This is a genomic window from Rhodanobacter sp. B05, assembly GCF_002001085.1.
Classification (GTDB): Bacteria; Pseudomonadota; Gammaproteobacteria; order Xanthomonadales; family Rhodanobacteraceae; genus Rhodanobacter.
Map to the genome: position 1 here is coordinate 115343 of NZ_MUNU01000016.1, position 57462 is coordinate 172804.

Sequence of the window (57462 nt, forward strand, 5' to 3'; positions counted from 1 at the left end):
TTACGGGCGGCGTCCGGATTACTCGATGACAGCGCTGTCAAACAAGCACGCAGCATACCCTACTGTTTTCATCCGGGGAAACACCTGCCATGGCTGGCTGGCCGCCAGTCCGCCCGAACACCTGCAAGAGCGCCGAGCAACCGCAAAGATCAGCCGGCGGCGTTGATCACCGCGAGAAAATCGCGCCCATAGCGCTTGAGCTTGGCCTCGCCCACGCCACTGATCCCGGCCAGCTCGTCCTCATTCGCCGGCAGCGCGCGCAACATCGCCAGCAAGGTCGCATCGTGGAACACCACGTAGGGCGGCACGCCCTGCTGCTTGGCCAGTTGCGTGCGCAGCGCACGCAGCTCGTCCCACATCGGCTGCTCGTAAGCCTCGATGCCCAGGCTGCCGCCGGTGACCTGCTTGCTGTCGCGGCGACGACGACTGGCGCGTTCAGGGCGCGCGTCCTCGCGCAACTTCACCGGCCGGCCGCCGCTGAGCACGGCACGGCTGGCTGTGGTGAGGCGCAAGGTGCCATAGCCTTCGGCGTCGGCTTCCAGCAGGCCGGCCGCCAGCAGTTGGCGGAACACCGAACGCCACTGCTTCTCGTCCATCTCCGCGCCGATGCCGAAGGTGCTGAGCCGATGATGATCGAGACCGAGCACGCGCTCGGTCTCCTCGCCGCGCAGCACGTCGATGACGTGGCCCGAACCGAAGCGCTGACCGGTGCGGTATACCGCCGACAAGGCTTTCTGTGCCGGCACCGTCGCATCCCAGGTCTTCGGCGGCGCGATGCAGTTGTCGCAATGTCCGCAGGGACCGGGATAGGTTTCGCCGAACGCACCCAGCAGCAACTGGCGGCGGCAGTCGGTGGCCTCGGCGTAGGCCAGCAGCGATTCAAGCTTCTGCCGTTCGACCCGCTTGCGCTCGTCGGCGGATTCGGACTGCGCGATCATCTGGCTCATGGTGACCACGTCGGACAGGCCGTAGATCATCCACGCCTCGGCCGGCAGGCCATCGCGGCCGGCACGACCGGTTTCCTGGTAGTAACCCTCGATACTGCGCGGCAGGTCCAGATGCGCCACGAAGCGCACGTCGGGCTTGTCGATGCCCATGCCGAACGCGACGGTGGCGACCATCACCACGCCATCCTCGCGCAGAAAACGCTGCTGATTCTTCGCACGCGTGGCCGCATCCAGCCCCGCGTGATACGGCAACGCCTCGATGCCAGACTCGGCCAGCCATGCGGCGGTGTCGTCCACCTTGCGCCGGCTCAGGCAATACACGATGCCGGATTCGCCTTCGTGACCAAGCAGGAATTCGCCCAGCTGGCGCTTCGCGTTGTGGCGCAGGCCGACGCGGTAGCCGATGTTGGGCCGGTCGAAGCTGGAGACGAACTGCCGTGCATTCTGCAGCGACAGTCGCTCGACGATCTCCTCGCGGGTGCGCGGATCGGCGGTGGCGGTGAGCGCAATGCGCGGCACCTGCGGAAAGCGCTGGTGCAGGATCGCCAGCTCGCGGTATTCCGGACGGAAATCGTGACCCCACTGCGACACGCAATGCGCCTCGTCGATCGCGAACAGCGCCACCTCGGTGCGTTCGAGCTGTTCGAGGAAGCGCGCGGTGAGCAGGCGTTCCGGCGCCACGTAGAGCAGGTTCAGCTCGCCGGCCAGCAATTGCCGCTCGACCTCGCGTTGCGCATCCGCGGCGAGACTGGAATTGAGATACGCCGCCGCCACGCCCGCCTCGCGCAGCGCATCGACCTGGTCCTGCATCAAGGCGATCAGTGGCGACACCACGATCGCCGTGCCCTGGCGCAGCAGGGCGGGAATCTGGTAGCACAGCGACTTGCCGCCGCCGGTCGGCATCAGCACCAGCGCATCGCCGCCTTCGCCGAGGTGCTCGATGACGGCCTGTTGCTGGCCGCGGAAACCCGGGTAACCGAAAACACTTTGCAGCAGGTCGAGGGCGGTGGCTTTCATCCCTGCCATGCTAGCAAACCATCGTTGCGCGGCTGTCGGCGTCGACCGTCCGGCGCGTCAAGCAAAACCGCCTCGGCATGCGGGACGATGCCTTCAAGCCCGGCGCGCGAAAAACTCGCGGAACGCCGCCACCGTGCGCTCGATGCCGTCGTCGTCGATGTCCAGGTGGGTGACCAGTCGCAACGTGGGCAGGTAGCCGATGCTGATGCGGATGCCGGCCTCGCGCAGATGGACGTCCAGTTCGCGCAGGCGCGCAGCCGGCACGTCGATGAAGACCATGTTGGTGTGCTGACCAAGCAGGTCGACGCCGGCGATCTCGCGCAGGCGGCCGGCCAGGTACGCTGCGCGGCGATGATCGTCGGCCAGTCGCGCCACGTGATGATCCAGTGCGTGCAGCCCGGCGGCGGCAAGGATGCCCGCCTGGCGCCAGCCGCCACCACAGACCTTGCGCCAGCGCCGCGCCTTGTCGACCAGCGCACTCGAACCGACCAGCACCGAACCGACTGGCGCACCCAGGCCCTTGGACAGGCAGATCGACACGGTATCGAAGTGCCGCGTGATCGCGCGCGCCGGCACGTCGCAGGCGATCGCCGCGTTGAACAGCCGCGCCCCATCCAGGTGCAGGCCCAGCCCATGCTTGCGCGCCAGCTCGTGCGCGGCATCCAGATAATCCAGCGGCAACGGACGGCCGTGCCAGGTATTTTCCAGGGCCAGCAGCCGGCTGCGCGCGAAGTGCGGATCGACCGGCTTGATCGCCGCCTCTATCCGCTCCAGCGGCAGCGAACCATCCTCCGCCTGCACGATCGGCTGCGGCTGGATCGAACCCAGCACCGCGGCGCCGCCGCCCTCGAACTTGTAGGTGTGCGCGTCCATGCCGACCAGGTATTCGTCGCCGCGCTCGCAGTGCGCGAGCAAGGCCAGCAGGTTGGACTGGGTGCCGCTGGGCACGAACAAGCCGGCCTCGAAACCCAGCTCGTCGGCCAGCCGCTGCTGCAACGCATTGACGGTGGGATCCTCGCCGTATACATCGTCGCCTACCTCGGCTGCCACCATCGCCGCTCGCATCGCCGCCGTCGGGTTGGTCACTGTGTCGCTGCGCAGATCAATGGATTTCATGGTGATCTCGGTTGGGTACGAATGGGGGTTCGGGATTCTGGAAGACAAGAGCAGAGTGCCGGGAGCCGCTCGCTTTTCCGAATCCCGTATCCCAAATCACGAATCCCGGCCTCTCAAACACGTCGCCGGAAATACAACCACGCAAGGCAGGCCAGCAGGACCGCCGGCAGCAGGTTGGCCAGCAGCGGCGGCATGCCGTAGACGGTGCCGAAGTTCACCATCGCTTGCTGCAGGAAATACCACCCGATCGCCAGCAACATGCCGATGAACATCCGCTTGCCGAGGCCGCCGGAACGCAAGGTGCCGAACGCGAACGGCATCGCGCACAACACCAGCACCAGCACGTTGAGCGGATACAGCGCACGGCCCCAGAACGCCACCGCGTAGCTGCCGGGACTCTCGCCGTTGCTTTCCAGATAATGCATGTTGCGACGGAGATCGCGCATGGACAGGTATTGCGGCAGGATCACCGACTGCGCCAGCACCTGCGGGTTGAGACTCGATCGCCAGGGCTCGGCGGGAATCACGGTGGAATGGGTGCCCTGCGCATCCAGCGTGGTGCTGCGCACGTCGTGCAGGATCCACTCGTGGCCGTCGTGGCCGGCGGTCTTTGCCCACTGGAAGCGGCTGAGTTTCCCATCGCCAGTGAACGTGAATACCCGCACGTCGCTCAACTGCACTTCGCTCACGCCATCGTGCTGTTTGAGCGTGGTGCCCCGCGCATTGATGATGTCGTCGCCATCACGCGCCCACAGCCCGCTGTCGGTGCCCATGCCGAGGTTGCCGGATTTCATCCTCAGCTGCATCGCCTGCGCCTGCTGGTCGCCCCACGGCGCGGCCGTTTCGCCCAGGATCACCACGCCGACGATGAGTACCGCGACCACGCCCACCGCCGAGCCGGCGATGCGCAGCCGCGACATGCCGGCCGCGCGCAGCGCGGTGAGCTCGCCGCTGCCGGCCAGCCCGCCCAGGCCAAGCAGGCCGCCGATCAGTGCGGCATTGCCGAACATCTCGTAGGCACGACGCGGAAACGTCACCAGTACGTAGACCACGGCATTGCTCACCGTGTAGCCGTTCTTGCCGACGCTGCCAAGCTGGCGCAGGAACTGGGTCACCGCATCGAAACCGGTGAGCACCAGCCACACCATGAGCAGCGAGCCGAGCACGCTGATCGCCACCAGCCGATCCACCCGCTTGACGTTGAACACACTCATCGCGCCGCGCCTGCCACCGGCGCCGGCAGCCGGCGCGGCGAATACTGCTTCCACAGCATCCAGCCGGCCAGCGCCAGCACCACCAGGTGCAGCCCCCACAACGGCGCCTCGTTGTGCCAGTGGCCCTTGGCGATCTGGCCACGGCCCAGCGCGAGCAGCAGGTAGTAGAGATAGAACGCGAGCACCGCCAGCAGCAGGCGGCCGTACTTGGGTTCGCGCGGACTCTGCCGCGACAGCGGCAAGGCCAGCAACAGCAACACCAGGGTCAACGGCGGCGCGTTGGCGCGCCAGGCAAACTCGGCGCGATCGTCCGGATCGTCCGAACCCGCCAGCGTCCAGGTGTCCTTGGAGTGCGACGGATCCTCGTCGTCGCTCGCCTGCACGCTGGACAGCGAGGTGTCGTTGCGGCCGTATTGCATCTCGCGCCAGTTGTCGGCACCCAGCGGGATGTCGTATTGCCAGCCATCCTTGAACGCGATGAAACGGCCATCGCCGTCGCTTTCCTGGTACAGCGAGCCACTGGCCGCGCTGACCACTTTCAGATGCGCATGGCCATCCTTGCTGGTGCGCTGGGTCGCCACGAAGGTGCGCCCCAGCTGGGTGCCGTCGCGACTGAGGCTGTCGACGAAGATGATGCCGCCCTTGCCGGGCAGGCTGGTGAAGCGCCCCGCATCCAGACCCGCGGCAATCACCGAACGGTTTGCCGCTGCGACCAGGGCATCGCTGGTGCGCACGGCCCACGGCCCCAGCCAGAGCGAAACCAGCATGGTGATCAACACCAGCACCACGCCCAGCATGGCCATCGGCCGCAACAAGCCGGCCGGACCCATGCCGGAGGAAGACAGCACGTGCATCTCGCTCTCGCGGTACATCCGGCCCAACCCCATCAGCACGCCGACGAAACTGGCCAGCGGCATCAGATTGGTCAGGCCATCCAGCGTGCGCAGGCCCAGCACCTGGAACATCACGCTGGCCGGAAAGCTCCCGTTCGCCACCTGCTGCAACACCTTGGCGAAGGCGCTGCCCGCCACGACCACCAGCAGCACCACCACCGTGGCAGCCACGGTTTGTGCCAGCTCGCGCAGGAAATAGCGGTCGAGAATGCTCAGCATGCGATAAACTTGTGCACTTGCCCGGTTCGGCCTGATGGCCGGAAAACCGCAAGTCTAGCCTGTCCGGTCACCGCCGGGCCCACACCGGAACGCATCCGATGACCCTCCAGTTCAGCCTTGGCACCCACGCACCCGAATCCGTCGACAGCGCCTGCATCATGGTCGGCGTGTACGAACAGGGCGTGCTCAGCAGCGCGGCCGAACGGGTGGATCGTGCCAGCGGCGGACTGATCAGGCACCAGCTGGAGAGCGGCGACATCACCGGCAAGGCCGGCAGCAGCAGCCTGCTGTTCGCACCCTCCGGCATCGCTGCGAAGCGCGTGCTGGTGGTCGGCCTGGGCGTGCAGAAATCGTTCGACGGCGCGCGTTACCAGAAGGTAACTCACGAAGCCGCCCGTGCGCTTGGCCGCCTGCCGGTGACCGCAGCGGTGTCGTACCTCACCGAGGTGGACGTGCCGGGCCGCGACGCCGGCTGGCGCGTGCGCGTGGCCGCGCTGGCCAGCGACTTCGCCGCCTATCGCTACACCGCCACGTTCAAGCCGCGCGACAAGGCGAAGCCAGCGGAACTGGCGGCGATCGCGTTCGCCGGCGGCGCCGGTGAACAGGCATCGCTGGACCAGGCCACCGCCATCGCCGAAGGCGTGCGTTTCGCCCGCGAGCTGGCCAACCTGCCGCCGAACATCTGCACCCCGGTTTACATCGCCGGGCAGGCCAGGGCTTTTGCCGACAACCACGACAAGGTCAGCTGCAGCGTGCTCGACGAAGTGGAGATGACCACGCTCGGTTTCGGCTCGCTGCTCGCGGTGGGGCGCGGCTCGGCCAACAAGCCGCGACTCATCGCACTGGAATACAAGGGCGGCAACGAAGGCGACAAGCCGTACGCCTTCGTCGGCAAGGGTGTCACCTTCGACTCCGGCGGCATCAGCCTCAAGCCCGGCCCGGGCATGGAAGACATGAAGTTCGACATGGGCGGCGCCGCCGGCGTGCTCGGTGCGTTCGTGGCCGCGGTGAAGATGGGCCTCAAGCTCAACCTGGTGTGCGTGGTGCCGAGCGTGGAGAACATGCCCGACGGCGACAGCTACCGCCCCAGCGACGTGCTGACCAGCCTGTCCGGCCTGACCATCGAGGTGCTCAACACCGATGCCGAGGGACGTCTGATCCTGTGCGACGCGCTGACCTGGACCGCGCGCACGTTCCAGCCACACACCATCATCGACGCGGCCACCCTGACCGGCGCCTGCGTGGTCGCCCTGGGCAAGCACGCCAGCGGCCTGATGAGCAAGCACGACGACCTTGCCGCCGAGCTGCTCGCCGCCGGCGAGGAAACCCTCGACCGCGCCTGGCGCCTGCCGCTGTGGGACGACTACCAGGCGCAGCTGGAGTCCGGCTTCGCCGACGTCGCCAACATCGGCGGCAAGACCGCCGGCGCGATCACCGCCGGCTGCTTCCTGTCGCGCTTCACCGACGGCCAGCGCTGGGCCCACCTCGACATCGCCGGCACCGCTTGGGAAGAAGGTCGCAAGGGCCTCGCCACCGGCCGCCCGGTAACGCTGCTGGCGCAGTGGCTGATAAGCAGGAGCGAGGAGTGAGTGGGGAGGAGTGAGTGGAGAGAGAGCTGGCAGTTTCCTCGCCCTGCGTCTCCATTCGCTTCCCGACTCCGCCTTGCACACCGCATACCTTTCCGGAACTCCACGTCTCCTTCTCACTCCTCACTCCTCTCCACTCACTCCTTGCTTCCATGCGCGCCGACTTCTACCTGATCGACAAGCCGCGTTTCCGCGAGCAGCCGCTGCTGCTGGCGTGCGAGCTGGCGAAGAAGGCGTATGCGGCGCAGCAGCCGACCCTGATCCTGACCCGCGACCATGAGCAGGCGCACGCGCTGGACGAGTTGCTGTGGGCGTTCGACGACGACGCGATGATTCCGCACCAGTTGGCCGGCGATGACGACGACGCGCAGACCGCGGTGCTGATCGTGCCGCCCGGAGTGGACACGCCTGACCGTCCCCTGCTGATCAACCTGCGCGACCACGGTGTCGACCGTCCCTGCCAGCGCGTGCTTGAGGTGGTGGCCGCCGATCCGGCCGCGCGCGACGGCTCGCGCGAGCGCTGGCGCGAATACCAGCGACGCGGCTTCGAACTGCACAAGTTCGACATGTAGGAGCCCGCTCGCGGGCGATGCTTTTGTTCTGATGCACGACGGAGATCAGAACAAAAGCATCGCCCGCGAGCGGGCTCCTACGACAACCTGCATTGCTGTCAGGCCAGCGGCGTTGCTGTCGGCGCACCGATGACCCGCGCCAGCGCCGCAACCAGTTGCTCGCCGCTGACCGGCTTGCGCAGGAAACCATCCATGCCCGCCTCGCGGGCGCGCTTCTCGTCGCGGCCGCCGGAACGGGCGGTCACCGCGATGATCGGCAGCTGCTCGCCTGGGGATTCGCGCTGCCGGATCAGCCGGGCGATCTGGAAACCGTCGACACCGGGCAGGTCCAGGTCCAGCAGTACCGCATCGAAACTCGCGTGAGCCAGCTCGGCCAGCGCCGCCAGCCCGTTGACCACGTGTACCAGGCTGTGGCCCTCGCGCTCGAGCAGGCCGCGGATCACCGCCGCCACGATGGTGTCGTCCTCCACCAGCAGCAACCGATGCTTGCCGCCCTGGTTCGTCATCGGCAAGGCGTCGACCGCCACGGGCTCGACCAGTGGCAGCCGCACGCGGAACGTGCTGCCGTGGCCGACGCGCGATTCCAGTTCGATGCTGCCACCCATCATGTCGACCAGCTCGCGGCAGATCGCCAGGCCCAGGCCGCTGCCGGCACGGCGTTGCGGACCCTCGGCCTGTTCGAAGCGCTGGAACAGGCGCACCTGGCTGGCCTCGGGAATGCCCGGCCCGGTATCGCTGACGCTGAACAGCAAACCGTCGGCCGTGCGCGTGGCACGCAAGTCGACGTGGCCCTGCTCGGTGAACTTCAGTGCGTTGTTGGCCAGGTTCAGCAGCACCTGCTTGATCCGCACCGCATCGCCGACCACCTCGGGCGGCAGGTCGTCGGCCAGCTCCAGCACGAAGCGGATGCCCTTCGCATGCGCAAGGCCCTGCTCCAGTTGCGCCACGTCCTCCAGCAACTGGCGCGGATTGAACGGCGCCGGCTCGAGCTCGAGCCGGCCGGCTTCGATGCGGGCCAGGTCCAGCGCGTCGTTGAGCAGCTTGAGCAACATCCCGCCGGAGCGTTGCATGGCGCGCGTGTAGTCGTGCTGCAGCGGATTCAGCGGCGTGCTCAACAGCAGTTCGGCCATGCCCATCACGCCGGTCATCGGCGTGCGGATCTCGTGGCTGAGGGTGGCCAGGAACTGGGTTTTCGCCGCACTTGCGGCCTCGGCCATCTGCCGCTGCTGCTCGGCCAGCTGCACCTGATGGCGTTGCGCCAGGCGCCTGCGCCAGCCGTGCAGGAGCAGGCCGGTGAACGCCACCACCAGCAGCACATACAGCAGCCACGCCCACCAGCGTGCCCACGGCGGCGCCTGGACATGAATCGTCAGCCGCGGCGCCTTGCCCCATTGGCCATCCGCGCCCCGGCCATGCACCTGCAAGGTGTAGTTGCCCGCACCCAGCCCCACGAATTCGCGCTGCCCGAGGCTGCCCACGCCAACCCAGCCGGTGTCGAATCCGAGCATGTGGTAGTAGTAACTGTTGGTGGCCGGGTCCACGTAGGAAGCTATCCTCGCCTCCACCCGCAGGTCTCTGTCGCGCCAGCCCAGTCGCACCGGCTTGTCCAGCGGCAACAGGACGACTTTTCCTTCCCGTCGCACGCTGATCCGCGTGATCGAGAGCAACGGTGGCGGTCCCGGCCGCTCGAGCCGGGCCAGCTGGCTCGGCTGGAATGCCATCACGCCGCCGCTGCTGGCGGCCAGCACGTTGCCGTCCGCCGTGATCACCGCGGAGCCATTGCTGAATTCCGAATTCGACAAGCCCTGCGCCGCGCCGAACATGGTGAAGCGATGGGAGGTCGGATCGAAGCGGCGCAGACCCGGGCTGCTGAACAGCCACAGGTGCCCGGCTCGATCGACGAGCATGGTCCGGAGGTCGGCAATCAGCCCCATGCGGCTGATGTCGACGCTGTCGTCGCGCGTCGCGCGTCCGTCGGCATACCGGTAGTGTTCCAGCGCCTGCTCGGTGGCGATCCAGAAGCCATCGCGATCGAACGCGAAACTGTAGACCTCCCGCCTTGGCACGCCGGGCACGAAGGCCAGCAACCGATCCGATCTGTCGCTGCGCATCAGGCCCGCCATGCTGGCGTACCAGATTGCCCCGCCGTGTGTACGTACCTGATCCGGGAAGCGGCTGTCCTCCGGCGCGTCGGGCGGCAGCAATGGTCTCGACACCAGCGTGTCGGGATCGAGCGCAAATGCGCCATCGCCCCATGAAGCCGCGACGATGTGTCCGTCCGTTTCGCCGGCCAGAAAAATCGGCCGCTTCATGTGCGTCTGGTCGGGCCCCAGAGTGAGCAGCTTGCCATGGTCGTAGCGATAGAGCCTGCCGGGCCCGGTCATCCACAGGCGGCCCCGCGCATCCTCGGCCAGCGAGGTCAGGTTGCCGGGCAGGCCATGCACGACGTGGGTGACCTCGCCGGTCGCCGTGTCGAGCTTGTCGACCCAGCCGTTGTATCCGCTCACCCACAACTTGCCATCGTGTCCGGGCAATACCGACAGCGCCGCCGTGTTCGACAGGCTGCCCGGCTGGTCCGGAACATGCGTGAAGCGGGCGAAGCCATTCCAGCTCGGCGGCAGGTAGGCAATCGCGGATTGATCGAACGTGAACCAGAGCCCGCCTTCGCGGTCGCGGAAAATCTGCCACAGGCGGTCGCTCGGCAGGCCACCGGGCAACAACGGCTCGCCCACGATGTGTTGCAGGGGTCCGTTGCCGGAGTCCAGCCAGACACCATCGAGGCTGCCCAGCCACAAGCGCCCCTGGGTATCGCGCACGCTGCCCAGGATGCGCGTGCCGGCCAGTTGCTGGTTCGCCAGCGGCCGCGCCACACCGTCCGCACCGACCACCAGCAGGCCGCCGGTGACGGCCACGCGCACTTCGCCCGCACTCCCCTCGATGCGCCACACCGCGCCGATGTCGCCGCGAAACGCCGGGTCGATCGCAACGCGCCGGATCGTGCCGTCCGCCGAACGAACGTACAAGCCGCTCTCGGTGCCGATCCACAAGCGTCCATCGCTGCCGGCCAGCAGCGCGCGGGTCGGACCGAACGACGCGGCGTGGGTCGTTCCCGCATCCAGGCGCACCGGATCGAAGCCGCTGCGATCGGCACGCATGCGGTCGAGCCCGCCCTGGGTGGCCACCCAGAGCTGTCCGTCTGGCGTCTGCGCGATGCTCCACACCTCGTTGTTGCTGAGACTGTGCGGATCCTTCGCGTCATGCTCCCAGTGCCGGAAACGCCCGCTGGCCTCGTCGTAGGCGATCAATCCGGCGGAAACGCCGCCGGCCCAGATGCGGTTGGCGCGGTCGACGAACAGCGTGTAGATCTGGTTGCTCGGCAGGGACAGCGGATCGCCAGGCACGTGCCGGAACACCTTGAACGCGATGCCGTCGTAACGCACCAGGCCGCCATCGGCACCGAACCACATCAGGCCACGCCGGTCCTGCGCCACGGCATAGATCGAACCGCTGGGCACGCCATCGGCCACGCCGTAGCGGCGGAACTGCGGCGTGGCCGGAATGCTCGCCGCGTTCGTCGACGTCGCTGCCGCAGGCGCAACCACACCGGCCGCACCGACGCTGGATGCCGGCGCGGCAACCGCCAGAACCGCATTCAGCACGAGCGCTGCAAGCATGCGTGGATTCCCCTGATTGTCCTCATCATGCCAAATTGCGCCCGCAGCGGCGAGCGCCGCGCCGGCAAAATACGTGATGGTGCACGCATCCCGAAACGAGCCCGATCCATCCAGGCGAGCGGCTAGAATGCCCGCATGTCCCGACGCCTGCGATTGCTGTTTGCCGCACTGGCCATGGCCGCGCTGCTGTGGTTGCTGTTCGCTGCGGCGGAGCGCTTCCTCGCCCTGACCCAGCGCTTCCTGACCCTGCCGGTGGCGTTGCAATGGACGCTGGGCGTGGTGTTGGCGGTCTTCGCCGCCGCAGGATTGAGCGTGCTGTGGTGGCTGCTGCGCCCACGACGCAAGCGACGGCCGCTGCCGGTGCCGGATCGCGGCAATCTGGAACAGCGCATCGGCCAGTTGCGCGAGCACGGCGCCGACACCGGCGCGCTCGCCAGCGAGCTGGGCGAACTCGATCGACGCCGGCTCGGCGCGCGACTGCATGTCGCCGTGTTCGGCGAAATCTCCACCGGAAAATCGAGCCTGATCCGCGCGCTGGCGCCGCAGGCCCAGCTCGCCAGCGATGCACGCGGCGGCACCACACGCAGCGTCGGCCACTACGACAGCAGCTTGCCCGATGGCCGCAGCGTGGTGCTGGCCGACGTCCCCGGTAGCCGCGAAAGCGGCGGCGAAGCGCGCGAAACCGCCGCGCGCGAGGAAGCGCTGCGCGCCCACGCGGTGGTCTACCTGTGCGCCGGCGACCTTACCCGTGGCCAGGTCGACGAACTGCGCTGGCTCGCCGACTTCGGCAAGCCGCTGCTGCTGGCGTTGAACAAGGCCGACCAGTGGAACGCCAGCGAGCTCGACCAGTTGCTGGCCAGGCTGCGCCAGCAATCGCGCGGCATCGCCAGCGCCGTGATCGCGATCAGCGCCGGCGGCAGCGAGCGCTACCAGCGCCAGCTCGCCGACGGCAGCACCGAATCGGTCGAGCGCCAGCGCAAGCCCGTGATCGAACCCCTGCTGCAGGCCCTCGCCCGCCTCACCGCACCCGGCGCCGAAGGGCTGGAACCACTGCGCGAGAACGCCGTGCTCGCCGGCCTGCACCAGCGCACCGGCGCGCTGGAAGCGCAGACCCGCGCCGAACAGGCCGAACGCATCGTGCGCAAATACGCGCGCCGCGCCATCGTTGGCGCGATGGCGGCGGTGGCACCCGGCAGCGACCTGGTGATCCAGGGCGTGCTCGCCACCGGCCTCACCCGCGCGCTGGCCGAGTTGTATGGCGTCAAGGTCAGCGAAGTGCAGATCGAGGATTTCGTGCAACAGGCCAAGCTCACCTTGCGCACCGGCAGCTCGATCGTGCTGGCGGTGGCGGGCAACGCGCTGAAGGCATTTCCCGGTTTGGGGACGCTGGGTGGTGGCGTGTTGCATGCGTTCGCCTACGCGCTGATCTTCGATTCGATGGGGCGGGCGTTGGCGGCGTCACTGGCCGAGCGGCATACGCTGGATCAGGATGATGCGGGGGCGCGGTTGAGGGAGTTGTTGGCGGATGCGGGGAGTGGGAGGTTGCGGCAGTTGGCGTCGCTGACGATGGAGGCGGTGCGCGAGCGCGATGGTGATTGATTGGTCGTCAGGTTTGGCACATAGCCGCGGGGTTCGCCGGTCGAAAGATCAAGGGCTTTCGTGCGCCTGCGGCGCCCGAGGTACTTCTCTTTTGCTTGTCCAAAAGAGAAGTACCCAAGAGAAAACGACACCCCACTTGGCGCTTGCCGCCCATCCATGGGCGGCAAGTCCGTGAGCCGGGGCCGGGCTTTTCGACAGGACTCCTGTCCTGGCGAAAAGGCATCGGCATCCATGCCGATGCCCGCTGCGCGGCCTGTCGACTCCGCCTCACCGCCGCACAGGGGCCCCGGTAGAGCAGCGGGCCATCGTGGCCCGCACTCGGTACGCCACCGCTGCGCGGTGGCGAGAGCCCGAGAGCCGAGAGCGAGAGACCCCGCATCAAGCGGGATTTCCCGAGTTGGCGTATGTCTCAGGTCGGCCAGAAGCGGACGTCCAGCCAGACCTGAGTCAATTGAATTAACAGCATGCTCAGCGGGAAAGGATCAGGGATTTGGTGCGTTGGCGGACTGGGTCAGGCGTTCGAGGTATAGGCCAGCCCGTCGCTCAGAGTAGTGGTCGATCATCACTTGGGCCACGACAAGGAGCAAGAGGCCCGCGGCCACACCGTGTACCCACGGCCGATGCGACAGCAGCAGGCCCAGCAGCACAAGCGCGGTGATCGTCGCTGCGCCATACCGATAGTAGCGATACTTGGACGCCACCACTTCGACCCGCCCACGTTCGGCCTGGATGGCGGCACGTGCGTCAGGCGAATTTACCTGCTGCGTTAGCGTGCCTACCAAAGACTTGTCGCGCACAAGTAGTGAGCCGGCCGTGGATGCCACCAGCGCGACGCTGATCAGGACGGTTACAGTGAAACCCGTGGCAAACGCGGAGCGATCCGCGATCCACAACCAGACGGCCAGCGTCACGAAAAGTGCCGAGCCGCCCAGGACAAGCAGCATCTCCCTACGCTCGCCAGCAAAGTATTCGAGCAAGGCCGCTTGCAGTGGAAGCGCAAAATCATGCGGGGACGTCATCGAGCACCTCCGGGGTGAACTGGCTGCGCCGCGGCGTGGCCATGCTTGGCGCGCCACGATGTGGGTGTCAGGTCTTCCCACTGCCGGAACGCGCGGAAGAACGAATTCTGGTCCTCATAACCCAGCATGTAGGCCACTTCAACGATCGACAGCGACAGATCGGCCAAGTATTCCAACGACAACTTGTGGCGGGTTTCGCTGAGCAAAGCCTGGAACGTAACGCCTTCGTCAGTCAGTCGGCGCTGCAGCGAACGCTCGCTCATGGCCAGCTCGGTGGCGACTGATCGGATGTCTGGGCGTCCGGCCGTCAGTCGCCGGCGTAGCACCCACTTGATCTGCTCGGAGACGGTTGCCGAATGGGTCTGATGCCCGAGCTGTCGGTCGAGCTCCGGGGTCAGGAGTTCCAACAGCGCCTCGTTGTAGTTCCCGAACGCCCTGTCCAGATCGGTGCGGCGGAAAACAAGCCGGTCCTCGGCGGTGCGGAAGCGAATCGGGCACCCGAAGTAGGTTTCAAGCGCTGCCTTGGCGCGCGCTGGGCGCGCCAGCTCGACCTTCATTGGCACCAGCGGCGACGCAGTGCCACGTCGACCGAGTTCGACGAGCGCCGCCATCGTGGCGTCAACCAGTGCGGGTGGCACCACGTCGCCGTCGGCATGCGGCCAAGCGACGACGACCACAGCGTAGTCGCCGTCCTCCTGGACCGCCACATCCTCGGGCGCACACAGGCGCTTGAAGCGCGCGACCCGCTGCAGTGCATCCCGGAAATCCCGCGCATGATAGGACGCCAAAAAGGACGGTGGCATCACGGCAGCGTCGAGTCTGGTGGCGATCCGCAGGCCGATAGCCGGGTCCGCACTAACTGCCTCTATGGCACGCCAGACCCCGAAGAACTTCTGCGTCGTGACGGGCAGTCCATCCTTGATCGCGCCCAGCGGGAGACTCGCGCGCCGTACCACTTCCGCACGGTTGACGCCGGCGCGCTTTAGGCCCTCCCAGAGCGCGGCGGGAATCTTCACTCGGTCAGCAGCCAGGCTACGCATGTCGCTTACTTGGCCTGAAAGCCGCCGTCCACGCTCAACACGTGGCCGGTGACGAAGCTCGCTTCATCCGACAACAGCCAGCAGATGGCGTTGGCCACTTCGTCCGGTTGGCCCAGGCGATTCATCGGATGCATCGCCGAAATGCTGGCCGCGTTGTAGTTCTCGTCATTGCCTTCCAGCTGGGCGGCAATAATGTCCGTCTTGATGGCGCCGGGAGCGACCGCATTGATGCGCAGACCCTGCGTCGCGTGGTCCAGCGCGGAGGACTTGGTCAGGCCCATCACCGCGTGCTTGGTGGCGGCGTAAGGGCCTGAGTAGGGAATGCCATTCAAACCCGCGATGGAGGCCAGGTTCACGATCGCGCCGGCGCCTTGCTTCAGCATCTGGGAAATTTCGTGCTTCATCGTGTAGTAGACGCCCAGGATGTTGGTGTCGACCATGTCCCGGAAATTCTGGCTGCTCGACGTGACGAGCGTACCGGTCTCGTTGGAAATGGCCGCATTGTTGACGGCCATATCCAGCCGGCCGAACTCGGCGACGATACCGTCGATCATGGCCTTTACCGCGACTTCGTCGGTGACGTCGTTCTGGACGAAGCGCACCTGCGCACCGTTCCGAGCAGCGGCGGTTACTTCGGCGACAGCCGCGTCGCCGATATTCTGGCGGCGTCCGCTCAGGACGACCGTGACGCCGCTGGTGACGAGCTTGAGCGCGACGGCCTTACCGATGCCGGTGGCTCCACCTGTGATGAGGGCAACTTGGTTGGACATGACTTACTCCTTGGGGGCCGCCCGCAGGAGATTCCGCGAGCGTGGAGAAAGTCTAGAAAGCGGACCGGCTCGATGATATGCAGAACACGCCATAGAACTTGCAGTATGCGCCAGTCGCCATGCAGTTGGCGCTAGCGCGTAGGGGTCATGGAGCTAGTGACCTCTGGAAGGCATGGCGGTGCTAGAAGCCGGCGCCCTGATGGCTGCTTTGGGTCGATAGCAGACTAGCAGGCACTGTGCGCTTGCGCTTTCTTCTCTGCGAAGAATAACGCTGCCGCACTCGGCGCCCTCGGCTGTTGCCTTGGCTTTTCTGAAAAGTGCGGGCCACGATGGCCCGCTGCTTTACCGGGGCCCCTGTGCGGCGGTGAGGCGGGGACGACAGGCCGCGTAGCGGGAACCGACAGGGATGTCGGTTCCTTTTCGCCAGGACAGGAGTCCTGTCGAAAAGCCCGGCCCCGGCTCACGGACTTGCCGGGCAGGATGCTCGGCAAGCGCCAAGCGGGGTGGCCTTCTCTTTTGGTTACTTTTCTCTTGGCCACGCAAGAGAAAAGTGACTCGGCTGCCGCAGGCAGACGAAAGCTCTGCACTTCACCACGTCAAAATCAGGAGCACCCCTCACCCTCCCGCAAGGGGACTTCCTTCGGTCGCAGCCCTCCCCACCGCCGGCGGAGAGAGGGAGCAAAGCCGACGCTCAGCGCCGCGCCCACTCCCCAATGATCCGATGCACCGCATCCAACCCGTCGAACAACGCCGCCGGCCCCGGCTGCAAAATGATCGGCGACTTGATCTCGAACAGTTGCCCGTCGCGCACCGCCGGAATCGTGTCCCAGCCCGGCCGCGCCGCCACCTTCTCCGGGCGGAAACGCTTGCCGCACCACGAGCCGAGGATGATGTCCGGCGCACGACGCACCACCTCGTCGCCGTTGGCCAGGATGCGCTGTTTCGCCAGCGGCTCGCGCGCGAGTTCCGGAAAGCAGTCGTCGCCGCCGGCGATGGCGATGAGCTCGGCGACCCAGCGGATGCCGGTGATGATCGGTTCGTCCCATTCCTCGAAGTACACCTTCGGCCGTCGCGGCAGTTGCGCGGCGGCGGCGCGAATGGCGGCGAGGTGCTGCTCCGCGCGCTGCGCGTACGCCTCGGCCTTTGCGTGCGCACCGACCATCGCGCCGAGCCGGCGGATGTAGGCGACGATGCCGTCCACGCTGCGGTGGTTGCTGATCCACACTTCGACACCGCACTTGATCAGCTCGCGCGCGATGTCGGCCTGGATATCGGAGAAACCGATCGCCAGGTCCGGTTCCAGTTTCATGATCTCGCCGATCTTCGCGCTGGTGAACGCGGATACCTTCGGCTTCTCCTTGCGCGCCCGCGGTGGACGCACGGTGAAGCCGGAGATGCCGACGATGCGGCGATCCTCGCCGAGTGCGTAGAGCACCTCGGTCGGTTCCTCGGTGAGGCAGACGATGCGTTGCGGGAACGGATCGCTCACGATGCGGTCGTTCATGCGCTCAATGTCCCAGCACGGTCACGCAGACCTTGCGCTGGTGCGGGTCGAGCCGATGCTCCCACAGGTAGATGCCCTGCCAGGTACCGAGCAGCAGCTTGCCGCCATGCACGGGCACGTCGAGGCTGACTCCGGCGAGGATCGAGCGGACGTGCGCCGGCATGTCGTCCGGGCCTTCGGCATCGTGACGGAAGATCGGATCGCCGTCCGGCACGATGCGGGCGAACCAGCGTTCCAGGTCCTCGCGCACGGTCGGGTCTGCGTTCTCGCCGAGCAGCAGCGAACAACTGGTATGCGCGGTGAAGATGTTGGCGATGCCGGTATCCACGTGGCTGGCCGCCACCGCATCGGCCACGTCGCGGGTGATCTCGCTGAAGCCGCGACCGCGCGTGTGCACGGTGAAACGTGCCTGCGCGACGTGCGGCGCCGGCATCGGTCGGGTCACGGGTAGAGCAACCGGCTGGTCCAGGTCTGGCCGTGGCGGCTCCAGCGCACGCGTTCGTGCAGGCGGAACTCGGCGCCGTACCAGAACTCCAGCATGTCCGGCTCCACCAGGTAGCCACCCCAGTGCGGCGGCCGCGCCACCTCGCGTCCCTCGAACTCCTGCTCGTAGCGCGCCACGCGCTGCTCGAAGGTGTCGTGGTCGGGCAGCGTCTGCGATTGCAGCGAGGCCCAGGCGCCGATCTGGCTGCCGCGCTTGCGGCTGGCGAAATACGCATCGGACTCTTCCGCCTGCAACTTGCGCGCAACACCTTCCACACGCACCTGCACGCCATCGCGCAGCTGCTTCCAGTGGAAGCACAGCGCCACCTGCGGGTGCGCCTCGAGCTGGCTGCCCTTGTCGCTCTCGTAGTTGGTGTGGAAACGGAAGCCGCGCTCATCGGCGCCCTTGAGCAGCACGATGCGCGAGGCGACCCGCCCGCTGCCGTCGACGGTGGCCAGGTTCATCGCCGTCGGTTCGCGGTCGCCGCTGGCCTTGGCCTCCTCCAGGAGGCGCAGGAACGTGTCCAGGATTTCGGGTTTGAGCATGATGTGTGAAACTTCCCTTTTGCATCGTGGCCGACTCGCGCCATCATGGAGCGAATGAACCTTGCCGATGATAATGCAATGACCGCTGCGGCCCCTATCCGATCCGCACCGGGAACGGCGCGATGCTTCCGCATGCCGGGTGAAGGCCGCGACAATGCGGACGCCTACCCGATCCAGCCCCGGCGCCGCCTGCCGGGCGCCGCCATGCCTCCCGACCTCGAGGTTTCCGGTCGATGATGTCGCACGCCGAGCGGCAGAACGAGGCCCTGGCCGGGCATCTGCTCGACCAGTACGCGGGGCGCATCGCCCGCTCGCGCCGCCCTTACATCCTGGGCCTCTCGGGCCTGCAGGGCAGCGGCAAGAGCACCCTGGCGCGGGTGATGAAGGCGCAGGCCAGGGCACGTGGCTGGGCCACCGAGGTGCTCTCGCTGGACGATTTCTATTACGCGCGCAGCGAACGCGAGGCGCTGGCGCGCGACGTGCATCCGCTGCTGCGCACGCGCGGCGTGCCCGGCACCCACGAGATCGAGCTGCTGCTGTCGGTGCTGGCCGCCGTGCCGCAGGCGTCGGAGCGGCTGGCGGTCACCTACCCACGCTTCGACAAGGGCCGCGACACCCGCCTGCCCCCGTCGCGCTGGCCGCGCATCACGCAACGACCCACCCTGGTGATCGTGGAGGGCTGGGCGCTGGGCATCCGGCCGCAGCCATTGCCCGCCTTGGGCAGGCCGGTCAACCGGCTGGAACGCGAGGAAGACCCCGACGGCGACTGGCGCCACTGGGTCAACAAGCAGTTGCGCGGCTACCAGCCGCTATGGCGCAAGTTCGATGCGCTGATCGTGCTGCAGGCACCAGGCTGGGACATCGTGCGCCGCTGGCGCGGCGAGCAGGAACAGGAACTGGTGGCGCGGCACGCCCCGCTGGCAATGGACGCCGCCAGCATGGAACGCTTCCTGATGCACTTCGAACGCCTCAGCCGCCACGCGCTGGCCACCCTGCCCGCGCTGGCCGACACGGTGGTGGAGTATGACAACGAGCGGCACGTGACCGGGCTGACGCACGGGTGAGAGCGAGCGGTGTTCGGTTATGCGAACTGAGCACCGAACACCGCTCCAGAATCACTCCACCACGAAGTTGACCTTCATGTTGACCCGCCACTCGGTGACGCTGCCGTCGTCGGCGGTGACCACCTTGATCTCGTTGACCCAGGCACCCTTGATCTTCTTCACCGACTCCGCGGCCTTGTGCAGCCCGTGCTGCACGGCATCCTGGATGCCCTTCTTCGACGACGCATTGATTTCGATGACCTTGGCTACCGACATGGCGTGAACCTCCTTCCAGGGCGTGCAGGCGGCACGCGGCGCCCCCCTGCCGGAACACCGAGTCTGCCTTGCGCTCGCGCCACGCGACAAGCCGCACTGCGTCATCCGCCCACGGGGATGGACAGGCGACCCCATCACGGGTAAACACCTTGCACCGGCATGACTCCCGAGGATCGGCATGGACTTGCTGCCAAACGTCGCGCTGGCCGGTGGCCTGGCCTGGGCCAGCGGCTTGCGCCTTTACGCCACGGTGTTCCTCGCCGGGTTGCTGGGCCGGCTCGGCTGGGTGCACCTGCCCGACGGGTTGACCATGCTCACCGACAACTGGGTGCTGGGCGTGTCCGGCGTGTTGATGCTGGGCGAGTTCCTCGCCGACAAGATTCCCGCGTTTGACAGCGTGTGGGATGCGCTGCATACCTTCATCCGCATTCCGGTCGGCACCCTGCTGGCGTGGGGCGTATTCAAGGATTCCGGCGCGGGCGCGCAAGTGGCGGCGGTGCTGCTTGGCGGCGCGCTGACCGCGGGCACCCATCTGGCCAAGAGCGGTGGCCGTGCACTGATCAATACCTCGCCCGAGCCGGTGAGCAACTGGACGGCCAGTGTGGGCGAAGACCTGACCTGGCTTGGCGGTTTCTACCTGATGTGGCGGCATCCGCTGGCGATGCTGGTGTTGCTGGCGCTGTTCGTGTTGCTGCTGTGCTGGCTGCTGCCGCGCATCTTCCGCGGCCTGCGCCTGTTGGGGCAACGGCTGCGCGGACTCGGAACGAGATCGTCAGGCGTCGGGTGAGCAGCACATCGGATCCAAGCCATGCCTCATCATCCGATCAGGCCGAATGCTCCACCTGCACCGCCGTGCCATAGGCGAGGACCTCGGTAACGCCCTGCGCCACCTCATTGGCGTCGTAACGCATTGCTACCACGCCATTGGCACCCATCGCGGCGGCGTGCTGCAGCATCAGCTCATAGGCTTCCTCGCGCGCCTTCTCGCACAGTTCGGTGTAGATCGAAATATTGCCGCCGACGATGGTCTGCAACGCCGCGCCGAGATTGCCCACCACGCTGCGCGAGCGCACGGTGATGCCGCGCACGATGCCGAACGAACGCACGATGCGACAGCCGGAAATCTCGTTGCCGGTGCTGACCTGGTGGTGTGGAATCTGTGTAGCCATGGGGTTCTCCTTCGGTGGTGGATGTGGCGATCTTGCGGATCAGATGTGCGTCAGTGCGGCGTAGCCGTCACGCGAGTCCGGCCAGCGGGGCACGAAACCACTGGCCAGCAGCCGCGCATTGCTGAGCCGCTTGCTGCCGATGCCGGCTGGTGCAGGACCCTCGCGCGGTGGTGGTGCGCCGATCAGCCGGGCAAGCTCGTCGTACAGCACATGCAGCGGCAATGGCGTGCTGTCCGTGCCTAGATAGCACGCTTGCGGATCGGCCAGCTGCAGCAGGTGCACGATCGCCGCGGCGGCGTCGTCGACGTGGATGCGGTTCGCCCAGTGCGGCGCGGCGCGTGGCGCCTGCGCGGTGCCGGCGCGCAGGCGATCGAGCAGTTGCAGCCGACCAGGCCCGTACAAGCCGGCCAGCCGCAACACGATGGCGCGGACCGGTTGCGCCGCGAGCAGTTGCTCGGCCTCCAGCAGTGCGGTTCCATTGAACCCCATCGGCGCGGCCGGCGTGTCCTCGTCCACCCAGTCGCCTTGATGTTCGCCATAGACCGCGCTGGACGAGACGAACAGCACGCGACGCAAGGTGGCCTGCTCCAGCGTGCCGAGCAGGTGCTGCAGGCCATCGACAAAGGTGGCGCGATACGCCGCCGGGTCGCGCCGATCCGGCGTCGGCAGATAGACCAGTTGCGTGATGCCGCTCGGCAGCCCGCGCAGCGACTCGGGCCGGGTCAGATCCGCGCGCAGCCACGCGATACCTTGATCGCCGGACGCGGGCGGATTCCGGCGCAAGGCGTACACCGCATCGCCGCGCTGGCGCAGCAGGTGCGCCACGCGCAGGCCCAGGTCGCCGCAACCGGCCAGCAACACCTGTTCGCTCACCGCGGCGCTCCCTCCGTGCCTGCTAGCATTTGCCCATGAATCCGTCGTGCAACCTGTTCATCGTCGGCCCGACCGGCGCCGGCAAGACCTCGATCGGGCGGCGACTCGCCGGTCATTATGGACTGTCGTTCGTCGATCTGGACCAGGAGGTCGAGCAGCATTGCGGGGTGGACGTGAACACGGTGTTCGAGATCGAGGGCGAGGGCGGCTTTCGCCAGCGCGAAAGCACGCTGCTGGATGCGCTGAGCCAGCGCGCCGGCGTGCTGCTGGCCACCGGCGCCGGCGCGGTGCTCGCCGCCGCCAACCGACAGTGGCTGGTCGAGCGCGGCTTCGTGGTGTGGCTGCAGGCCAGCATCGAGCAGCAGCTCGAACGGCTCGAACGCGACCAGCGCCGTCCGCTGCTGGCCGTACCTGACCGCCACGCGCGGCTGGCGGCGATGGCCGTCGTGCGCGAGCCGATCTACCGCGAGCTTGCCGACCTCGCCGTACCCGGCCAACATGGCGGCGTCAGCGCCGCCAGCGAACGTTGCATCGGCCTGATCGACCAGCACTGGCAACGTGCCGCCACTCCTTCGCCCTTGCATCAGCCATGAGCAAACCCGCCTTGCACAGCATCCATGTCGCGCTCGGCCTGCGCAGCTATCCGGTATGGATCGGCGCCGGCCTGCTCGCCGATCACACGCGCTGGCGTCCGCTGTTGCGTGGCAGGCACGCGCTGGTGATCAGCAATACCACGGTGGCGCCGTTGTACCTGCCGCGGCTCGAGGCGGGGCTGGCAGGTCTGCACTGGTCGTCGTTCCTGCTCGATGACGGCGAGGCACACAAGAGTTTCGCCAACGTCGGCCGCGCGCTGGACGCACTGGGCCAGCTCGGCGCCACCCGCGATGCCTGCGTGATCGCGCTGGGCGGCGGCGTGGTCGGCGACCTCGCCGGGTTCAGCGCGGCGTGCTGGATGCGCGGTATCGATTTCATCCAGATGCCGACCACCTTGCTGGCGATGGTGGATTCCTCGGTCGGCGGCAAGACCGGCGTCAACCTGCCGGTGGGCAAGAACCTCGCCGGTGCATTCCACCAGCCGCGCGCGGTGATCGCCGACCTCGACACCCTGGCCACACTGCCCGCGCGCGAATACCGCGCCGGCCTCGCCGAAGTGATCAAGGGCGCAGCGATCGGCGACGAAGCGTTCTTCGCGTGGCTGGAGCAGCACGCCGATGCGCTGGCCGCACGCGATGTCGATGCCGTGCTGGAGGCGATTGCGCGCAAGGTGCAATACAAGGCCGGCGTGGTCGCGCGCGACGAAACCGAACAGGGCGAGCGTGCCCTGCTCAATTTCGGCCACACCTTCGGCCATGCGCTGGAAACCGCCGGTCACTACACCACCCTGCTGCACGGGGAAGGTGTCGCGATCGGCATGCTGCTGGCGGCGCAACTGTCCGAACGGCTCGGCATGAGCGAGCCTGTGGACACCGCGCGACTGCAACGGCTGCTGCAGCGGCTGGGCCTGCCGGTGGCGATCCCGCCCGGCATGGATGCGCGGCAGCTGCTGGAGCTGATGCGGCTGGACAAGAAAAACGCCGCCGGCCAGCTGCGCCTGATCCTGTGGCGCGGCATCGGCCGCGCCGAGATCGTCGCCGGGGTGGCCGAGGCGCAGGTGCTGGTCACGCTGGACGCCGCCATCGCCGACGCCCGGCCCGCCGATTAGCCCATCAGTCATGCCGACAATCCCGGGCCGGTGGTTTATGGTGAAAGTTACCTCTCGCTCCGGGCATCCCCATGCATCGCATCCGCTGGATCCTCACCGCCGCCGTCCTGTGCACTTCGAGCGGCTTCGCCGCCACCCCCGCCACGTCCGTCATCGGGATCGATCTCAAGGGCATCGACCATGGCGTCCAGCCGGGTGACAACTTCTTCGACTACGCCAACGGCGACTGGCTGAAGACCGCCACGATTCCCGCCGACCGCTCCAGCATCGGCAGCTTTCTCACCGTCTTCGAAAAGTCGGAGAAGGACACCGCGGAGTTGATCCGCGATGCCGGCGCCAGCCACCCTGCCAGCGGCAGCGATGCGCGCAAGATCGCCGACTACTACGCCGCCTGGATGGACACGAGCGCGATCGAACAACATGGCCTGGCGCCGCTCAAGCCCGAGCTGGCGCAGATAGACGCGATCACCACCCGCGAGGATCTGGCCCGCGTGCTGGGCAGCCGCCTGCGCGCGGATGTCGATCCGATCAATGCGACCCACTTCCACACCGAGAACCTGTTCGGCCTGTTCGTGACCCAGGGCCTGGAAGATCCCTCGCAGCACATCGCCTACCTGCTGCAGGGCGGCATCGCGATGCCCAGTCGCGACTACTACCTGTCCAGCGACCCGCACATGGCGGCATTCCGCGCCAAATATCTTGACTATGTCGCCGCGCTGCTGAAACAGGCCGGCATCGCCGACAGCGACACCAGGGCGAAGACCATCGTGGCGCTGGAAACGAAGATCGCCAGGGCGCAGGAAAGCCTGCTCGACAGCCAGGACGTGCACAAGGCCAACAACCTGTGGCGCATGGGCGACTTCGCGACGAAGGCACCGGGGCTGGACTGGACCGCCTACTTCAAGGCCGCTGGCCTGGACGGCCAGCAGCAGATCGACGTGTGGCAACCGGCGGCCATCACCGGCCTGTCCGCACTGGTCGCCAGCGAACCGTTGCATGCGTGGAAGGATCTGCTGCAGTTCCACAGCATCGACCACGGCGCCGCCTTGCTGCCGAAAGCGCTTGCCGACCTGCACTTTGATTTCTACAGCCGCACCCTGCAAGGCACGCCCGAACAGCAGCCGCGCTGGAAGCGTGCGGTGGCCGCCACCAGCAGCGATCTTGGCGACGCCGTCGGGCAGATCTACGTCCGGAAATATTTCCCCGCTTCGTCCAGGGCTGCCATCGAGCAACTGGTGCAGAACCTGATCGCCGCGTTCGGCCAACGCATCGACGATCTCGCCTGGATGACGCCCGCTACCCGCGCGAAGGCCAAGGCCAAGCTCACCACGCTGAAGGTCGGCGTGGGCTACGCCGATCACTGGCGCGACTATGCGACGCTGTCGATCAGCCCGGACGACGCCCTCGGCAACCATCTGCGTGCCGAGGAGTTCGAGTACCGGCACCAGCGCGCCAAGCTTGGCCAGCCGGTCGACAAGGGCGAATGGTGGATGACGCCGCAGACCGTCAACGCGGTGAACCTGCCGCTGCAGAATGCGCTGAACTTCCCCGCGGCCATCCTGCAGGCGCCGTTCTTCGACGCCAACGCCGATCCGGCCGCCAACTACGGCGCGATCGGCGCCATCATCGGCCATGAAATCAGCCACAGCTTCGACAACCTGGGCGCCGAGTTCGATGCCCAGGGCAAGCTGCAGAACTGGTGGACGCCGGCGGACTTGGCCCACTTCCAGGCCGCGACCGCGCAGCTGGCCAGGCAGTTCGACCAATACGAGGCGCTGCCTGGCCTGCACGTCAGCGGAGCACAGACGCTGGGTGAAGACATCGCCGACGTCTCCGGCCTCACCATCGCGTATCTCGCCTACCACAAGTCACTCGACGGCAAGCCCGCGCCAGTGATCGACGGCCTCAGCGGCGACCAGCGCTTCTTCCTCGCCTTCGGCCAGGCGTGGCGTTCGAAGATGCGTGACGCAGCCCTGCGTCAGCGCCTTTCCACCGACGTGCACGCTCCGCCGCAGTTCCGCGCCGAAACCGTGCGCAACCTCGACTCGTGGTATCCCGCGTTCAAGGTGAAGCCGGGCGACAAGCTGTACCTGGCGCCCGCGGATCGGGTGAAGATCTGGTAGTTTCAAGGCACGCAGATATGACGGGCCGTGGCTGACCAGCCACGGCCCGTTTGTCCTTCACCGCTCCAACCAGACCGGCCGGCCGCGCACGCGTGCAGACCTGGTTGTTCGCCGCACTCAATTCGATCGAGGCCACGGTGCAGCAGTTGGCGGAGATTGATTTATTCCGCCGCGGCGAAGCGCGGGTCGAGCAACCACGCTGCGCGCTGCAAGGCGCAGGTCATGCACGAACACACCGTGTTGCCCGGCGCGTCCATGCCGGATCAGCCGATACCCAGGCCTTCGATGCCCGTGATCGATGCCCCCTCGAAACCGGCCAGCGTGGCGAAGCGGCGGCCACGTTCGGCGTAGTCCTTGAACTGGTCGAAGCTGGGCGCGCCGGGAGAGAGCAGGATCACGCCATCACGCGGAGTGCGCGCCTTCGCCTCGACCACGGCGCCGGCCAGATCGTCGACGCGCGCGATCGGGCAATGTATTCCCGTGCTGCGCAGTGCCGCCTCGATGCGCGCGCCATTGGCGCCCATGCAGACGATGGCGTTGGCAGGTGTCCTGCGCATCGCTTCGACGAAGGGTGTCCAGTCCAGCCCGCGGTCGTGACCGCCGACCAGCACGGTCACCGCACGCCTGTGCAGGCTTTCCAGTGCCGCCAGCGTGGCCAGCGGCGTGGTGCTGATCGAATCGTTGACCCAATGCCAGCCATCGCGTTCGCCCAGCGGCTGCAGTCGATGCGGCAGCGGGCGGAAGCTGGCCAGCGCCGGCGCAGCGGCCGGCGCGTCCATGCCGAGGGCTTCCAGCGCAGCAAGCGCAGCGCAGGCGTTGAGTGCGTTGTGCAGGCCCGGCGCGGTGAGTCGGTCGATCGGGAAAATCTCTTGTGTGCCGCGGTGGATGAAGCCGTCGGCGACATGCCAGCCATCCGGCTGGCCGAACAGCAGGCGTTGCGGATGCTGCTGCGTGCGCTCGAGCAGTGCGGGTTGCAGCGCATTGACCAGCAACCGGCGCGAGACGTCGGCCAGCTTCAGCTTGTCGACGACATAGCGTTCGCGCGAGCCGTGCCAGTCCAGGTGTTCCTCGTACAGGCTGGTGATCACGCCGAGTTCCAGCGGGCCGGCCTCGCCGGTCTGGAAGCTGGACAATTCGATCACCCACAGGTCCGCTTGCTGATCGAGCAGTTCCAGCAACGGCAGCCCGATATTGCCGGCCAGCGCGGTGCGCACGCCCAGGCTGCGCGCCAGATGCGCGATCAGCGCGCTGGTGGTGCTCTTGCCCTTGGTGCCGGTGACGGCGACCATGCGTGCCTCGGGCCGATTTTCGAGGGCGTGTTCGCCGAACCACAGCGCGGTGCCGGAGGTAAACTGCGTACCCTGCGCCTGCGCCGCCAGCAAGGCCGGCTTGTAGGCGGAGATGCCGGGCGATTTCACCACCACGTCGAACCGGCTCAGCATGACGGCATCCGGTTCGCCGGCGACGACCTCAAGTGCGGGATCGAACGCGCGCGCCGCGTCGACTTCGGCCGCGCTGCAGAACAGGGTGAAATGCTGTTCGCCGCAGCGCTGGCGCAGAGCGCGGATCGCCGCGCGACCCTCACGGCCGAAGCCCCAGATCGCGACGCGGCGATGGATCACGTCAACGATGCGCATGACAGTCCACGCGAACCCGTAGGAGCCCGCTCGCGGGCGATGCCTTTGCCGATTCGATCGGGAGCATCGCCCGCAAGCGGGCTCCTACGAGGAATACGGGAACACTCATCAACCGATCGCCGCCAGCGCGGCCTGCAATCGCGCCGGCACGCGCTGCTCGGGCGACGGCTTCAGCCACGGTTCCAGTGCCAGTTGCGAGGCATCCAGCTGCGGCAGGATCTCGCTGCGGAAGCGCGCGACCAGCGCGTCTTCCTGCCACTCCGGCCGCTGGCTCAGCGCGAACATCGCAGCGCGCGCCTCGGCGCCCTCGCCCACGCATTCGAACGGTTTGTGATCCTGGTATTCCAGCAGCGCGTCGAAGCCGCCGGCCTGGTTCTCGTCATCCAGCAGGTTGCGCCCGAAGATCGACAGCAGCCGCGGCTTGGGCAGGAACGGCGCCAGCGCGAGGAACACGAAATGGCATTTCGGGCATTGCCCGCACCAGCGATCGACCGGCTTGGGACCGAGCAGCCTGAAGTTGCGATTGCAACTGGAGAACACGTCGAAGTACGGCGTCAGCTTCGCGAATGCGCGGGTGATCGCCAGCTCGGAATACGGCCGCAGCAGCGAGCAGTAATCAAGGTCGCTGGCCACGTGCGTGTGCAGCCAGTTGCCCAGCAACTGCTCAAACGCGTAGCCCTTGCTCCACTGGTGGTTCACCTGCTGGCCGTCGTATTCCAGCGTGGCCGCCGAGGCGGAACGCTCGTTGGCGAACGCGATCGAGTCGTAGCCATACAGGATCGCGGCAAGCGCGAGGATCGCCGAATTCACCGCCGTCACCGGGATGTGCCCGTTCCACGCGCCCAACCGGTTCATTTCGAACAGCCCGGGCGCCAGCTCGCGCTGGATGTTCAATGTGGGCAAACCGGTGCGTTCGGCGCAGGCGGCGATCAGGGCGGAATTGCCGACCCACACCGCCGTCGCTTCGCCGCCGATCGACTTGATCGCCTCGACCGCGACCAGCGAATCCTTGCCGCCGCCGATCGGCACCAGGGTGCGTTTGGGCAGATTCAACGCGCCCACTGCCGCGGTGACGCCGCCACGCGGGAACGCAATGCGCCCGCGCAGATCCAGCCCGTTGCGATAGGCGAACTCGGCCAGGCCGTGCAGGTACAGCGCATCGAGCAGGTCGGCGGTGGCATCGTCCAGCGCCCCATTCGCCAGCTCGATCTTCGGCGGCACGCCAGCCTTGTAGTAGCTGACGCCGGCGATCAGATGCAGCAGTTTCAGCGCCGCGTCGAACGCCGCGCGTCGCTCGGCCGGAATCGTCGGCGCCTGCGGGAAGCGGATGCGTTCGACCAGCTCCTCGCCGCCGTCGAACGCATACGCCAACTCGGCCACGCCGTCGGCATAGCTGGCACGGGTGAAACGGAATACCCGGGTCAGGCGGGGTTGCATGGTCGTCACTCTTCACTCTCCGACGCGCCTGGCTCCCTCTCCCCTTTGGCGACTGAAAGGAGTCCCCTTGTGGGTGGAGGAGGGCTGGGGTGAGGGGACGGCTCTGCAGCAGCCCCCAGAATCACCTCAAGCACGCTCTCGATGTTCGTCAATGCTTCATTGTTCCAGAAACGCAGCACGTGGTATCCCCTGGTTTGCAGATGTTGCGTGCGGCGCTCGTCGTATTCCTGCTGCTCCGCATGCTGGCCGCCATCCAGTTCAACGACCAGCATGGCCTCGTTGCAGGCAAAATCAACGATGTAGTGGTCGATCTCATGTTGCCGGCGGAACTTGTAGCCACACAACTGCCGGTTGCGCAGCCGATACCAGAGTTTTTGTTCCGCATCCGTCATGTGCTGGCGCAATCCGCGCGCTCGGTTTACGTTTTGGCGTTTCATCCTTGAAAGGCTCCTTTGTCGGGTCTGTCGCGCGTGGCCCCTCACCTCGATCCTCTCCCCAGAGGGGAGAGGAGGAAAAGCGCTATTCGATGATGATTTCCTCGGCCTCGGCGCGCATGTTGTAGGGGCTGGACATCACCTTGCCGTAGGCACCGGCCTGGGCGATCAGCATCACATCGCCTTCCTGCGCCTCGGGCAGGCGGCGGTCGCTGCCCAGCACGTCGCCGCTTTCGCAGATCGGGCCGACGATCTGGTACAGCGCGGTGGCCGGTTCGTGCAGGCGGGTCAGGTTGACGATCTCGTGCCAGGCGTCGTACAGCGCGGGACGGATCAGGCTGTTCATGCCGGTGTCGAGGCCGAGATAGCGCAGTGCGCCCTTGCCTTTCTGCTGGGTCACTTTCGCCAGCAGCACGCCGGCGTCGGCGACCAGGTAGCGGCCGGGCTCCATCCACAGCTGGTAGTGCGGATAGGCGGCCTTGACCTCGCGCAGCACGCGGTCGAGTGCGGGGATGTCCAGCCGCGCCTCGCCCGGATGCGAGGGCACACCCAGGCCACCGCCGATGTCGATGAAGCTGACGCTGCCGATGCGCTCCGCCAGGCTGGCCAGCTGCGCGTAGACCTCGCCCCAGTGCGCGTCGTCGAGAATGCCCGAGCCCAGATGAGCGTGCAGGCCGCGCACGGTGACGCCATGCGCGTCGGCCAGGCGCAGGAAGTCATCGAGCTGGTCGACCGGCAAACCGAACTTGCTGCCGCTGCCGCCGGTGCGCACCTTCTCGTGATGGCCCAGCCCGCGGCCCAGGTCCACCCGCAACACGATCTCGCGGCCGCGGAACAGCTCGCCCCAGTGCTCCAGTGGATACAGTGCATCCAGCGACACGGTGGCGCGGGTGGTCAGTGCCCAGGCGTAATCCTCGCGCGGCGCAAAGTTCGGCGTGAACAGCAAGGGCGCGGCTTCGGGCACGTGCGCCATCACGAACTTCAGCTCGCCCGGCGACACGCACTCGAAGCCGAAGCCCTCCTCGGCCAGCGCGCCGAGGATCGCCGGGTGGGTGTTCGCTTTCACCGCGTAATGCAGGCGATCGACCGCGGCCAGCGACTTCAGCTCGCGCGCCTGATGGCGCACGGTGGGCAGGTGGTAGACGTAACGCGGCGTGGCCGCCGCACCGATCTGCAGCAGGCGCTCGCGCTCGGCCTCGTGCCACCAGGCCGCCGCCGCGTCGAGCGTTTCGCCAGTGCCGTACAAGGCCTGCCAGCTGGGACCGAACAACGCGCTGTCGTCGGTGCGCAACGCGCCGGCGCCGATCAGCAGGTCATGCAGATGCGGCAACAGCGCGTCGACCACTTCCTCGTCCACCACGAAGGTGAGGTTCAAGTTGTTCGACGATTGCGAAATCATGTGCACCCGCAGCTGGCCGAACTCGGCCAGCACGCCGGACAAGGTGTGCAGCAGCGAGCGCATGCCGCGCCCGACCAGGGTGATCGCGGCGCACGGCGCGATCACCTTGACCCGGCACACCTTGGCCAGGTCGCTGGCCAAGGCGGCGATCGCGTCGGAGTCGAGCAGGTTCTCGGTGGGATCGAGCGACACCGTGACGTTGGTCTCGGCCGAACCGATCAGGTCCACCGACAGGCCGTGCTGCTTGAAGTGTGCGAACACGTCGGCGAGAAAGCCGACCTGCTGCCACATGCCCACCGACTCCATCGACACCAGGGTGATGCCCTTGCGCGCACTGATCGCCTTGACACTGGGCGCATGCGCGCGCACCTCGGGGCCGATCACGGTGCCCTCGAGTTCGGGCCGGTTGGTGTCCTTGATCAGCAGCGGCACGCGCGGCTCGCGCAACGGCGACAGGCAGCGCGGGTGCAGCACCTTGGCACCGGTGGAGGCAATTTCCTGCGCCTCTTCGTAATCCAGCCGCTGCAGCAGGCGCGCGCCCGGTACCTGGCGCGGGTTGGCGGTGAACATGCCGGCCACGTCGGTCCAGATTTCAACCCGCTGCGCTTTCAGCAGCGCGCCGAAATACGCGGCCGACGTATCCGAGCCGCCGCGACCAAGCAGCACGGTGCGACCCTGGCTTTCGCGGGCGATGAAGCCCTGGGTGATGAACACCTCGCCCAGCGTGGCGAGTCGCGCATTCAATGCAGGATCGGGCTTCGCCTCGACCATCGCCGAGAGCAGCCGGGTGCGCTCGTTCTGGTTCGGCAAGGCGATCGCGGCGAGGCAGTCGCGCGCGTCCAGCCATTGCGTGGGCAGCCCGCTGTGGCTGAGGAACGCGGCGCCCAGCGCGCTGGACATCAGCTCGCCATGCGCCTGCACTTCGGCCTTCCAGGCCAGTTCGCCATGGCCCACCGGGCCGTCCTCCGCCAGCCGCGCCAGGTCGCCCAGACGCTCATTGAGCGTATCCGGCAGAGCAAGCTGCATATGCTCAAGCAACTCGTAATGGCGCTGCACGATAGCCTTCGCTGCATCCCCGCGTTCCGCCCGATTGGCATGGCGGCACAGCTGCCTGAGCCCGTCGGTGATGCCGGACAAGGCGGAAACCACCACCAGCACGCGAGCGCCTTCCGCGCGGCGACTGGCAACCAGCTCGCGGATGTTCTGCCAGCGCGGCAGCGTGGCGACGCTGGTGCCGCCGAACTTCATCACGATCCAGGGGGCGTCTGGGGGCAACGGCGCGGGGATTGGCGAGGTCACGTGGGTTCGCTGTCGGGAGAAGTATGTTCAGCCAGTGTTGCGCTGCGGCATTGGAATTGCAAATGGTTTTGTGGGGGAATTTCGTTTGGACGTATGGACGGCTGAATCTTCGTGAAGCACTCGATGAGCGAACTCCCTCCCCTGCTTGCAGGGGAGGGTTGGGGTGGGGTGCTTTTGACTCTGACGAAGAGCTGACCCCACCTCGATCCTCCCCTGCAAGCAGGGGAGGAGGCGATGGCGTGCGCTGCGCGCACTGATTTATTGAACAAAGACGGGAATCTTGCCGATGCGGGATTGCCATTCTCGCGGCCCGGTCTGGTGCACCGAGGTGCCACCGGAATCCACCGCAACGGTGACCGGCATGTCCTCCACGGTGAACTCGTAGATCGCCTCCATGCCCAGATCGGCGAAGCCGACCACGCGCGAGGCCTTGATCGCCTTCGATACCAGATACGCAGCGCCGCCAACCGCCATCAGATACACCGACCGGTGCTTCTTGATCGCCTCGATCGCGGCCGGGCCGCGCTCGGCCTTGCCGACCATGCCGAGCAACCCGGTCTGCGCCAGCACCTGTTCGGTGAACTTGTCCATCCGCGTGGCCGTGGTGGGACCAGCCGGCCCGACCACTTCCTCGCGCACCGGATCGACCGGACCGACGTAGTAGATGAAGCGGCCGTTGAAATCCACCGGCAGCGGCTCGCCCTTGTTCAACATCTCGACCATGCGCTTGTGCGCGGCATCGCGGCCGGTGAGCAGCTTGCCGTTGAGCAGCAGGGTTTCGCCCGGCTTCCAGCTCGCCACTTCTTCACGGGTGACGGTGTCGAGAGTCACCCGGCGACCCTTCGAGGTGTCGTAGGTCAGCTTCGGCCAGTCTTCCAGCGACGGCGGATCGAGCATCACCGGGCCGGAGCCGTCCAGCACGAAGTGCGCGTGGCGGGTGGCGGCACAATTCGGAATCATCGCCACCGGCAGGTTCGCGGCGTGAGTGGGGAAATCCTTCACCTTGACGTCGAGCACGGTGGTGAGGCCGCCCAGGCCCTGCGCGCCGATGCCCAGCGCGTTGACCTTCTCGAACAGTTCGATGCGCAATTCCTCGGCGCGATTGGCGGGGCCGCGCGCGATCAGCTCCTGGATGTCGATCGACTCCATCAGCGACTCCTTCGCCATCAGCATCGCCTTCTCGGCGGTGCCGCCAATGCCGATGCCGAGCATGCCCGGCGGGCACCAGCCGGCACCCATCGTGGGTACGGTCTTCAGCACCCAGTCGACGATCGAGTCGGACGGATTGAGCATCGCGAATTTCGACTTCGCCTCCGAACCGCCTCCCTTGGCCGCCACGATCACCTCGACCGTGTCGCCCGGCACGATCGACATGTTGACCACCGACGGCGTGTTGTCTTTCGTGTTGATGCGCTTGCCGGCCGGGTCGGCCAGCACGCTGGCGCGCAGCTTGTTGTCAGGGTCCAGGTAGGCGCGGCGCACGCCCTCGTTGGCCATGTCCTCCAGCGACATGGTGGCGTCGTCCCAGCGCACGTTCATGCCCACTTTCAGGAACACGGTGACGATGCCGGTGTCCTGGCACAACGGGCGGTGGCCTTCGGCGGCCATGCGCGAGTTGATCAGGATCTGCGCCATCGCATCCTTCGCGGCGGGCGATTCCTCGCGCTCGTACGCGGCGGCGAGGCTCTTGATGTAATCGACCGGGTGGTAGTAGCTGATGTACTGCAGGGCGTCGGCGACGGACTGGATCAGGTCTTCTTGCTTGATGTGGGCCATGGACTCGGCTTTTCGCGGATGGGATCGTCCCGCAAGCTTGTGCACGGGGACAACGAACGCCCATTGTGCCGCACGTGCGGCCCCGGACAAAACGCCGCAACGGCGCGCAGCTGAGCACCGGATTCGCCAGGAAGAGGGCGACAACGTCCGAACTTTTCATGAACTCCGGTTGGTACTAAGCTCGGCGAAGCGGCGCAACGCCGGTCGTCAGGGGGAACTGACGACGTCGCTGGGGAAACTGCAAGTCATTCGTGAATCGCCTTGGCTGGGTTCCAAAGCGATGCCGCCTTCCGTTCATGTGTCGAAAGCGCATCCGTTTGCATCCAGCCCCGTCTACTCAGGGAGTAACACTCATGCATTTGAAATTGCGCAGGAAGGCCCTCGCCATCACCCTGGCCGCCATGCTGGCGGGAGTGGCCACCTCGGCCACCGCCGCCGGTCTGCAGGCCGTCACCGACCAGGGCCTGGCACCCACCGATCAAACCGTGACCGTCAGCCTCGTGCTGCGATTGCGTCACGAAGACCAGCTCGAGAACTACGTTCAGCAAACCGCCATGCCGGGCAGCGCGAACTTCCAGAAATTCCTCACCACGGCCGAATTCGCCGCACGCTACGGCGCCACCGACGCGCAGATATCCCGGGTCCAGAGCTATCTGGGCCAACACGGCCTGAGCGGCGAGGTGCTGGACAACCACATGGTGATCAGCGTGCGCGGCACGCTTGGCCAGTTCAGCAAGATGTTCGGCACGCCGGTGCATACCTACGTTTCGCGCGAGACCGGCCGGCGCTTCCATCGCCCAACCGGTCCGCTGGTGATGCCGGTGGGCATGGACAATAACGTGATCCTCGCCAGCGGCCTCAGCACCGAATGGCATTACGTGCCGCACCACACGTCGAAGTTGCCGGTGCCGGCCCTGCACATCGCCAACCCGCCGACCACGCTGTCCGCCAAGGCGGTCCCCGCCGCCGGCGACCCGACCGCCACGGGCATCCCCGGCGAGTACACCGTGGGTGACGTGGCCAACATGTACAACATCAATCCGCTGTACCAGCGCGGCATCACCGGCGCGGGCTCGACAGTGGCCATCGTCACCCTCGCCAACTTCGACCCGGCGGATGCGGAGGACTACTGGGCCGCGATCGGGCTGAACACCAAGCCGAACCGCATCACCCAGGTCGACCTCGATGGCGGCGGTGGCACGGACGGTGCCGACGAAACCACGCTCGACGTGCAGCAGGCCGGCGGCCTGGCGCCGCAGGCCAACATCATCGTCTATGACGCGCCCAATACCGGCTCGGGCCTCGTCAATGCGTTCGCCCGCGCGGTCTCCGACAACAAGGCCGACAGCATCTCGACCAGCTGGGGCCTGGGCGAGATCTTCAACTTCGCCGCCTTGAACGTCGATGGCGCCCGCAACACCGACACCACCGACGTAGGCGACCTGAAGGCCTACCACCAGATCTTCCTGGAGGCGGCGGTACAGGGACAGTCGATGTTCGCCGCCAGCGGCGACTCCGGTGCCTACGATACGGTTCGCCAGCTCGGCAGCGGCGACGGTCCCGGCCAGTTCAGCGCGCCGCTCACCGTCGATGCACCGGCCTCGGATCCGTACATCACCGCCGCCGGAGGTACCACGGTGCCGGTGAAGTTCGTCAACTCCGCCGGAGATGTGGTGCTCTCGATCGATCAGGAAAGCGTCTGGGGCTGGGATTATCTGCTGCCGTTCGTGCCAAGCCGCGACGCGGTGTTCTCGGTCGGTGGCGGCGGTGGCGTCAGCGTCTACTGGCGCTCGCCGCTGTACCAGTTCTTCACTTCGGGCACGCGCCGCAGCGAAAAGAACCAGGCGCTGGTATTCAATGACCCGGCCAGCGGCCCGACTACCTACCTGAAACTGCCGGGCAACTTCGCCGGGCGCAACGTACCGGACATCTCGCTCAACGCCGACCCGGAAACCGGCTATTTGCTGGTGTTCCAGGGCGGCTTGTACAGCTCCGGCGGCACCAGTTTCGTGGCGCCGCAACTGAACGGGATCACCGCCCTGCTGCGACAGAGCACCGGACACCGCATCGGTCTGTGGAATCCGCACATGTACCTGCTGCAGAACGTCTTCGGCTACGGCAAGTGGTCTGCCTTCAACCGCATCAGCGCCGGCGACAACTGGTTCTACGCCGGCAACGGCCGCTACAACCCGGGCGCCGGCATCGGCACCCTGAACGTGGCCAATTTCGACCAGTTCCTGCGGGTCGGCTTCTGACCTGACCACCGGCCCGCGCGCAAGGCGCGGGCCGGTTCGCCGGCTTGTCGGCAAACCTCTTCGATGCGATCTTCAGGCTTTCCCTGCCAGGAATCGCCATGCCACATCCACGCCGTTTCCTGCAGCTGGATGTCTTCGCCAGCCGACTCTTCGACGGCAACCCGCTGGCCGTGGTGGTGGATGCCGAAGGACTGGACGGCGATGCGATGCAGCGCATCGCGCGCTGGACCAACCTCTCCGAAACCACGTTCCTGTTGCCGCCGACCGTGCCGCAGGCGGACTACCGCGTGCGCATCTTCACCCCGCGCCAGGAGTTGCCGTTCGCCGGCCACCCCAGCGTGGGCAGCGCCTACGTGGCGATCGAGGTCGGCCTGGTCGATGCAGGCAAGGCCGCGCTGATCCAGCAGTGCGCAGCCGGACTGCTGCCGGTGCAGGTCGTCGGCCAGGGCCCAGCGCGGATCATCCATGTGCAAGCCCCGCCGGCGCGGTTGACGCCCGTCGATGACACCCTGCGTGCGCAACTGGCCCGCGCACTGCACATCGAACTCGCGCCGGAGCAGGCCAGCCATGTCGACAACGGCCCGCACTGGATCTTGTGCCATCTGCACGAGGCGGCGGTGGTTCGCGCGCTGGCGCCGGAGATGGGCCCGCTCGCGGAGCTGTGCCTGCGTCACGGCGCGGTGGGCGTCAGCGTGTTCGGGCGCGAACTTTCCGGCGATGCGGCGATGGCGGTACGCGCGTTCTGCCCGGCCGACGGCATGCCGGAAGATCCGGTCACCGGCAGCGCCAACGCGGCGATCATGGTCTGGCTCGGCGCGCGCGAGGACCGCGACGGCTATGGCCTGCGCTATCGCGCCAGCCAGGGCCGCGAGATCGGCCGCAACGGCTGCGTCGAAGTCGCACGTGATCGCGCCAGCGGTGCCATCACCATCGGCGGTGCGTGCGTGATCGGCGTGCGCGGCGCATTGCAGTGGCCCGCAAATCCCTGAGCCGCCTTGCCGAATGCGCGGCGCGCGGCCATGCTGTCGCGCCGCCACTTCCGACCTGACCGATGCTTGCAGCCAGCCCCGCCGGCACTTACCTCCGCAGCCTGCGCCCCTGGGATGCCGCACTGATCGTGGTGGGCGGCATCATCGGTGGCGGCATCTTTCTCAATCCCGGGATTGCCGCGCAGCGCACCGAATCGGGGCTGGCGCTGTTACTGATGTGGGCCGGCGCCGGCGTGCTCACCCTGGTCGGTGCGCTGTGCTACGCCGAACTGGGCGCGCGTCGACCGCATGCCGGCGGCACTTATGTCTACCTGCGCGAGGCGTTCGGTCCGCTGGCCGGCTTCCTGTTCGGCTGGACCATGCTGCTGGTGATCTACTCCGGCTCGACCGCGGCGGTGGCGACGATCTTCGCCAGCTACGCCGCCGCCCTGTTCGGGCTGCCGCCGGCATGGGCGCTGCCGCTGACCGTCGGCGGTCTGGTCTTCGTCACCGGCATCAACCTGTTCGGCATCCGCCTCGGCGCGCAGATCCAGAACCTGTTCGCCCTGCTCAAGCTGCTGGCGGTGGCGGTGCTGGTGGTGTGCGGCCTGTTCCTCGCCGGGGCGGGTCACGGCCAGGTGCTGGCGGCCGATCCGGCGCGCCACGGCGTCGGCTTCATCGGCGCGGCGCTGCCGGTGCTGTTCGCCTACTCCGGCTTCACCTATCTCAACAACCTGGCCGGCGAGGTGCGCGAGCCGCAACGCACGCTGCCGCGTGCGCTGACCCTCGGCATGCTGCTGGTGATCATCGCCTACGTGCTGGTCAACGTCGCCTATCTGGCGGTGCTCGGCCACGCCGGGCTGGCCGCGAGCACCGCGCCGGCCGCCGACGTGATGCAGCAGGTGGTCGGCCCGGTCGGCGCGAAAGTGATCGCGCTGGGCGTGGCGATTTCCACCCTCGGCTTCTGCAACATCACCCTGGTCGCCGGCGCGCGCGTGCTGCAGGTGATGGGCGAGGACGGCTTGTTCTTCCGCGCGGTGGCGCGGCTGCATCCGCGCTGGCGCACACCGAACGTCGCGCTGTTGCTGCTCGGCGGCTGGTCGATCGTGCTGGCGCTCAGCGGCAGCTATGGACAACTGCTGGATTACGCCACCTTCGGCGACTGGCTGGCCTGCGCGGTCGGCGTGGCTACGCTGTTCTGGTATCGCCGCCACGATGGCGGCACGACCGGTTTCCGCGTACCCGGCTATCCCTGGCTGCCCCTGTTGTTCATCGGCATCGTGGCATGGGTGGTGGCAGCGACCATGCACGACAACCCGCACAACGCCGGCATCGGCGCGTTGATCATGCTGGCTGGCGTGCCGGTGTACGTTCTCTGGCGCCGGCTGTTCAGCCGCGCAGGACCCTAAGCCGGGGTCGGCAATGCCACAATGTACGGATTGACCCCCGGGGAGATGATGGATGGCGCAAGTGCAAGGCCAGATCCTGCCGACCAGCCAGGCCAGCAACATCGTGCCTGAACCCGTTCGCGACGGCATCGATCTGCACATCAACGGCGAGCATTACCGGCACACCGGGGATCCGCAGATGCCGTTGCTGTGGTATCTGCGCGACGTGTTGCGGCTGACCGGCACCAAGTACGCCGGCGAGCATGGCGAGAATGGCGCGGATCTGATCCTGCTGGGCGACAAGCCGGTTTCCGCGATCACGCTCCCGATGAGTTCGCTGGCCGACAAGTCGGTGACCACGGTGGAAGGCCTGGCCGCCAACGACGGCACCCTGCATCCGCTGCAGCAGGCCTTCATCGACGAGGACGCGATCGGCTGCGGCTACTGCACACCGGGCTGGCTGATCTCCGGCGTGGCCCTGCTGCGGCGCAAACCCAAGCCCGGCGACGACGACATCGACCAGCTGCCGAACCTGTGCCGCTGCGGCTGTCAGACCCGGGTGCGTCACGCGATCAAGCGCGCCGCCGCCGGGAAGGCGGCCCAGCCATGAGCCGTGACCACATGAGCGACGGCAAGACGCGCCACGCGATCCGGCTGGATCGCCGCCGCTTCCTGCAGGTGCTGGCCAGCACCGCCGGCGCGCTGGTGGTCGGCATCCGCCTGGCCGATGCCGCTGGCGCACCGCTGCCGGCGGCCCTGCTTGGCGAGAATTTCCACGACCTCGGCGCCTATGTGCGCATCGACGGCGATGGCAACGTGCTGATCGGCGCACGCGATCCGGATACCGGCACCGGCGTGGCCACCTCGCTGCCGCGCATCATCGCCGAAGAACTCGACGCCGACTGGAATCGCGTCAGCGTGGTCGCGCTCGGCCTGGGTGTCAGCAACAGCAACGGCCAGCCGCAGTGGACCTACGGTCGCCAGGTCGGCGGCACCGGCGGATCGATCCCCGCGGCGTGGAATGACCTGCGCCAGGTCGGCGCCCTGGCACGCTGGCTGCTGATGCAGGCCGCGGCGCGCCGACTGGGCGTCTCGGCCAACCGGTTGCGCTGCGATTCCGGCACGGTGATCGCGCCGGACGGGCGCCGCGTGACCTACGGCAGCCTCGCTGCGGACGCCAGCCAGGTCGCGCTTCCCGCAAGCGCGCCGGCCCTCAAGGCGGCTTCAAGCTACCAGCTGGTCGGCTATCCGGCGGGCGACGTCGACGCCCACGATATCGTCACCGGCCAGGCACACTACGCGATCGACCAGCATCTGGGCGACGCCCTGGTTGCCGTGCTGGTGCATTGCCCGTGGCCGGACGGCACGCTCTCGCGCATCGACACCAGCGACGCCCTCGCGGTCAAGGGCGTGGTCAAGGTGGTGCAACTCAAACCCGAGCCGGGCCAGCCGTGGGGCAGCACGGTGATCGCGCCGGCCGTCGCCGTGCTGGCGAAGGACACCTGGGCGGCACTGCAAGGGCGCGCAAAACTCAAGCTGGAATGGAAGCCCGGCGCCAGCGCCGGCGAAAGCAGCGCGGCGCTGGAACAGCAGGCACTCGCCATGCTCGGCAGCCAGACCGCACCCACCACTCGCGTGCGCGACGACGGCGACTTCGACGCGGCCGGCAAGAAAGCCGTGCGCCGGTTCGAGGCCAGCTATTTCCAGCCGTGGCTTGCGCATGCCACCGCCGAACCGATGAACTGCCTGGTGCGACTGGACAAGGATCGCGCCCGCCTCGTCGTGCCCACCCAGGCGCCGCAAAAGGCCTGGGCCGTGGTGCAGCGGCTGACCGGCCTCACCCCCGATCAGATCGACATCCGCGTGCCGCGCGTCGGCGGCGGTTACGGTCGCCGGCTCGATCACGACTTCGTCGCCGAAGCGGTGATGCTGGCCAAGGCCGTCGACACACCGGTGCGCCTGCTGTGGACGCGCGAGCAGGATTTCAGCCACGACTATTACCGCTCCGGTTGCGTGCATTCGTTCAAGGCGATTGTCGATCGCAAACGCCAGCTCACCGGCTGGCACCAGCGCATCGCGAGCGCCTCGGCACTGGCTCATCGCGGCGTGCCCGAAGATCGCCTGTGGAGCTCCGAACTGCGCGCCGACCAGTTGCCTGCGGGGCTGGTGCCGAACTATCGCAGCGACTGGTACGCGCAGCAGTCGGCACAGCCGCGCGGCCCGTTTCGCGGCATGCCTCACCTCAGCAACGCGTTCGCGGTCGAGAGTTTCATCGACGAGATCGCCCACCAGATGCTCGAGGACCCGTTGAAGACGCGGCTGCGCATCCTCGGCGAACCGCGCCAGCTGCCGCTGGGCAACGGCGCCACGCTGGACATCGGCCGCCTGCGCAACGTGTTGCAACTGGTTGCCGACCGCATCGAATGGAAGAACTGGTTGCGCAGCGTCAACGGCCTCGGCATCGCCTGCTGGCACATCGACGGCGCCTACGTGGCGCACGCCATCGAAACCGCCATGCAGGACCAGAAACTGACCATCCAGCGCGTCGTCTGTGCGGTCGACGTCGGCCGCGTGATCAATCCGCTGGGCCTGCACGGCCAGGTCGTCGCCGCCACCCTCGATGCGTTGTCCACCGCGCTCAATCCGGCGGTCACCTTCAAGAACGGCCAGGTCCAGCAGCACAACTACAAGGACTACCCGCTGGCCAGCATGGCGCAGCTGCCGAACGACGTCGAAGTCATCGTCGTGCCCGGCGACCGCGCGCCCACCGGCGCCAGCTTCCTGGCGATGCCCACCGCCGCCCCCGCGCTCGCCAACGCCGTGTTCCGCGTGAGCGCCGTGCGCGTGCGCCGGTTGCCGCTGATGAAGGAATTCCTGCGGCTGCGGTGAGCACGGGACAAGCGGCTGTTCCAGTCCGGTCAAGCCTGCCGGAACAGCCGCAGCTCCGGCATCAGCTCAACGCGGCAGACCCCGCCAGTTCCCGCGGCAAGCGCACGATCATCCACACCATCAGCAACGCCGCCAGCAGCACACCCACCGACGCCAGCCCCAGCGCCGGTGCCAGCGTGGCCTCCGGCAACGCGCCTGCATAGAGCAGCACCAAGCCGCCCGTCATCACCAGGGCCGCCAGTTGATGCAGGTAAAACTGGACGTCGGCCAGCCGCCGGCCCGATCCGGCGATCCACAACTTGTGGACCAGCGCATAGATGAGCGACACCACGAAGCCCACCAGCAGAATATGTGCGTGCGCAACGAACAACGAATGGTTCTTCGACGCCGCCATGTAGATGCCGACACCCATGCCGGCGATGGCATAGGCGAACGCGCAAAGCAGAAACTTCCGATCGATAGCCATGTTGACCCCCTCCCGAGTGACCGGCACATGGATCAGGCGGTGCGCAGCCGGTTGCGCATCGCCCGAACGCCTCAGTTCGACAAACCCCGTTTCGGTGCGACAGCGCGGCCACCCTACAGGGAAAGTGCGCATTCGTCAGACATGATCACGCCGCGGGTTCGTCCCGCACCGCCCGTTGTACCGGACATCCGCGGCGCAGTGTGTTGGACGGCTGCGGAAATCTCAATGGAACTGATCGCTCGCCGGCACCCACGAGCTGGATGACGACGCGGGCGCATGGACCGGCCTGGCCGGCACTGAGCCAGGCGCGCATCCCGGCGGCATGGGGCCGCCGGCGACACGGGCGGCGGCGCATTCGGCATCGTTGTCGAACTTGACCATCGGCGTCGGCGTTGGCGACGCCGGGCTGCTGGCCGCCGGTGCAGGTGGCGCCAGTGGCTGCGCCGGCGCCAGGTTCAGCCGGTCGTAGAGCTTGGCGGAAACGGGCGCCGCAGGCGGGTCGGGGTTGCTGCAGCCGAACAGCGCAATCGGCAGCAGCGGCTTGATGGCGCACTCGACGCGCACGCCGCGCGGCAGATGGAAGGTGTGCTTGACGGTGGTCTTCTCCACCGCGCGGCGCAGCGCCGTGTCGACCGAGCTTTCGCCCTCGGGGGTCCAGTCCTGGTCGAAGCGGGTGGCCTGGTAGCCGATGTTCGGCGCCCCGTGCCGCATGATCTCGGTATCGCCGTGCGGTTTCAGCTGCACGTAATCGCCGACGGCGCCGTGCTGCTCGCCCTGCCCCGCCCCGGGCTGATCGCCGCCGGGCCTGCCCGCGCCTTGCAGTTTGCCTTGCTTGCCGGTGGATTTGCCGGCGCCGGTCGACGCCGGCGGTGTGCCGGTGCTGGCGGACGCGGTGCTCGATGACGCGCTGGCGACGCCGGTGGGTTCGCCCACCGTGGCGGTATCGCTGCCCTGCGGAATCGCATCCGGCGCACGACTCACGTCGTTGGCAGCATCGGCTGCGCTGGCCGCCGCGTTGTTCCGGGCCGGTGCGGTGGCTTCGGCGCTGGCCGGCGTGCTGGCGGGTTTCGGTTCGCTGGCCGTGCTCGGCGTCGGCGCCGGGGTGGCGAGGCTGGCGATCGCGGTCGGGACACTGAGGGACGGCTGCAGGGCGGATGGCTGGATGGCTGGTGCGCGAGCTATCTGGTTGAGGTCGATCCTTGCCGGTGGTACCGGCGCCGACGGCGCCGACGCGGGTACCATCGTCGCCGGCACCGCCTGCAGTTCGGTGGCGCTCACGGTGACTGCCGTTGCCTGCGGCTGCGGCAACGCCTCCGGTGCGATCACTACCGGCGCCAGTACTGCGGGCTGTTGCATCACGATCGGTGCGGGCTGCGCCGGCAGCGGCAACGGCTGCAGGCGTGGCACCTCGGGCGCAGCCGGCGGCTGCGGCGCGGGTGTCACGCTGACCGGCGCGACCGTCTTCGGCAGGTCGACATGCATGGCCATGGCAGGCAGGTTGAGCGGCGCGGGCGTCGACACCTTCGGCAGCGCCAGGGAGGTGGGCGACAGGATCGGGCGATTGCCTTCGACCTGCGGTGGACGCATCGCTTCCGGCTGGAACGTCGGCGGTGCCGGGAGTACCGGCGTGGGCAGCTGCACCGCCAGCGCAGGCGGTTCGCCAGCGGGCGACACGGGCTTCGGCAGCGGCAGCGGCGCAGGCGCGGGCAGGCTCACCGGCGGTGGCGGCGTGGCTACCGGCGTCGGCGTGGGTGCACGCGATTGCCTGGTCTGCGCAATCACCGGCGGCGCGGGAACCGGCGGCGGCGCGCTTTCCACCGCCGCTTCGATGTTTGCGCTCGGTTCGGTGTGTGGTGCCGGCGTGCTGCGATGCCCCTGGTGACGTGGGCCACGCTCCTTCGGTGGTGTGCCGCGCACCGGCGGCGGCGGTGGCGGTTGCGGCGGTTCGACCAGGCGTACCTGCAGCGCCAGCTCGGGTGGCGGTGGCGGCAGCACGGGTTCGAACGCGGGACCAAGCACGAAACCGAACAGGAAGAACACATGCACCAGCAGCGCGCCGACCATCGCCAGCACACGCCGGCCACGCTCGTGTGGCTCCGACTTTGCGCGCCGGTGGTAAACGCGACCGCGCGTGGCCGCGGCCAGCGGCGAGTCCAGCAGGACCCGCGTCGGATTGGCGGCGCGACCGGCGGGGGCGGAGTCCGGGGGCGGCAAAGGCATGCGGCCAGTGTAATGGGCTCGCCTGTCCCGCGAGCGCATCGACGGCTAGGGATGCTCGGCGCCCTTCGCTGCACGTTCGCGCAGTTCGGCATCGACCGCGCGATCGGGCGTGTCCACCGGGCAACCATAAGCCAGCGGCTTGCCGGCGCGGTACATCGCGATGCAGGCGTCCACGCCGGGCGGCTGGGGCACGTGCGCGTGGCCGTCGAGCGATCGCGACGGTGCCATGTTGAGGCGCTCGTCGCCGTCCTTGGCCGATGGCGGAGGTGGCGGGTCGCCGCCGCAGCCACCGGCCAGCATGGCCAGCGACACGGCGCAATGGATGCGGATGCCGCCAGGCAGGCGGATGGTCTTCTTCACGGTGGTCTTGTCCACCAGTTTCTGCAGGGCGCTGTCGACGGCGTTCTCGCCATGACCCCAGTCTTTCTCGAAGCGCGTGCCGCGGTATTTGACCGGGCTGTCGTGCTGCATGACCTGGGTATCGCCCTGCGGCATGCGCTGCACGTAGCCAGGCGTCGGCGCGGTCGACGCGGTTGCCGGCAGCAGCGGTTGGCCGTGCGCGTCAAACAGCCGGGGCGCGGGTGGCGCCTGCACGACCAGGGCGTTCTTGGCAGGCGGCTCGGGGTGCCGCCGCGGCGGCGGTGCAGGCGGCGGGAGTGCCGGCAGCGCAAGCGGTGGCGGCGGGGCGTGCACCGCGGGGGTGGCGCTGATCAGGCGCACCTGCATGATCTCCTCCGGCACGACCGGCGGCGGCGGGGGCGTCACCGGACGCATGGCGTACCACGCCAGCAGCGCGAACAGGCCGTGCAACAGCAACGCCACGATCCACGCCAGCCGGCGCTGTGCCGGTTCGACCGGCGACTCATGCCAGCGCCGCTGCGTCCGGGCAATCCGCACGGCCTCGTCGAGCGCGGCCAGCCCGTGGCGCGGATGCCCGGGTGTCACGCGCTGGCTCGACGAAGAGCGAAGCTGCTGGGAATGCTGCGCGGGGGTGATGATGATGCCTCGAGGGGAAGCGGAAGGTGATCGCAGGATGCCGGACCGGGGTTGAACCTCGCTCGACCATCCAGTCCGGCGCCGCAGCACCTTGATCAAACAGAGACAGCGGGCGCGACGGCCCGGTTCCCCGCAGTGCAGCTTGACGACGCCGGCACTTGGCACAAGGCTAGATGATCGGCAACCGCGCCGACTCCGCCATGACTGCCTGCGCCCGCAGTGGAGTGCAGAGCGGCCATGACGGCCCGCCATCGTCAGCCGCCAACGCGCGGCCTCATGCGGCGCCGTTGATGCCACGAGGCCACGCCCTGCATGGGAGGGTCGCATCGTGACGTATTCCACGGAAAGCATCCGCAACATCGCACTCGCCGGACACGCCGGCGTCGGCAAGACCACGCTGTTCGAGGCGCTGCTGCATGCCGGCGGGGCGATCCAGGGCGTGGGCACGGTCGAACGCGGCAACACCGTTTCCGATACCGACGAGCAGGAAAAGGCGCGTGTGCATTCGATCGACAGCTGCGTGGCGCAGATCGAGCACGGCGACTGCCGCCTCAACCTGATCGATACCGCCGGCTACAGCGATTACCGCGGCGCCACCCTGGCCGCGCTGGCGGCGGTGGAAACCGCGGTGATCGTGGTCAATGCGATCAACGGCATTGAGCACGGCACGCGCCGGATGATGAAGCATGCAGGGGAGCGCGGCCTGGCACGCATGCTGGTGATCAACAAGATCGACTTCGACGGCGCCAACCTCGCCGCCCTGGTCGACGCCCTGCGCGAGGAGTTCGGCAGCGAATGCCTGCCGGTGAACCTGCCCGCCAACCACGGCAACCGGGTGCTGGACTGCTTCTTCCACCGCGAGGGCAGCACCGATTTTTCCTCGCTGGCCGAGGCGCACCAGCGGATCATCGACCAGGTGGTGGAGATCAACGAGACCGTGATGGGCCGCTACCTCGACGAGGGCGAGGATGCGCTGAGCCCGCAGCAGTTGCACGACGCATTCGAGGAATGCCTGCGCGAAGGGCACCTGGTACCGATCTGCTTCGTCAGCGCGCGCACCGGCGCCGGCGTGAAGGAACTGCTCGACGTTGCCGCCCGGTTGTTGCCGAACCCCGTCGAAGGCAACCCGCCGCCGTTCGTGCGCGGCGACGGCATGCCGCTGCGCGTGTCCAACGACCCGGCCGCGCATGTGATCGCCGACGTGTTCAAGATCATCAACGACCCGTTCGTGGGCAAGCTCAGCGTTTTCCGCGTCTGGCAAGGCACGATCCGCCGCGACAGCCAGCTGCTGGTGGACGACGGCCGCAAGCCGTTCAAGGTCGGCCACCTGTTCCGCCTGCAGGGCAAGAGCCACGTGGAGATCGAGGCGGCGATCCCCGGCGATCTCGCCGCGGTGGCCAAGGTCGAGGAAATCCACTTCGACGCGGTGTTGCACGACTCGCACGACGAGGACCGGATCTCGCTGGCACCGCTGGCGTTCCCCACGCCGATGTACGGCCTGGCGCTGGAACCGAAGCACAAGGGCCAGGAGCAGAAGCTTTCCAATGCACTGGCACGGCTGGCCGAGGAGGATCCCTGCTTTCGCGTCGAGCACCATAAGGAGCTCAACGAGACAGTGGTGCGCGGCCTGTCCGACCTGCACCTGAAGGTGATGCTGGAACGCATGCGCCTGCGCTACGCGGTGGAGGTGGAAACTCACCCGCCGCGCATCGCCTACCGGGAAACCATTGCCGCCCACGCCGAAGGCCACCATCGGCACAAGAAGCAGACCGGCGGCGCCGGCCAGTTCGGCGAGGTGTTCCTGCGCATCGAGCCGCTCGACCGCGGTGCCGGTTTCGAATTCGTCGATGCGATCAAGGGCGGCGTGATCCCCGGCCAGTTCCTGCCGGCGATCGAGAAAGGCGTGCGCCAGGCGATGGAGCACGGCGCGGTCGCAGGCTATCCGCTGCAGGACCTTCGCGTCACCGTCTACGACGGCAAATACCACGCGGTCGATTCAAAGGAAGTCGCCTTCATCAGCGCCGGCAAGAAGGCGTTTCTCGACGCGGTGGTCAAGGCGCGCCCGACCGTGCTGGAGCCGATCGTCAATGTCGAGGTGGCGATTCCGGAGCACAACGTGGGCGACGTCACCGGCGGCCTGGCCGGCAAGCGCGCCCGCATCATGGGCACCGACACGCAGCGCGGCGGCGAACTGGTGATCAAGGCGCAGGCACCGCTGGCGGAACTGATCGACTACCCCACCGAGCTGAAGTCGATGACCGGCGGCCGCGGCCGCTACAGCCTCGACCTGAGTCATTACGAGGCCGTACCGCCGAACGTGCAGAAGCAGCTCAGCGAGGCGTGGAAGCCGCACGTGGAAGAGGACTGAAGGGGCCCCAACGTCGTCATTCCGGCGAAGGCCGGAATCGCTTCACCAGCACTGGATATGGCCGTCGATGTTTATTGTTGCCAAAGGCAAGAGCGATTCCGGCCTTCGCCGGAATGACGACCCGGAAAAGGTGACAGCAACTTGTCGTGCAACCCTGGCGAGAACAGAAGCGAATTTTGACCGCTGACTACTGTTTCGCCTTGAGCATCGTGCCGGTGCACTTCGCCGAACCGCAGCGGCATGCCCACAGCTTCTTCAGCCGCGCGGTGTGCGGCACCTCGAGCACGATGCCGTAGTCGTAGGTCAGTTCCTCGCCGGGCCTGATCCGGCGGATCGCCTCGATCATCACCCGGTCACGACGCGGATCGCCGCTGGCGCTCTCCTCGACCACGGCGCGACAGTTCGGCGCGCAGCTGTGGTTGATCCAGCGCGCGCTGTTGCCCTGCTGGTTGGCGTCGATGATGTAGTCGTCGTTGAGCGTGAACAGGAAAGTGTGGCCGGTCTCGCCACCGTCGCCGTACAGCGCGTCGGCTTCGGCATGGCTCATCAGCTTGCCCTTGTATTCGATGATGTGCTCGCCGCGCGCGATGACACTGGCGGCGAACACGCCGTTGCCATGGATGGGCGAACGACGGGCGACGAAGCGGCGTGGCCGTGAAACCTGAGGCATGGAGAGTCTGCTGGCATATCGGGAAGGACGACGATGATGCCGATTGCCGCGCGGAATGGAAACCTTCGCCCACAGCGACCGGCGGAACAGCGCGCCGGCCTTCCCTCCCGAATTTCGAATCCCTGCTAAGATTCAAACAATCGTTTGAGGTGCATCCATGAAACGACTGCTACGCGGATTTCTGCTGATCCTGCTGGGCGCCGGCCTGGTTGCCTGCGGGCCGGCAAAGAAGAGCGTGTTTCCGCCCACGCTGAGCATCCAGCAACTGACCGTGCTGCCGAACGGCCAGTGGCGACTGACCCTGCGCATCCAGAACAACAGCTACGGCGAGATGGATTTCAAGTCGCTGGAGGGCCAGTTGCAGGTCGGCGCGCTGGCACCGATTCGCCTGCACGCCATCTTCGCGCGCGACATCCCGGCACTGGCCGGCGACGTGTTGCCGCTCGACGTGTTGCCGACCGGCCCGATGATCCAGGCCTTGCAGGCCGTCGCCGGCAAGGGCAGCGCCGGCTCGGTCGCCTATCGCCTCCAGGGCAGCAGCCGTGCCAAGCCGGAACAGGAAAAGGACGCCCGCGACTTCGACTTCGACGGCAATGGATGGATCTCGCCGGTACCCGGCATCCCCGACACCTGGCGCTGAACCTTCGCCACCGACGACCGCCCAAGGAACTCCCATGACCGCTTACAAGGCCCCCCTCGACGACCAGCGCTTTGCCCTGTTTGATGTGCTCGGCGCCGAACCGATCCTCACCTCGCTGCAAGGCGGCGAAGGCCACAGCCGCGACCTGCTTGATGCGGTGCTGGAAGAGGCTGGTCGCCTCAGCGAGCAATTGCTGGCGCCGACCAATGCGCCCGCCGACGCGGAAGGCTGCCGCTTCGACAAGACGACGGGAGCGGTGACCACGCCGAAGAGTTTCAAGGAGGCGTTTCGTCAGTTTGCCGAAGGCGGCTGGACCGGCCTGACCAATCCCGAGACCTACGGTGGCCAGGCCCTGCCCGGCGTGCTGGGCACCGCCACCACCGAGATCTTCCAGTCCGGCAACCTGGCCTGGAGCCTGTACCCGCTGTTGTCCGAGGGCGCCACCCACGCGATGGCGATGCACGGCGAGGAATGGCAACGCGAGCTCTACATGAAGCCGATCGTGGCCGGTCGCTGGACCGGCACGATGTGCCTGACCGAACCGCAGGCCGGCTCCGACCTGGGCCTGCTGAAGACCCGCGCCGAACCCGGCAACCAGGATGCCGGCGGCCACCAGGTCTACCGCCTCACCGGCACCAAGATCTTCATCAGTGCCGGCGAACACGACCTCACCGAAAACATTGTGCACCTGGTGCTGGCGCGCCTGCCCGACGCGCCGGAAGGCAGCCGCGGCATCTCGATGTTCATCGTGCCGAAGTTCAAGCTCAACGCGGACGGTTCACCGGGCGCGCGCAACACCGTCGCCGCCGGCGCGATCGAACACAAGATGGGCATCCACGCCTGCTCCACCTGCGTGATGAACTTCGACGGCGCCGAGGGCTACCTGATCGGCAAGCCGCACAAGGGCCTGGCTGCGATGTTCACCATGATGAATGCGGCGCGCCTGTCGGTTGGCGTGCAGGGCCTGGCGCTGGCCGAGCGAGCGCTGCAGAACAGCCTCAACTACGCGCGCGAGCGGCTGCAGTCGCGGTCGCTGTCCGGTCCGAAGTTCCCCGACAAGCCGGCCGACAACCTGCTGGTGCAGCCCGACGTGCGGCGCATGCTGCTGACCCAGCGCGCCTTCGTGGAGGGTTCGCGCGCACTGGTGCTTTACACCGCGCTGCAGACCGACATCGAGCATCGCGGCACCGACGAGGCGGCGCGCAGGAAGGCCGGCGAGCTGGTCGCCTTCCTGATCCCGATCGCCAAGGGCATGACCACCGAGCTGGCGCAGGAATGCACCAAGGAAGCGCTGCAGGTCTACGGCGGCCACGGCTACATCGCCGAGAACGGCATGGAGCAGTTCGTCCGCGATGCCCGCATCATCACCTTGTACGAAGGCACCACCGGCATCCAGGCCGCCGACCTGCTCGGGCGCAAGATTCTCCAGCTGCAGGGTGTGGGCTTCAAGCACTTCCTGGAGGAGATCAGCGCGTTCTGCCAGCAGCACGCCAAGACCGAATCGCTGCGTACGTTCATCGGCCCGCTGGCCGTGGCCACGCGCAACTGGAGCGACCTCACCTTGGCACTGGCGCAACGCGCCCAGGCCAACCCGGAGGAACTCGGCGCCGCCGCCACCGATTACTTGTACTACTCCGGCTACGTGACCCTGGCCTATCTGTGGGCACGCAGCGTGCTCGCGGCGGAGACCGGCCGGCAATCGGCCGCCTTCAAGCAGGCCAAGCGCGACACGGCGACGTTCTACTTCGCCCGGATCCTGCCACGCACCGGCATGCACCAGGCCGCGATCGAGGCCGGCGTGGCGAGCCTGCCTGCGATCGACTGAGGAAACCGCGCGCCGCACACAGGAAGCCCGGCGATGCCGGGCTTCCTGTGTCGAGGCAGCTGACGCTGGATGTCTTTCGGTTCGCGGGCGCCACCGCCAGCTTGCGTCAGGTCAGGTGCCGAAGTAGGTCAGGTTTGGCTCAAAAGCGACATGGCGTCGGCCATCGGCGGCTCAATTCCCGTAGGTTTCGCGGAACGTGTCGCCGCTCATGCGCAGGTACTGCTGAACCAGCGCGTCGTGGATGGTCGCGACCTGCATCAGCTCGCGCGCCAAGGCCGCCTGCGCTTCGGCGATGCTTGGCTGCGCCGGCCTGGCGGCAACGACGGGGACGGCCCGTACCACTCGCGGCGCAGGCGCGTCAGCCTGGGAGAGTTCGACGTCGAGCAGATGGGAGATGTCGTAGGCGATGTCGTTCATGCCCGGGGTAATGCAACAGGCTTGCCAACTGTCGATGGCGTCGGTCGGTCTCGTGCCCTGATCGGGGCAGCCATGGCGCTATAGTGACCCGGCTGCCCGCCACGCGGATCTTCGCGCGCAGGCACCACGCAACCGGCGATGCATCCTCACGGGAGATGGCGATGAAGCGGCTATTGACGTTCGTGGCGGCCTTCGACCCAAAACCGATCGGGGGCTGAGCCCGCGCCGGCAGGGTCGGGCGAGGCGGCCGCGGCACGATGATGGACAGGCTCCGGATGATCGGCCGCACCACGCTGCTTGCCCTGATGGTGCTGCTCGTGGCGTGCTCGGGAACCTGGGCGGCGCTGGCGCTCTGGTATCGACTGCCGGGCGGCAGGCTCGTGCGCACGCTCGGCAGCATGGTCTGGATCCTGCTGGTGCTGGCACTGGCCGCGCTGGCGATCGAGCAGCGCAGCGGGTTGCCCGTGCTTGCCTACGTGGCGCTCCACGCCCTGCTGTTGCTGTGGTGGGTCCGCATTGCGCCATCCGGCCAACGCCACTGGCGCGACGACGTGGCCCGGATGTTGACCGGCACCGTGCAGGGCGATCAGGTCCGGCTCGACAACGTGCGCAACTTCGACTGGCGCAGCGACACCGACTACGACATCCGCTGGGAAAGTCGCACGTATGACCTGGCCCGGCTGGTCGGTGCCGACGCCGTGCTGTCCTACTGGGGCAGCCGGGCGATCGCCCACGCGATGATCTCATTCGGCTTCGACGATGGTCGCCACCTGGTCTTCTCGGTGGAGGTGCGCAAGAGTCGCGAGCAGACCTATTCCTCGATCGGCGGCTTCTTCAAGCAGTTCGAGACGATCCTGGTCGCGGCCGACGAGCACGACATCATCCGCGTGCGCACCAACGTGCGCGGCGAGGACGATTACCTGTATCCGTTGCGCCTGGATCCATCGACCCTGCGCTCGCTGTTCCTTGCCTACGTGCACGCGGCAAACCGGCTTGCCGGACAACCGGCGTTCTACAACACCTTCACCTCCAACTGCACCACCATCGTCTACCGCATGGCGCGCCAGATCGACGCCGGCCTGCCTTGGGACGTGCGCCTGTTGCTGACCGGTTACCTGCCGGAATATCTGCACCAGATCGGCGCGGTCGATCGCAGCGTGCCAGTGGAGACCCTTCGCCAGCGCGGCCGCATCACCGAACGCGCACGAGCGAGCGTTGCCGGCGCCGATTTTTCGCGCGCCATCAGGCGGATGGACACGTTCGCTTGATCGACACCCCGCGCGGCGCACCGTTGCGAATGCAACGCAACCTGAACAGCTGTCGCGTCCGTGCCGCCGTTTTACATGTGCTTGCCACCCGAAACGTTAGGTTTCCGCCGACAGCGTTCAAAAACAATTGACCCCGCTTGCGCCCCGCTGTCACCTGAACGCGAGCACGAATCCCAGGAGACTGCAATGAATACGAGGATCCCCCGGATGGCCTTGTTGGCCGCAGGTTTCATGACGCTCGGCCTGGCAGGCTGCTCGCAATACGTCAAGCAGTCCGATTTCAACACCGCCATCCAGCAACTGCAGCAGAAGCAGCAGGACCAGCAGCAACAGATCGATGCGATCAAGCAACAGATGCAGTCGCAGTTCTCCAAGTACGACTCGCAGATCACCAGCATGCAGGGCCGGGTCAGCATCGACACGGTGGCTCATTTCGCTTTCAACAGCGCCACCTTGAGTGAGCAGGACAAGCCGGCGCTGCAGGACTTCGCCGCCACGATCAGCAAGTACCACCCCAACGTCCTGATCACGGTGGAAGGCTTCGCCGATCCGGCCGGCTCGCGTGCCTACAACAGGAAGCTTGGCATGGAGCGCGCAAACGCAGTGCGCGACTTCCTGGTCAGCAGCGGCTTGGCCACAGACCAGGTACGCGCGGTCAGCTATGGCGAGGACAGCAACCGCCAGGTCGTCAAGGGCGCCACCCGTGATCGTGGTGCCGACAACCGCCGGGTCTCGCTGACCGTGGACGCCCCCGGTACCGGTTCCGTCGCCACGGCGGCACCGTAACCGAACCACGGAAGCTGTCCCGGATCGACTCCGGGCAGTTCGGGCGCATCGTCGCCACCCGGAATCATGCAACCTCGCAGTTGCATTTATCTCCCGGCGGGAATAACGTGCAACCTTGTGGTTGCGCTTTCCGACGAAGGAGATTGCCAGTGAATGCCTCTACCGACCGCATCGAGAAACAGATCCTGCTGAAAGCGCCGCGCCCGCGCGTGTGGCATGCACTCGCCGATGCCGAGACCTTCGGAGACTGGTTCGGGGTGGCGCTGAAGGGTCAGCGCTTTGTCGCCGGCGAATCTGCCCACGGCCACATTACCTACCCGGGTTACGAGCACCTGCAGTTCGAGATCACGCTGGAACGGATCGAACCCGAACATCTGCTGTCGTTCCACTGGCATCCATATGCGGTGGATGCGACCCGCGACTACTCGAACGAGCCGCCCACGCGGGTTGTGTTCGAGCTGGAGGAAGTCGACGGCGGCACCTTGCTGCGCGTTGTCGAATCCGGCTTCGACCGGATACCCGCCGAACGCCGCGCAGAGGCATTCCGGATGAACAGCGGCGGCTGGGATCAGCAGATGAAGAACATCCTGCATCATGTCGCCACGCACTGAACCGACCGTGCCGAAGGCCCACGCGAAGGCCGCGACACTGCGCAAGTCCGCACCGGTGTTCGCCGCCTTGGGCGATCCCACCCGGCTGCGCCTGCTCGGCGCACTGTGCGCCGGCGGCGCCATGTCGATCACCCAGCTCACCGCGGGCAGCGCGATCACCCGGCAGGCGGTGACCCGGCATCTGGATATATTGGCCGGCGCCGGCCTGGTAAGCGATGTGAGGCAGGGCCGCGAACGGCTATGGCAATTCGAGCCGACCCGGCTCCACGAGGCGCGCCGCTCGCTGGAAGCGATCGGACAGCAGTGGGATCAGGCCCTGCAGCGGTTGCGCACCGCGGTGGAACGTTGAGCACACCGGTCTCGCGCCTCGGCGATCAGGCCAGCGCGAAACGGGTCACCCGTTTGACCGGATCGGCCTCGACCAGGCTCACCTTGACGTCGGCACCCAGCGGCAGCACCGAACTGCCGCTCACGCTGGCCTCGACCGCGGGCTCGCGCAGCATCACCACGCCCTTGCTGGCGTCCGGCGCGACTTCGACGATGGCGCCGTCGAACTGCTCGCCGACGCGTGACGACAGCGCCGCCGCCTCGGCCAGGTCGAGCACGGCCTTCTCGTATTGATGCGCGCGGTGGCCGGACGCCTGCATGGTGGCCGGCAGGCCCGGCAGCGCCGCCAATACCCAGTCCGGCACCGGCTGTTGCGCGCACAGCGCCACGCAGACCTCGCCGGTGTAGCGATCGACCAGCCGGCGCAATGGCGCCGTGGCATGGGTGTATTCGGCGGCAATCGCGGACTGCATCGGCTGCGCAGGCAGGCTGCCGTTGAATGCGGCGTAGCCGGCCCCGCGCAGCACCGAGGTGCAGGCGGTAAGCATCGCGAGATGGCGGTCGTTGCGCGGGTCGAGCGAACGGATGAAGCCCGGATAGTCCAGCGTCGCGGGCCAGTCGATGCCCAGCGTCCTGGCGGTGATCCGCAGCCGCTGCAGTGCCTGCGACTCGGGTTCGGGCAGGGTGCGCAGCAGACCGATTTTCGCCTGCACCATCAGGCGCGCGGCGGCCATGCCGGTCAGCAGCGAAATCTGTTCGTTCCAGTCCTCGACCGCCAGGCGCGCACGGAACGCCAGGGTCCAGCGGCCATCGACCACGCTGATCTCCTGCTCCGGCAACGGCAGGCTGATGCCGCCGCGGGCCTGCTCGCACTGGCTGCGCAACTCGCCGATGCGGCGCAACACCGCCCACATCGGATCGGCATTCCCGGCATCGATCGCCTGTTGTACGCCGACATAATCGAGCTTGGCGCGACTGCGCACGCGCGCCCGGCGCACATCGATGCCGGCAATCTCGCCGGCATGATCCAGCTCGATCGTCCACAGCAGTGCGGGACGCACCTGGTCGGGCAGCAGCGAGGTGGCGCCTTCGGAGAGCACCTTCGGGTGCAGCGGGATCTTGTTGTCCGCACCGTACAGGGTCTCGCCGCGCCGGTTTGCCTCCAGGTCGACCGGGTCCCCGGGCCGCACGAAGGCGGCGACATCGGCGATCGCGTAGTACACCCGAAAGCCCTCGCCCTGCGCCTCCACGTACATCGCCTGATCCAGGTCCATCGATTCGGCCGGGTCGATGGTGAGCAGCGGCAGCTCGGTGCGATCCAGCGCCGGCAGGCGCGGGTTCGTCGCCGCGGCCGCCGCGGCCGCCTCGACCTCGGGCGGAAACGCCATCGGCAGTTTCATCTCGCGCTGGATATCCGCCATGCCCTGCGCAAGCACGGCGTTGTCGGGAGCTTGCAGATGGATGCGGCGCGTAGTGGACACGATGGACTTCCCCGGGTTCGATGACTGACGGCGGACAACGCGTGGCCGCGCGATGCATGCCATCGCCCTGGCCCTGCCGGAATATACACGTGCGGCCGTTGCGGGACTTCCGTCACAACCGCGCAAGGTGTAGAAACCCACGAAGTCACGCCAACCCAAACGCACCCATGACCGACCCGACCCTGCTGATTCGCCTGGCCGAAGACGACGACGATTTCCTCCTTTCGCTGGTGCCACGCCTCGTCGACTTCACGTTGCCGGCGTGGCGGCGCCGGCACGAATGCATCGAAGGCATCCGCGACGACCTGCACCGTCACCTGGAAGACCAGCCCGCGAACAACTTCCTGTTCGTGGCCGAGGACGCCGACGGCGAGCGGGTCGGCTTCATCGAGCTGCAGAAGACCCAGGATTTCTTCACCGGCCGCACCAATTGCCACATCAACAATGTGGTGGTGGTGCCGCGCCATGAAGGGCGCGGCGTCGGCAAGGCGCTGATGACGCACGCGGAACAGTGGGCGCGCGAGCATCACTGCGCGCTCGTCACGCTGGCAGCATTTCCTGGCAACGAGCGCGCCCTGGCCATGTACGCATCATGCGGCTACGGGACGGATCTGCTGCGACTGGTCAAGCCGGTACGTTGAGAAACCCCGAATGCGACGAAGCCGCCCTTGGGCGGCTTCGTCGTGACGCTCCCGCGGTGCAGGCAAGTTCAGTTCTTGCTGGTGCCGGCAGTTGGTTCCGCCTGTTCACGCACGTTCAAACGCTGCGCCAGGCGATCGATATTGGCCAGCGACAGCAGGTGCGCATACACCCAGCCCAGCACGCCTTCGCGTATCAGCTCGTGGGTGGCCTTCTCGTCCAGCGCGCGCAGCTTTTCCTCGTTGACCATGAACAGGCCGTTGAGCGTGATGCCCCGGCTCGACTCCGCCTCGCCCTTGTGCAACTGCACGTTGCGCGGCTCCAGAAGATCGTGCTTGACCAGTTGCTGCATGAACCAGCGAGTGCGTTCGATGTTCTGCTGGAATTCGCCGAGGAAACCCACCGCATTGGTCAACAGTTCGGTGTCGGTGCCATCCTCGTTGAAAAGGCGCTGACCTTCGGCGGTGTTGAAGCCCTCGAAACGGTCGTCGAGGAACACCGTGAAGTCGTTGCCCTCCTGGCCGGCCGGCTTCTCGGCCAGCACGAACGGATAGCGGCGCACGAAGGCCGGGATATAGGCATTCTTCTCCCACTGGCCGGCTTCATCGACGTACAGATTCTCGTTCTCGCGCAAGCCGAGCAGGGCGATCGGGCCGGCACTGGCGACATCGGTACCCGCGAACACGATCAGCAGATCGCGTGCGGCGAGGCCGAATTCCGCACCGGTCAGCGGCACCGAGTGCGTATTCATCGCAAACTTCAGGTGCGCCACGTTCTTCATGCGAAGATCCTTGTGGTCGGCACGATTGAGCGGCACCGGGTGCTCGTAGAAAATGACTTCAGCCACGTTGATTCCACCTATGTCCCCCGCCGTGCCGGGCCACTACCGCAGTGCCCCTGTCAAACCCGACGCAGGTTTTTATTGACCCGTGATCATATCAGCGGTTGGGGGCGGCGGCGACCGCCGCTGCGGCGCCGTGCGCCCGGCCCACCTGCGTATTGACGCGAAATTGGTCTATGCTGGCTGCAAAACAGGTGCCAGACCGCGCCTGGACGTTGTTTCGAAGCCAAGGCCAAGGGACGCTCCACATGCTGATGGACTTGCCAAAACCCGCCGACCTTCACGCGACCCGCGTGCTGTCGCTGGATGCTGCCGGCCGCATCCTGGACTGGATCAGCTGGCAGGATGCGGTGTGCCTGTATGTCCGCGATGCGGTCGCCTGGACCCTGGGCGACCCCTGCCTCACCGTGCACGGCGGGCACAACCGGGTACGCGGCAGCCAGAGCCTGCTGCATCTGCATCCGATCATCGCCAGCACCGGCCATTGCCGCGAGCACGCGATCGATCCTGCGCCGGCGCTCACCAACACCGCGCTGTTCGCGCGCGACCGCCACATCTGCATGTACTGCGGCGAGCACTTCGCCCGCCTGGAACTGACCCGCGATCACGTCCTGCCGATCTCCCGCCAGGGCAAGGACGAGTGGGAGAACGTCGTCAGCGCCTGCCTGCCGTGCAACCTGAAGAAGAGCAACCGCACCCCGCAGCAGGCCAACATGCCCTTGCTGGCGGTGCCCTACCGGCCGAGCTGGGTGGAGCACCTGATCCTGTCCAACCGCAACATCCTGGCCGACCAGATGGAATTCCTGGTCAGCCGGTTGCCGCGCGACCGGCGGCCGATCGCCGCCTGAGCCGGCAAACGACCATCTTCAGCGTGCCCGCTTGCCGCCGGCAGTCTTTCCCTTGTCGTCGTTGTCCAGATCCTGTGCGTCATTTTCGATCGTGTCGATCGTCTGGCGCGCACCCTTCGCCAGCTTGCAGTAGTGCCTGCGGATCCGGTCCAGATCGTCGTCGTCCAGCTCTTCGAGGTTCAGCAGCGCGTT

General features: G+C 67.2%; 49 protein-coding genes (1 of these 49 running past the window's edge). 22 read left to right on the forward strand and 27 right to left on the reverse strand.

All coding sequences use genetic code 11. From position 1 onward, the window contains the following. Positions 1–149 precede the first annotated feature (149 nt). The 4 genes from recQ to lptF all read right to left on the reverse strand — a co-directional run bounded on the left by recQ (position 150) and on the right by lptF (position 5406). The gene (recQ, locus tag B0E47_RS11220) at positions 150–1964 is read right to left on the reverse strand and encodes a DNA helicase RecQ (protein WP_077514349.1); all 1815 of its coding nucleotides are present in this window, start codon (positions 1962–1964) and stop codon (positions 150–152) included. A gap of 93 nt (positions 1965–2057) precedes the next feature. After that, a complete protein-coding gene (ltaE, locus tag B0E47_RS11225) occupies positions 2058–3080 on the reverse strand; it encodes a low-specificity L-threonine aldolase (protein ID WP_077514350.1) in 1023 nt (340 codons plus the stop codon). A gap of 113 nt (positions 3081–3193) precedes the next feature. Continuing rightward, positions 3194–4294 carry an LPS export ABC transporter permease LptG gene (lptG, locus tag B0E47_RS11230; RefSeq protein ID WP_077514403.1) on the reverse strand — a complete coding sequence of 367 codons (1101 nt, stop codon included), beginning with the start codon at positions 4292–4294 and terminating at the stop codon, positions 3194–3196. Beyond that, on the reverse strand, positions 4291–5406 hold the full coding sequence (lptF, locus tag B0E47_RS11235; protein ID WP_077514351.1) for an LPS export ABC transporter permease LptF: 1116 nt from the start codon (positions 5404–5406) through the stop codon (positions 4291–4293). Before lptF ends, lptG begins: the two co-directional genes overlap by 4 nt. A 98-nt stretch (positions 5407–5504) precedes the next feature. On the opposite strand from lptF, the gene B0E47_RS11240 reads away from it, so the two are divergent. Together B0E47_RS11240 and B0E47_RS11245 are read left to right on the forward strand one after the other, a co-directional pair. After that, positions 5505–6995, forward strand: coding sequence for a leucyl aminopeptidase (locus B0E47_RS11240; protein ID WP_077514352.1), 1491 nt, complete (start codon positions 5505–5507; stop codon positions 6993–6995). Positions 6996–7144: 149 nt separating this feature from the next. Next, complete coding sequence (locus B0E47_RS11245; protein ID WP_077514353.1) at positions 7145–7564, forward strand: DNA polymerase III subunit chi; 420 nt, start codon at positions 7145–7147, stop codon at positions 7562–7564. Positions 7565–7662: 98 nt separating this feature from the next. On the opposite strand, the gene B0E47_RS11250 is transcribed toward B0E47_RS11245, so the two are convergent. Continuing rightward, complete coding sequence (locus B0E47_RS11250; RefSeq protein ID WP_077514354.1) at positions 7663–11238, reverse strand: hybrid sensor histidine kinase/response regulator; 3576 nt, start codon at positions 11236–11238, stop codon at positions 7663–7665. Positions 11239–11373: 135 nt separating this feature from the next. Here B0E47_RS11250 and B0E47_RS11255 point away from each other — a divergent pair, with 135 nt between their 5' ends. Then, complete coding sequence (locus B0E47_RS11255; protein WP_077514355.1) at positions 11374–12837, forward strand: GTPase; 1464 nt, start codon at positions 11374–11376, stop codon at positions 12835–12837. Positions 12838–13319: 482 nt separating this feature from the next. Here B0E47_RS11255 and B0E47_RS11260 read toward each other — a convergent pair whose 3' ends face one another. The 6 genes from B0E47_RS11260 to pdxH form a co-directional block, all read right to left on the reverse strand. After that, positions 13320–13856, reverse strand: coding sequence for a hypothetical protein (locus B0E47_RS11260; RefSeq protein WP_077514356.1), 537 nt, complete (start codon positions 13854–13856; stop codon positions 13320–13322). Then, entirely contained in the window at positions 13853–14896 is a 1044-nt protein-coding gene (locus B0E47_RS11265) for an AraC family transcriptional regulator (protein WP_077514357.1), read from the reverse strand. Before B0E47_RS11265 ends, B0E47_RS11260 begins: the two co-directional genes overlap by 4 nt. Before the next feature lie 5 nt (positions 14897–14901). Continuing rightward, positions 14902–15666 carry a glucose 1-dehydrogenase gene (locus B0E47_RS11270; protein ID WP_077514358.1) on the reverse strand — a complete coding sequence of 255 codons (765 nt, stop codon included), beginning with the start codon at positions 15664–15666 and terminating at the stop codon, positions 14902–14904. A 691-nt stretch (positions 15667–16357) separates the two neighbouring features. Beyond that, entirely contained in the window at positions 16358–17170 is an 813-nt protein-coding gene (locus B0E47_RS11275) for a cobalamin-binding protein (protein ID WP_077514359.1), read from the reverse strand. A gap of 4 nt (positions 17171–17174) precedes the next feature. Then, entirely contained in the window at positions 17175–17615 is a 441-nt protein-coding gene (locus tag B0E47_RS11280; RefSeq protein ID WP_077514360.1) for a secondary thiamine-phosphate synthase enzyme YjbQ, read from the reverse strand. Further along, a complete protein-coding gene (gene pdxH, locus B0E47_RS11285; protein ID WP_077514361.1) occupies positions 17612–18199 on the reverse strand; it encodes a pyridoxamine 5'-phosphate oxidase in 588 nt (195 codons plus the stop codon). Before pdxH ends, B0E47_RS11280 begins: the two co-directional genes overlap by 4 nt. A gap of 233 nt (positions 18200–18432) precedes the next feature. Here pdxH and B0E47_RS11290 point away from each other — a divergent pair, with 233 nt between their 5' ends. After that, the gene (locus tag B0E47_RS11290) at positions 18433–19263 is read left to right on the forward strand and encodes a kinase (protein ID WP_077514362.1); all 831 of its coding nucleotides are present in this window, start codon (positions 18433–18435) and stop codon (positions 19261–19263) included. A 51-nt stretch (positions 19264–19314) separates the two neighbouring features. Here the strand turns inward: B0E47_RS11290 and B0E47_RS11295 are convergent, their stop codons facing one another. Further along, positions 19315–19518 carry a dodecin family protein gene (locus tag B0E47_RS11295; RefSeq protein ID WP_077514363.1) on the reverse strand — a complete coding sequence of 68 codons (204 nt, stop codon included), beginning with the start codon at positions 19516–19518 and terminating at the stop codon, positions 19315–19317. Between the two features lie 178 nt (positions 19519–19696). Here B0E47_RS11295 and B0E47_RS11300 point away from each other — a divergent pair, with 178 nt between their 5' ends. Next, entirely contained in the window at positions 19697–20305 is a 609-nt protein-coding gene (locus tag B0E47_RS11300; RefSeq protein WP_077514364.1) for a DUF4126 domain-containing protein, read from the forward strand. Between the two features lie 37 nt (positions 20306–20342). On the opposite strand, the gene B0E47_RS11305 is transcribed toward B0E47_RS11300, so the two are convergent. Next, positions 20343–20687, reverse strand: coding sequence for a YbjQ family protein (locus tag B0E47_RS11305; RefSeq protein WP_077514365.1), 345 nt, complete (start codon positions 20685–20687; stop codon positions 20343–20345). 39 nt (positions 20688–20726) lie between these two features. After that, positions 20727–21560, reverse strand: a complete 834-nt coding sequence (locus B0E47_RS11310) for an SDR family oxidoreductase (RefSeq protein WP_077514366.1) — start codon at positions 21558–21560, stop codon at positions 20727–20729. Between the two features lie 35 nt (positions 21561–21595). Between B0E47_RS11310 and B0E47_RS11315 the strand changes: the two genes are divergently transcribed. The 3 genes from B0E47_RS11315 to B0E47_RS11325 all read left to right on the forward strand — a co-directional run bounded on the left by B0E47_RS11315 (position 21596) and on the right by B0E47_RS11325 (position 25385). Further along, positions 21596–22153, forward strand: a complete 558-nt coding sequence (locus tag B0E47_RS11315) for a shikimate kinase (protein ID WP_077514367.1) — start codon at positions 21596–21598, stop codon at positions 22151–22153. Continuing rightward, a complete protein-coding gene (gene aroB / locus B0E47_RS11320) occupies positions 22150–23262 on the forward strand; it encodes a 3-dehydroquinate synthase (protein ID WP_077514368.1) in 1113 nt (370 codons plus the stop codon). Before B0E47_RS11315 ends, aroB begins: the two co-directional genes overlap by 4 nt. 71 nt (positions 23263–23333) lie before the next feature. Beyond that, on the forward strand, positions 23334–25385 hold the full coding sequence (locus B0E47_RS11325) for a M13 family metallopeptidase (RefSeq protein ID WP_077514369.1): 2052 nt from the start codon (positions 23334–23336) through the stop codon (positions 25383–25385). Between the two features lie 263 nt (positions 25386–25648). On the opposite strand, the gene murD is transcribed toward B0E47_RS11325, so the two are convergent. The 5 genes from murD to B0E47_RS11350 form a co-directional block, all read right to left on the reverse strand. Then, positions 25649–27022, reverse strand: a complete 1374-nt coding sequence (gene murD, locus B0E47_RS11330) for a UDP-N-acetylmuramoyl-L-alanine--D-glutamate ligase (protein ID WP_077514370.1) — start codon at positions 27020–27022, stop codon at positions 25649–25651. A gap of 108 nt (positions 27023–27130) precedes the next feature. After that, positions 27131–28459 (reverse strand): UDP-N-acetyl-alpha-D-muramoyl-L-alanyl-L-glutamate epimerase, encoded by a 1329-nt coding sequence (gene murL / locus B0E47_RS11335; RefSeq protein WP_077514404.1) that lies wholly within the window; start codon positions 28457–28459, stop codon positions 27131–27133. A 5-nt stretch (positions 28460–28464) separates the two neighbouring features. Further along, complete coding sequence (locus B0E47_RS11340) at positions 28465–28896, reverse strand: endonuclease domain-containing protein (RefSeq protein ID WP_077514371.1); 432 nt, start codon at positions 28894–28896, stop codon at positions 28465–28467. Positions 28897–28978: 82 nt separating this feature from the next. Beyond that, positions 28979–31540 carry a bifunctional aspartate kinase/diaminopimelate decarboxylase gene (locus B0E47_RS11345; RefSeq protein ID WP_077514372.1) on the reverse strand — a complete coding sequence of 854 codons (2562 nt, stop codon included), beginning with the start codon at positions 31538–31540 and terminating at the stop codon, positions 28979–28981. A gap of 309 nt (positions 31541–31849) precedes the next feature. Continuing rightward, a complete protein-coding gene (locus tag B0E47_RS11350) occupies positions 31850–33367 on the reverse strand; it encodes a fumarate hydratase (protein WP_077514373.1) in 1518 nt (505 codons plus the stop codon). Between the two features lie 353 nt (positions 33368–33720). Here B0E47_RS11350 and B0E47_RS11355 point away from each other — a divergent pair, with 353 nt between their 5' ends. The 5 genes from B0E47_RS11355 to B0E47_RS11375 all read left to right on the forward strand — a co-directional run bounded on the left by B0E47_RS11355 (position 33721) and on the right by B0E47_RS11375 (position 40867). Next, a complete protein-coding gene (locus B0E47_RS11355) occupies positions 33721–35622 on the forward strand; it encodes a S53 family peptidase (RefSeq protein ID WP_077514374.1) in 1902 nt (633 codons plus the stop codon). Positions 35623–35720: 98 nt separating this feature from the next. Continuing rightward, positions 35721–36611, forward strand: coding sequence for a PhzF family phenazine biosynthesis protein (locus tag B0E47_RS11360; RefSeq protein ID WP_077514375.1), 891 nt, complete (start codon positions 35721–35723; stop codon positions 36609–36611). Between the two features lie 62 nt (positions 36612–36673). Next, positions 36674–37999 carry an amino acid permease gene (locus tag B0E47_RS11365; protein WP_077514376.1) on the forward strand — a complete coding sequence of 442 codons (1326 nt, stop codon included), beginning with the start codon at positions 36674–36676 and terminating at the stop codon, positions 37997–37999. Positions 38000–38051: 52 nt separating this feature from the next. Further along, positions 38052–38588, forward strand: coding sequence for a (2Fe-2S)-binding protein (locus B0E47_RS11370; RefSeq protein ID WP_077514377.1), 537 nt, complete (start codon positions 38052–38054; stop codon positions 38586–38588). Then, complete coding sequence (locus tag B0E47_RS11375) at positions 38585–40867, forward strand: molybdopterin cofactor-binding domain-containing protein (RefSeq protein WP_254422906.1); 2283 nt, start codon at positions 38585–38587, stop codon at positions 40865–40867. Before B0E47_RS11370 ends, B0E47_RS11375 begins: the two co-directional genes overlap by 4 nt. Before the next feature lie 61 nt (positions 40868–40928). Here B0E47_RS11375 and B0E47_RS17360 read toward each other — a convergent pair whose 3' ends face one another. From B0E47_RS17360 to B0E47_RS11390, 3 genes are all read right to left on the reverse strand, one after another. Beyond that, positions 40929–41333 (reverse strand): TonB-dependent receptor, encoded by a 405-nt coding sequence (locus B0E47_RS17360; protein WP_077514378.1) that lies wholly within the window; start codon positions 41331–41333, stop codon positions 40929–40931. Positions 41334–41555: 222 nt separating this feature from the next. Next, positions 41556–43553 (reverse strand): hypothetical protein, encoded by a 1998-nt coding sequence (locus B0E47_RS11385; RefSeq protein ID WP_254422907.1) that lies wholly within the window; start codon positions 43551–43553, stop codon positions 41556–41558. Positions 43554–43598: 45 nt separating this feature from the next. Then, on the reverse strand, positions 43599–44498 hold the full coding sequence (locus B0E47_RS11390; protein WP_254422908.1) for a hypothetical protein: 900 nt from the start codon (positions 44496–44498) through the stop codon (positions 43599–43601). Between the two features lie 379 nt (positions 44499–44877). On the opposite strand from B0E47_RS11390, the gene fusA reads away from it, so the two are divergent. Continuing rightward, positions 44878–46917 (forward strand): elongation factor G, encoded by a 2040-nt coding sequence (gene fusA, locus B0E47_RS11395; protein ID WP_077514380.1) that lies wholly within the window; start codon positions 44878–44880, stop codon positions 46915–46917. Between the two features lie 187 nt (positions 46918–47104). Here the strand turns inward: fusA and B0E47_RS11400 are convergent, their stop codons facing one another. Then, entirely contained in the window at positions 47105–47587 is a 483-nt protein-coding gene (locus B0E47_RS11400; protein WP_077514381.1) for an SET domain-containing protein-lysine N-methyltransferase, read from the reverse strand. Positions 47588–47744: 157 nt separating this feature from the next. On the opposite strand from B0E47_RS11400, the gene B0E47_RS11405 reads away from it, so the two are divergent. Together B0E47_RS11405 and B0E47_RS11410 are read left to right on the forward strand one after the other, a co-directional pair. Next, positions 47745–48227, forward strand: a complete 483-nt coding sequence (locus tag B0E47_RS11405; protein ID WP_077514382.1) for a hypothetical protein — start codon at positions 47745–47747, stop codon at positions 48225–48227. Positions 48228–48261: 34 nt separating this feature from the next. Next, entirely contained in the window at positions 48262–50052 is a 1791-nt protein-coding gene (locus B0E47_RS11410) for an acyl-CoA dehydrogenase C-terminal domain-containing protein (protein WP_077514383.1), read from the forward strand. 171 nt (positions 50053–50223) lie between these two features. Here B0E47_RS11410 and B0E47_RS11415 read toward each other — a convergent pair whose 3' ends face one another. Further along, positions 50224–50469: a hypothetical protein gene (locus B0E47_RS11415; RefSeq protein ID WP_077514384.1), complete on the reverse strand. Its 246-nt coding sequence runs from the start codon at positions 50467–50469 to the stop codon at positions 50224–50226. Between the two features lie 275 nt (positions 50470–50744). Here B0E47_RS11415 and B0E47_RS11420 point away from each other — a divergent pair, with 275 nt between their 5' ends. The 4 genes from B0E47_RS11420 (at position 50745) to B0E47_RS11435 (ending at position 53483) form a co-directional block, all read left to right on the forward strand. After that, positions 50745–51737 (forward strand): DUF4105 domain-containing protein, encoded by a 993-nt coding sequence (locus tag B0E47_RS11420; protein WP_077514385.1) that lies wholly within the window; start codon positions 50745–50747, stop codon positions 51735–51737. A 186-nt stretch (positions 51738–51923) separates the two neighbouring features. After that, on the forward strand, positions 51924–52523 hold the full coding sequence (locus B0E47_RS11425) for an OmpA family protein (protein ID WP_077514386.1): 600 nt from the start codon (positions 51924–51926) through the stop codon (positions 52521–52523). Positions 52524–52672: 149 nt separating this feature from the next. Then, on the forward strand, positions 52673–53134 hold the full coding sequence (locus B0E47_RS11430; RefSeq protein ID WP_077514387.1) for an SRPBCC family protein: 462 nt from the start codon (positions 52673–52675) through the stop codon (positions 53132–53134). Further along, entirely contained in the window at positions 53118–53483 is a 366-nt protein-coding gene (locus B0E47_RS11435; RefSeq protein WP_077514388.1) for a metalloregulator ArsR/SmtB family transcription factor, read from the forward strand. The genes B0E47_RS11430 and B0E47_RS11435 overlap by 17 nt, the downstream gene beginning before the upstream one ends. A gap of 25 nt (positions 53484–53508) precedes the next feature. On the opposite strand, the gene B0E47_RS11440 is transcribed toward B0E47_RS11435, so the two are convergent. Beyond that, the gene (locus tag B0E47_RS11440; RefSeq protein ID WP_077514389.1) at positions 53509–54942 is read right to left on the reverse strand and encodes an RNB domain-containing ribonuclease; all 1434 of its coding nucleotides are present in this window, start codon (positions 54940–54942) and stop codon (positions 53509–53511) included. A gap of 167 nt (positions 54943–55109) precedes the next feature. Between B0E47_RS11440 and B0E47_RS11445 the strand changes: the two genes are divergently transcribed. Beyond that, entirely contained in the window at positions 55110–55583 is a 474-nt protein-coding gene (locus B0E47_RS11445) for a GNAT family N-acetyltransferase (protein ID WP_077514390.1), read from the forward strand. Positions 55584–55651: 68 nt separating this feature from the next. Here the strand turns inward: B0E47_RS11445 and B0E47_RS11450 are convergent, their stop codons facing one another. Then, positions 55652–56428 (reverse strand): SapC family protein, encoded by a 777-nt coding sequence (locus B0E47_RS11450; RefSeq protein WP_168171059.1) that lies wholly within the window; start codon positions 56426–56428, stop codon positions 55652–55654. Between the two features lie 242 nt (positions 56429–56670). Here B0E47_RS11450 and B0E47_RS11455 point away from each other — a divergent pair, with 242 nt between their 5' ends. Beyond that, a complete protein-coding gene (locus B0E47_RS11455) occupies positions 56671–57270 on the forward strand; it encodes an HNH endonuclease (RefSeq protein WP_077514391.1) in 600 nt (199 codons plus the stop codon). An 18-nt stretch (positions 57271–57288) separates the two neighbouring features. On the opposite strand, the gene B0E47_RS11460 is transcribed toward B0E47_RS11455, so the two are convergent. Beyond that, positions 57289–57462 carry the 3' end of a low affinity iron permease family protein gene (locus tag B0E47_RS11460; RefSeq protein ID WP_077514392.1) on the reverse strand. The gene runs 273 nt beyond the window's last position, so the window shows 174 of its 447 coding nt (coding positions 274–447); its start codon lies beyond the right edge, outside the window; its stop codon occupies positions 57289–57291.

Excerpts from the sequence above, each read along its gene's own strand:
- B0E47_RS11295 (WP_077514363.1), bottom strand. The coding sequence starts at position 19,518 with ATGTCGGTAGCCAAGGTCATCGAAATCAATGCGTCGTCGAAGAAGGGC.
- lptF (WP_077514351.1), bottom strand. The coding sequence starts at position 5,406 with ATGCTGAGCATTCTCGACCGCTATTTCCTGCGCGAGCTGGCACAAACC.
- murD (WP_077514370.1), bottom strand. The coding sequence starts at position 27,022 with ATGCGCATCGTTGACGTGATCCATCGCCGCGTCGCGATCTGGGGCTTC.
- B0E47_RS11270 (WP_077514358.1), bottom strand. The coding sequence starts at position 15,666 with ATGTCCAACCAAGTTGCCCTCATCACAGGTGGAGCCACCGGCATCGGT.
- B0E47_RS11435 (WP_077514388.1), top strand. The coding sequence starts at position 53,118 with ATGTCGCCACGCACTGAACCGACCGTGCCGAAGGCCCACGCGAAGGCC.
- lptG (WP_077514403.1), bottom strand. The coding sequence starts at position 4,294 with ATGAGTGTGTTCAACGTCAAGCGGGTGGATCGGCTGGTGGCGATCAGC.
- B0E47_RS11360 (WP_077514375.1), top strand. The coding sequence starts at position 35,721 with ATGCCACATCCACGCCGTTTCCTGCAGCTGGATGTCTTCGCCAGCCGA.
- B0E47_RS11420 (WP_077514385.1), top strand. The coding sequence starts at position 50,745 with ATGATCGGCCGCACCACGCTGCTTGCCCTGATGGTGCTGCTCGTGGCG.
- B0E47_RS11260 (WP_077514356.1), bottom strand. The coding sequence starts at position 13,856 with ATGACGTCCCCGCATGATTTTGCGCTTCCACTGCAAGCGGCCTTGCTC.
- B0E47_RS11355 (WP_077514374.1), top strand. The coding sequence starts at position 33,721 with ATGCATTTGAAATTGCGCAGGAAGGCCCTCGCCATCACCCTGGCCGCC.
- B0E47_RS11365 (WP_077514376.1), top strand. The coding sequence starts at position 36,674 with ATGCTTGCAGCCAGCCCCGCCGGCACTTACCTCCGCAGCCTGCGCCCC.
- B0E47_RS11265 (WP_077514357.1), bottom strand. The coding sequence starts at position 14,896 with ATGCGTAGCCTGGCTGCTGACCGAGTGAAGATTCCCGCCGCGCTCTGG.
- B0E47_RS11315 (WP_077514367.1), top strand. The coding sequence starts at position 21,596 with ATGAATCCGTCGTGCAACCTGTTCATCGTCGGCCCGACCGGCGCCGGC.
- B0E47_RS11325 (WP_077514369.1), top strand. The coding sequence starts at position 23,334 with ATGCATCGCATCCGCTGGATCCTCACCGCCGCCGTCCTGTGCACTTCG.
- B0E47_RS17360 (WP_077514378.1), bottom strand. The coding sequence starts at position 41,333 with ATGGCTATCGATCGGAAGTTTCTGCTTTGCGCGTTCGCCTATGCCATC.
- B0E47_RS11425 (WP_077514386.1), top strand. The coding sequence starts at position 51,924 with ATGAATACGAGGATCCCCCGGATGGCCTTGTTGGCCGCAGGTTTCATG.
- B0E47_RS11410 (WP_077514383.1), top strand. The coding sequence starts at position 48,262 with ATGACCGCTTACAAGGCCCCCCTCGACGACCAGCGCTTTGCCCTGTTT.
- B0E47_RS11290 (WP_077514362.1), top strand. The coding sequence starts at position 18,433 with ATGATGTCGCACGCCGAGCGGCAGAACGAGGCCCTGGCCGGGCATCTG.
- murL (WP_077514404.1), bottom strand. The coding sequence starts at position 28,459 with ATGCAACCCCGCCTGACCCGGGTATTCCGTTTCACCCGTGCCAGCTAT.
- B0E47_RS11255 (WP_077514355.1), top strand. The coding sequence starts at position 11,374 with ATGTCCCGACGCCTGCGATTGCTGTTTGCCGCACTGGCCATGGCCGCG.
- B0E47_RS11250 (WP_077514354.1), bottom strand. The coding sequence starts at position 11,238 with ATGCTTGCAGCGCTCGTGCTGAATGCGGTTCTGGCGGTTGCCGCGCCG.
- B0E47_RS11370 (WP_077514377.1), top strand. The coding sequence starts at position 38,052 with ATGGCGCAAGTGCAAGGCCAGATCCTGCCGACCAGCCAGGCCAGCAAC.
- B0E47_RS11375 (WP_254422906.1), top strand. The coding sequence starts at position 38,585 with ATGAGCCGTGACCACATGAGCGACGGCAAGACGCGCCACGCGATCCGG.
- B0E47_RS11445 (WP_077514390.1), top strand. The coding sequence starts at position 55,110 with ATGACCGACCCGACCCTGCTGATTCGCCTGGCCGAAGACGACGACGAT.
- recQ (WP_077514349.1), bottom strand. The coding sequence starts at position 1,964 with ATGAAAGCCACCGCCCTCGACCTGCTGCAAAGTGTTTTCGGTTACCCG.
- B0E47_RS11275 (WP_077514359.1), bottom strand. The coding sequence starts at position 17,170 with ATGAACGACCGCATCGTGAGCGATCCGTTCCCGCAACGCATCGTCTGC.
- B0E47_RS11240 (WP_077514352.1), top strand. The coding sequence starts at position 5,505 with ATGACCCTCCAGTTCAGCCTTGGCACCCACGCACCCGAATCCGTCGAC.
- B0E47_RS11400 (WP_077514381.1), bottom strand. The coding sequence starts at position 47,587 with ATGCCTCAGGTTTCACGGCCACGCCGCTTCGTCGCCCGTCGTTCGCCC.
- pdxH (WP_077514361.1), bottom strand. The coding sequence starts at position 18,199 with ATGCTCAAACCCGAAATCCTGGACACGTTCCTGCGCCTCCTGGAGGAG.
- aroB (WP_077514368.1), top strand. The coding sequence starts at position 22,150 with ATGAGCAAACCCGCCTTGCACAGCATCCATGTCGCGCTCGGCCTGCGC.
- B0E47_RS11350 (WP_077514373.1), bottom strand. The coding sequence starts at position 33,367 with ATGGCCCACATCAAGCAAGAAGACCTGATCCAGTCCGTCGCCGACGCC.
- B0E47_RS11455 (WP_077514391.1), top strand. The coding sequence starts at position 56,671 with ATGCTGATGGACTTGCCAAAACCCGCCGACCTTCACGCGACCCGCGTG.
- B0E47_RS11345 (WP_077514372.1), bottom strand. The coding sequence starts at position 31,540 with ATGAAGTTCGGCGGCACCAGCGTCGCCACGCTGCCGCGCTGGCAGAAC.
- B0E47_RS11245 (WP_077514353.1), top strand. The coding sequence starts at position 7,145 with ATGCGCGCCGACTTCTACCTGATCGACAAGCCGCGTTTCCGCGAGCAG.
- B0E47_RS11415 (WP_077514384.1), bottom strand. The coding sequence starts at position 50,469 with ATGAACGACATCGCCTACGACATCTCCCATCTGCTCGACGTCGAACTC.
- B0E47_RS11340 (WP_077514371.1), bottom strand. The coding sequence starts at position 28,896 with ATGAAACGCCAAAACGTAAACCGAGCGCGCGGATTGCGCCAGCACATG.
- B0E47_RS11385 (WP_254422907.1), bottom strand. The coding sequence starts at position 43,553 with ATGCCTTTGCCGCCCCCGGACTCCGCCCCCGCCGGTCGCGCCGCCAAT.
- ltaE (WP_077514350.1), bottom strand. The coding sequence starts at position 3,080 with ATGAAATCCATTGATCTGCGCAGCGACACAGTGACCAACCCGACGGCG.
- B0E47_RS11405 (WP_077514382.1), top strand. The coding sequence starts at position 47,745 with ATGAAACGACTGCTACGCGGATTTCTGCTGATCCTGCTGGGCGCCGGC.
- B0E47_RS11305 (WP_077514365.1), bottom strand. The coding sequence starts at position 20,687 with ATGGCTACACAGATTCCACACCACCAGGTCAGCACCGGCAACGAGATT.
- B0E47_RS11300 (WP_077514364.1), top strand. The coding sequence starts at position 19,697 with ATGGACTTGCTGCCAAACGTCGCGCTGGCCGGTGGCCTGGCCTGGGCC.